The sequence below is a fragment of the Thiogranum sp. genome (genome assembly GCF_058323355.1).
The window spans coordinates 1-56,317 of the sequence record NZ_JBTTIO010000066.1 but is presented as its reverse complement, the minus strand read 5'-3'; the positions used below and the strand labels follow the sequence as shown (position 1 = coordinate 56,317).

Sequence of the window (56,317 nt, the reverse complement as noted above, 5' to 3'; positions counted from 1 at the left end):
AGACCAAGCAGGGAACCCTGACAGTCTGCACGCCGTGATTTTCGAACCTGATCCTGGTAGGCCGGGTAGGCAATACTGGCCAGGATAGCGACGATGGCAACGACGATCATAAGTTCGATGAGCGTAAATCCTGTGCTGTGTTTCATGTCGTTCTCCCGTTCATTCCGGTGGTTTCCATGTTGTTAGCGGCCGCGCTTGTCGTAAGTGCCGGGTAGCAGCCAGAGTTCTGTTGCTATGCGCTTTCCGTTATACATCGTAAACTTCGCACCTATCTTGATGCCGGGTCTTAGCCGGCCCAGTGAATCCGATACACGGGAGAGTGAGTGCAGAGTAACGTTTTCGTCCAGGTAGAACTGCATGTCACTGATCACGAGTTCGCGCGTCCCAAGATCCACCCGATCAAGGGTTCCCGATACCGGGAAGCCGTCTGGGTAATGGTCCGGCAGGGAGCCGCTGTTCGCTGTCGTGGCGAACAGCATGGCGGCCAGGGTAATGGTATAAAGTAACTGCTTCATGTTCTGTCTCCTGATCAGGGGTTACAGCAAGAGTTCTTCCCAGGAATATCGGCCAGTATCCGGCCCCGTTATATCCTGAATCTCTGTGGTTTCAACGCTGCTGCCGTCAGTGGTTTCAGTGGTTGCAACGTAGCGTTTGTTACCCAGGTTCACGGGTGAAGTCGGCAGTCCGGTGATTTGCTGGCCGGCGGCGGCAGCACCACCTACCTCATCGAGACTGCTCAGGGTGCCGTCGCCATTCAGGTCAAATGCCACTTCGTCCGGTTGTCCGCCATTGATCCATTTGGCGACCATCAACCAGCCACTGCCACCGTAGTTGCATGGGTTATTGTCCGGAATGGTGGTATTGAAGAACACCAGGTCGCCACGGATTACCGGGTCGGTGATAACCCGTTCTCCCGCAGTAAAGTCCATAAACCAGCCTTTGTCTGCTCCCGCATAATTCACGGTATTGTCCGTCAGAGTCCGCCCGCTAACCGACTCGGTGGAGACATCGGTGCCGATGATTTGCTGGACAAGGTCGCTACGCGTCAGATTGTCGCTTCCGGAATCCCAGATACCGTACATCGACTGGGTATTGGTCGTGCTGATATCGCCTGTTGTGAGGTACTGGCCGGTACCGAAGATGACCAGCGTATTGGGGTTATTGGTCACCGACGTAGGCTGATCCGAGTTGCGCACAATAACCGGCATCGTAGTGATTTGCTGGTTACTTGCCGTGGTGAACAACGGGGTGGGTGTTGCACCTGCCTTGTAGGCGACATCCCAGTTGTTGCTATTTGATCCGGACAGGTCAAAGGCCCACATGTTGCCTTTCAGGTCGCCTGCATAGACCCGGTCGGCAAAACCATCGCCATCGCTGTCGATAACGGCTGGTGTTGCAAGGCCGTTGCGGTCGGTGGTTGAACCAACGCCGGTCGGGATTTTGATGTAGTCGCTGGCAGGCGTCCATGTTCCATCGAGTCCTGCTTCGAGGAACAGGATAAACAATGTTGATTGCCCGGATCCGGTGTCGTTATAACCATTGCCGAAAATGGCCGCCCAGCGAATGGATCCGCTGGCGCCTTCCAGTGGAACAATAGAAGGACGGCTGAATGTGAAACCAAGGTCAGCATCATCGGCATTGGTGAATTCCCACATAACCGTGTTCGCTGGCACGGAGCTGCTTTCGCTAATGGTTGTCGGGTCGGTGACGTCAAGCGCAAACAGGCCGCGTCCGCCACCCCGCAGTGAGCCTACCAGCACGGTTTTCCAGCCGACAGTGCCGGTCGGCGTGGTTTGTATATAGGCATCGGCGATTGAGACAGTCTGGTCAACATAGTAGCGGTGGCTGTAGCCGGGGTCGCTGAGGTAGTGCAGCCCCTCGGCGGCGTTGGTTGAGAACAATGTACCCGGCACATAAGCAAACAATTCATCACCGCTGGACTGAAGGAAGGCATGCAGCATGCCATCGTTACCGCCTGCATACACAACGCCGGTACGGTTCGCGTAGGCGGTCTTGAAGTCGGTATAGGTTGATCCTGGCGTGCTCGGGAAAGGCGCGATATCGGGCCAGTTTGATTCCGGCTGGCCGGCAAACACAGGTCCGGAGTGCAGGATGTCGCCGAGCCGACTGTCGCGCTCGCGCAGGCTCTTGGTGTTGAATGTATTCGAGCCATCAGTATATGAACAGGTGCCGGCTGTCGAAGGTTCGCAGTTGCGGTCGCCACGCAGGTGTGCGAGCCGGGCCATTCCGGTTGCTTCATTGTCCAGTGACCCGCTTGAATTCGTCCGGAAGTCATTTTTTTGCGCCGTTGACAGGGTGCTCCATTGCAGCGCAATACCGTCCGTTCCGTTGTGGGTGAGAATGGTTCTTGGGTTGGTTGACAGATTCCGGCTGTCTAGTTGCGCGGCCGCTGACCATGACCTGTTCGGGTTAATAACGCCGGTATTCGGGTCTAGCGGGAACGCCAGCATGTCGCCACTCCAGCGTTCACTGTTGAACAGTGCAAGGTAGACCTCTGAGTTGGTGCTGAGTGAACCGGTGTTAAAAGCAACCGAGGCTGCAGAACCCGTGCGGCCGCTGATGGATGCCAGTGCGCCGCGCAGGCTGGTGATGAGCTTGTCGGCACTCTTTGCACTCAGGAACTCGCCACGGCTGTTCCAGGCCGCATGGCGCATATCATCGATTTTCTCGGGGTCACCCGCATCAGCATCCGGCCAGGTGAACGGACTGACCGTGTCTGTCGGCATGTCGGCATCGGAAAGAGTGCCGTCTACACCGAAAGCGATCGTATAGGTCACCATATGCTGTGCATCATTTTCATCGACACCGGCCATTGTGGGTACGTTGTTGGTGACGGACGGGCGAAGGTCGGTTTCATAATAATGCATGGTGATGTCTGCCAGCGTGTTGCTGTAGATGTCGCCATAGGGTCCGCTGTCCGGTGAGTCCCAGGCTGTATCGTTATCACCATCCTCGTTGTCACTGCTGGCCGAAGGCGCAGCGTTGTCGGTAAGGTCAAAGCCACCGTTGTAAAAACCGTCGGTCATAATGACACTGAAATTCTGCTGGCATTCACCACCATTACCTGAAGGGGCCGCAGGACAGGTTCCTGAAATGGTGTTTGCTTCACAGGCGATATAGCGGCCCACATCATTTGTAGTAATGCGAAGCGGCGTCGATCCTGACGCGTTGAAGTCGTATACAGCATCCAGCAACGCGCCCTTGTTGCCGGATGTGATGTCACTGTTCATTTGTTGCAGGGGAGTGTTGACGCCATTGTTGTTCCACAGGGTTTTCAGCCCCATGTTGGCCTCGTTGGTCGCGGCAATGACCTGGCCATAGGCTGCCTTGGCGACATACTCGCGCTTGCGGTAGTAAGAGAACCAGTTGGCGAAATTCTGTATTTCCTCGTTATAGTCGCAAACCGGGGCTGCGGCGCAGTCGCTGCGGTTGGCGCTGCCTGTATAGGGGCCCCCGGCACTGCGTATTTCAACCAGGGTGTGTGCATCGCCAGGGTCAACGACGCCATTGGTATTGCTGTCTGTCCAGGTGTAGTAGCGGGCAGGGTAGAAGTTGTTGACGGTAAACATACCCAGGCCTTGGTTGAGGCCGTAGTCCGTGTTGTAGCTGGTTGTTGCAGTCAGATCAACGGTGCCGGCAGCGGGGTTTGCCGGGTTGACCATGGCGGCAGTTGGTACGCTGTTTGTGTAGGTGTTCCCCCCGGGGTCTTCACCGGGCCACGGGACATAGGTGACAGCAGGGTCATAGTAGAGGGTGTTATAACCGGAAAACCATGCGCGCCAGACGCCGCCTGTCGGTGCCGGTTCACCCAGTGCGATTAGTTGTTCCTCTGTGGGGACAATCCAGAAATAATCGTTTTCCGGGGCCGGGTGCGTGTAGAAATAGCCAAATACCAGGTTTATCAGGCCATCGGCTTCCGGGGTCATGGTGCCCCAGTCCATGCTGCCCGAGTCGTCAAGCACAAACATGATGTTGGGGTCAACACTGTTGGACAGGAACAATGGAGATGTTGCCAGTGTGCCGGGTGCCGCACGCGTTGCTGACAGAGGAGACAGGGCAAGCATGAAGATCAGGCTGCCTAGAGTGATGTAGAAGTTGTATTTTATTGTATTGCGCATGATGGGTTCCCCCTCTGTGACGAGGAAAAAATTCAGGTTAAAAAATTCGTCCGTAGTAGGAACGCAGAATGACTTCAGTGGATACACCATCGTCGTCCTGTGATGCGCCAATCCCGCGCGCCGTTATTTTGAAGACTGTTGCATCGCCCCCGCCTGGCGGTCCTCCATATCCGGTAAGGTTCAGTGCGCCCTTGAGTCCTGTTAACTTGCCGGTCTGTTTTATAAAATAACGTGGTGGTGAATAGGAGCCGGGCAGGTTCGGTGCTTCGACAGACAGTGTGTTATCCGTCCAGGTGGTGGCGTCAAGGAAGTCGGGTTCTGTCTGTGTTTCACCGAATAATCCGGCGCTGCCATCGAATGAGCCGGTTGTGACAATGCTCTCGATATAGGCTTCTGCATCGCGCATCGCGGACTCGGCGGCCTGGAAGGCCTGGTTACGGTCTTTGGTGTTGCTGGCCATGCGCTCCTGCAGAACCGTTCCACGCATTCCACTGATACCAATCATGGTCATAACCAGCAGAATCATCAGCGCAACCGCGAGCACGGCGCCGCGTTGTTTATGGTGAATGTTCCGGTTCATTCTATGCGTTCTGTTCATGATATTTATCGACCTGAATTGCGTTTCTATTTGAGTCGGTTGCGTATGCTGACAGTTGAGGTGTAGACCTGTCGTAGCCGGTTGTCGGTGGCCGTTTTTGATGTACCCAGAACATCGTAGGTCTGGCCACCAGTGGTTACGTTGTTTTCGTAGCTTCGCGCCACCAGTGCGATACGCAGGCTGACGACATTGTTCATGTTGCTGACATCGTTGGCGTTGACGTATCGGTTGGCGGAACCCGAACCATCGATATCTTCCCCGTACAGAACCTGGAAGTCCTCTATGCCATCGACCAGTTCATCGCCATTCCGGAACAATGCCGGCTGACCGGAAGCGCCGGCAGCGATGTTGTATGTAATTTGCTGGACACGGTATACGCTGGCATTACCATCGTAGACTTTGGACAGGCAGTGGGCGTTGGCGCCGGGACAACCACTATTCCCCATGGGGTTGTAGTTCCCCGGGCTTCCAACGCCGGTGTTGTGAACCAGAATGCCGGATGTGCCCGGGTCAGTACTTATCTGGAAGATGTCGCCTGAAGTACAGTCACTCACAATCACAATATCAAACTGATTCAGGCCATTGCTGGAGGAAACCTTGATAGTGGCGGAAGCCTCTGGGCCAAACGGCGCTTCCACCTGCATACCACTGTCGAAGCCGCCGGCAAGAACCAGTGTATCGGGCAAGGCGCCGCCCTCGGTTCCCCCGACCCCGCCATTATTAGAGAAATCGATATACCCTGCGCCAGCGCTGTCCAGGTTGTTGGTGACTTTGCTGATATCATCCGCACAGCCCCAGAAGTCCGCCATGCGAATGTCCCGGGCCAGAATCTCGGTTGCAAAACGGCCATTTTCCTGGAGCTGGGCTACGGCTTCATTGGTGCGGTAGCTGACTTTTGTGCTGGAGGATATCTGTATCACACCGCCAAGCAGAATCACGCTCAACAGCATGGCGATCATGACCTCGACCAGCGTCAGGCCGGATTCCCGGGATCGGTTTGTTATCGTTGAATATGTCTTCATGGCTGGAAACTCGTAACGAAGGTGGATGTGCTTCCGTCCCCAACCTCGGTCCAGGAGATAGTGATAACGAATTGTGTGCCGGCACCGTCACAGCCCGCAGTTGCCGGGTCACTGTCGAGGCAGACAATGCCGGCGCCATCCGGTAACAGCCTGGTGACGGTATTGCTCCAGTTGGCCAGGTCGTTTTGCGCCATGTCAGCGGTTGAACACCCGGCTGTTGTTGTGCAACCGGCCACAGTGGTAGGGAGGCCGGCGCTGGAGTCAAATTCGTAGTTGCCATTTATCACTGCTGCAGTGTTGGCGCGCATGCGGTCGGCAATGTCATAGGCCAGAATGGTTGCCTGGGAACGCAGGAACGCGCTCTGGTTGTTACGCAGGGAGGTGGCCTGCAATCCGGCCAGGCCGAGCAGCCCGATCGACAGGATGATGACGGTCACCAGAACCTCGATCATGGTGAAGCCCTGTTGCTGTGGCCGCTGGCCTGATGTGGTGATGTATTTTGTACCTGGCATGAGTCGTTGTCCGCTACATTTCCTGATGGTTAACAGCTGCTGGTGTCTTTGGAGATGTTGATGCGCCCGGCACCGCGGATATCGATGCTGCGCCCGACTTCACCGGTGCGGTCATCGCAAAGTGTCAGCGTGTCGGTGACAGTGGCAAAGCCACGCGAGTCGTAGGTAATTGCGCTGAGGGCTGTGCTTGTCAGCGTGGTTGTGCCTGACAGTGCTTCAGCCGCCACGACGATTTCGTCCGGTGCATCGGGTGTTCCATCCCGGTTTTTGTCCACCCAGACTATCCAGCCCACCGACCAGTCTGTGCCGCCGGTGCAGGTGGGGGTTGCCGTGGTGGAGTCGGAACTGATACAGATCTGCCCGTCGCGCTGGTACTTGATGGCGGCACTCCTGGCGATATTGATGTCGGTGGTTATCCGGTTTGCCTGCGTCACGAGCCGGTTGTCGAGGATGTAGTTCTGGAAGCTCGGCACGCCGATGGTCAGCAGGATCGCCCCGATCGCCAGGGTGATCATCAGTTCTACCAATGTGAATCCGTTTTCGCTTTTCATGATGGTGTACTTAACGTCAGTTTTTTGTCGTGGTAAATCGTATTCCGACCAGCGGACGGGGAATTGCGACGAACGGCCGTTTTTCGCCCGATCAGGGCCAAAAGCCTCCGCTTGCTCGCTCTATAGGGGCTTGATCAGGAAAAACTTGATAGTAATCAGAACGGGATAGCCCGCCGCTGGGCAGGTTAGTCGGGGTAAAGCGGGGATCAGGGCCGGTTGAGTAACCAGCGGGTGTTATAAGGGGTTGGGTAACGACTTGTTATTAAAGTAATTGTTTCACTTCTGGTATTACCCAGATCCACCCACTCAACTTCTATCGTGGTATCGCTCATTACATCAGTTGCCGAGCGGGAGAACTGGATGGTGTAGTTGCCTGATGGCGTGGATACCGACCCGTTGTCGGGTGGGTTCTCCGGAATGCCGGATAGTTCATAACTTACCGTTTTTTCATATAAATCAGACTGGATCAGACGCGCATAGGCGGTGTCCGACTGGTTCCGGCCGGAGATGGAAAGGCTGGCCTGCAGCTGCCCCAGACCCAGCCAGCCAATACTGAGCACCAGCAGGGAGATCAGTGCTTCGATGAGACTGAAACCGGTTTGTGGATGTGTCATCAGAAATCCTTCCAGCTGCCGGGGACGCGAATGAGGTGAAGTGCCGGAAAGCGCAGGGCCGTTTGCCGGGGATCCTCGACTTGTATATGGGCGATTCTGACCAGACCCGGCCCCGGGTTCAGTTGTCCATTGACAACCAGCAGGCCGACAATATCAAGAGACGTCAGGGCCAGTGGGCGGGTGCAGGGCGCGTCAACGAACACCACGCCATAGATACGAACACCGGCTGTAAATCCGGGGCAGCCGGTTTCCGCCGGGAAGTACAGCAGGCTGTGCTGGTCCGGTGTGCCGAGGCTGCGCGACCAGCGGCCTTCATTATCGAGGTCGTCCGCCGTGGCGACCCAGTAGCGACGCTGGTCATCAGGCAGGTTCTGCTGCTGGTTCGCCAGTTCAGTGTAGGCTTCCCGGTCCAGTGTGAACAGTGTGTCCCACAATTCACCGGGAAATACCATGACGCGGACAGCGCCTTCGTGTGTGTCTGTTTCAGGCGCAGGGCAACTGCCGGCGGTCAGCCAGATCGCATCGCCTGCACGCTCGCTGTCAGCATTCACGGGATAGATTTGCTGGTCAGGTGAAGTGTCTGTCAGGCAACCCTGGATAACCAGTGGCGGTGCCATTTCAGCAACGGGCGAGAGGATGCCGAGCTGGCGAAACCGGCGTGTGACCTGTACGCCCGGGCCTGAACCATCGCTGCGACCTGTCGAGGCCAGAAATGTAATAAAACGGCGCGGCAGCGGCGAGCGAAACAGTTGCAGGTCGGTACGGATCCGGCCGTCATCTGCGCTTTGTTGCCAGGCCTCCTGTTCGCTGTCGGGACGTTGCTGCCATTCCGGTTCCGGTATTTCATCGAGGCGGGATAACCGGCGTTCTATCGCGGACTCTGCCGCGATAAACAGGCGATCACGCCACTGCTGGTTCGTGTCGATATTCGCCTGGTTGATGCCTGAGCGCGCCACAGACAGGGTAAGGACCGTGGTCGCCATCATCAGTACCAGTGCAATCAGCAGCGTTGCCAGCCCGCGTTGACGGAGCGGGCAGTAGCGGGTTGTCCGGTTCATTCCACTGCCTCCCGCAATTGTGCGTTGCGCAGATCAACCCAGCGCGACAATTCCAGCGTGATTTCACTGTTCCCGGCCAAAGAAGCCTCAATACGGAATTCCACGGCACGCCGAACCAGTGCCGGTGTTTCGGGTGTGCAGGGGGCTTGCGGTTCGCTGAGGTTCATGCAGTTCGAGTAGAGCGTGAAATTCAGCTCGTCGATGACGATGGCCGCCGTCGTAACCGTTTGCCAGTAGCCACTGTTACAGGCGGATTCGGTCCCGCCATAACGTACCTGAATACGCCCCCGGCTCAGTCGATAACCGAACTGTTCGACATTGTCGTCATCCGATTCAGGGGTGCATTCACCCGCCCTGCATTGTCCTTTTCCTACCCGTCCATCACTGTCGAGATCGTAGCTGAACAGCAGGCAGGATGCAGGGGGTTCATTGTCCAGCGCGCCGCTGCGCAGGCGGTTTTCCGGTTGTTCGAAGGGGTTTTCAGCGGGCGAAACGGCAAGCGGGTCGAACGCCCAGTAACCGCTGCGGCGGATATCGGACGCAATAAGTTCCGTCACGGTATACAGCTGCTGGCGAAGATCCGCACGCGACAGTTGTGCGGTCGTGTGTCGGGCGGTTGCCGCGTAGACGGTGACAATGGCGGACAGTGCGGTCAGAGAGATAACACTGGCTATCATGAGTTCGACAAGGGCAAAACCCTTGTGACATTCGGCGCCGGCTAGCATGCCAGGTATCCCCCGGTGTCAGGCGAACAGGTGCGCACACGGCCCAGAATGCTGACAATGACACGTGTTTCGCTGTTGCGGTTTGCGAGTGAAAAAGACGTGGCGGTGGCTGTTCCGCGTATGGCTGAAAACCGCAGCAGCCGTGATGAGCCCTGACGGGGCGGCAACGTCAGGCTTATCTGCGGATAGTCGGCGGAGGTCTGAAGGTGGCTCTGGCTCAGGTCCGGTTCACCGGTCTGGCAGACAGTTGCAGCGTTGCCGCTGCTGCAGTCACAGTCCGGATTTTCACCCCAGCCGTAGCACCAGGCAGTACCCGTAACGGTAATGTTGAAATAAACCGGCTTGCGAAAGGTATAGGCATGGCTTCGCGCCTGTACGAGTTCCCGGGCAATGTCCTCTGTGGCAGCACGCAGTCGTGCATTATCCAGAAAACGCGCCATGGCAGGTGCCGCTACTCCGGCCAGCAGTGCTGTGACAGCCAGGGCGATCAGCAACTCGACGAGCGTGAAACCTTCGTGTTGCGCATCATCCATGATACGACCCCCTGAAGGTGTTCGACTTGTTCCCGTTTGTCGCGCCGAGTATAGTCGGTTTCCCGTAGCGCGCAAGGATTGCGTGCCGCGCAGAGTAACCCGTTCAGCAAAAGGAATTGCATTATGTCTGGGTATAAATCAGCCGGTTTCTCCTTACTTGAGCTTTTAACAGCACTGACCATTGTTGCGATTCTCGCGTCCATTTCAGTTCCCTCCTACAGCGGTTTCATGGCAAAGTCGCGGCGCAGTGACGCCATGTCCGTGTTATTGCAGTTACAGCTCGCCCAGCAACGCTGGCGGGCAGGGAATGCTGCTTATGCCGCTGATCTTGACGCGCTTCGCTGGTCCGGTGACCAGTCACCGAAGGGTTATTACCAGGTGCAGATCGAGCGCAGCGATGCAGCGGATTTCCTCGGCAAGGCCATCCCGCAAGGTGCGCAGCAGTCAGATGAGTGCGGTATTTTCGCCATCAATTCGCAGGGGCCGGTTGAAGATCCGCCATACGCCGGTACGGCTTGCTGGAATCGCTGATAGCCGTTTTAACCGGGTAAGCGCAGCATGAAAGCCGACGTTGTCATCGTCGGGGCCGGCATTATCGGTATGTTGACGGCGCGTGAACTCAGTGCTGCGGGGCTTTCCGTGATGTTGCTGGAACGCGGTCAGCCGGCCCGTGAATCTTCCTGGGCGGGTGGCGGTATTCTCTCGCCGCTGTATCCATGGCGTTACCCCGATGCGGTCAGCGAGCTGGCACGCCGGAGTCAGCATGCTTATCCGGCGCTGGTCGAAGCCTTACAGGAAGAAACTGGCATCGACCCCGAATATGAACCATCCGGCCTGTTGATGACCCATGTTGAGGACGTTGATGATGCCCGGCACTGGGCGCAACGTTATGCTGCTGATCTGCAAACTGTCAGTGCCTCGACAGCAAAAGAAATCGAACCACAGCTTGCCGTACCGATAAAAGATGCCCTGTGGATGCCTGATGTGGCTCAGGTGCGCAACCCGAGAATGACGCGTGCCCTGCGTGTGGCACTGGAACGTCGAGGCGTGGTGTTCCGGCGCAATGCCCGGGTGCTTGGATGGCGCTGCGAGAAGGGACGCGTCGTGGCCGCGCGTACTGTGAGTGGTGAGACAAGTGCCGGTGCTTTTGTCGTGGCAACCGGTGCCTGGACAGCCGGGTTGCTGGAGACAACCGGGTTAACCTTGCCTGTACAGCCTGTGCGTGGGCAGATGATCCTGTTCCGTGGTCCAGCGGGTCTGGTGCGCCATATCACACTGCATAAGGGGCGTTATGTCATTCCGCGACGTGATGGGCGTGTGTTGTTTGGCAGCACGCTGGAATATACAGGGTTCGAGAAGCGAACCACCCGTGAAGCCCTGGATGATCTCAGCCAGTCCGCCTGCGCACTGATGCCGGCGCTGGCAGATCTGACGATTGAATGTCACTGGGCAGGTCTGCGCCCGGGAACCCCGGACGGTATACCGGTGATTGGTGTGCATCCGGAATTGCTCAACCTGTATGTGTGTGCGGGGCATTTTCGAAATGGCGTGGTGCTGGGGCCGGCTTCGGCGCGGTTGCTGGCTGATCAGCTTGTCGGGCGCCAGCCGGAACTCGATGCGATGGCTTATCTGCCTGAAGTTATAGCAGCAAAATCCATGAACTAGTCGATCTGGACTTCGTCTAAAATGCCAGCGTATACTAACACCATGGTTAAGTTATCACCTATTGATCTGCTCGACGAAAGCACGGCCAGCGACAAGCTGCTGGCTGCGGGAATCCAGTTGACCCGCCAGCGTGTACACATTGCCCAGGTACTGTTAACCGCTCACCAGCATCTCAGTGCTGACCAGGTGCTGGAGCAAATGAAACAGACGGGCAGGCCGGTTTCAAAAGCGACGGTCTACAACACGCTGGGGCTGTTCGCGGCGAGGGGTATCCTGCGCGAGGTCATTATTGACCCGAGCCGGGTGTTTTACGACACCAACAGCACACCGCATCACCATGTCTACAACACCGCTACCGGTGAGCTGTCCGATATCGATGCGCAGGACATCCTGGCCGAACAACTGCCTGAGCTACCCGAAGGCACAGAACTCGAGGGTGTGGATGTCGTCATCCGCGTTCGGCCGGCTGGCTGAACAGGTCAAATTCCAGGGAAGGTCTGATTAATCCGAAATCGTCATTCCGCAGGCCGGAATCCAGGAAATTCAACACCCTGGATCCCGGCCTGCGCCGGGATGACGAATTGATCAGACCTTCCCTAACAATGCAGTCCTGAAAACGAGCCGCTGGAATGTCCGCGCGGCCGCGGGTTATTTGCGCCCGCTTTACACGTGATGACGCCGGGAGGAAATGAGCATGGCAGGTGGTGGTTACATGTCGGGGATTTTTGGCAGCTCGCCTGTCAAACCCATGCAGCAGCACATGGCAAAAGTCATGGCCTGCGTATCGAAACTGGTTCCTCTTTTCGAATACGTCATCAAGGAAGACTGGGACCAGGTCGGTAAGATACAGAAGCAGATCTCCGACCTGGAGAAAGAAGCGGACGTACTGAAGAAGCAACTTCGCTTGCACCTGCCCAAAGGGCTGTTCATGCCTGTGTCGCGCCGTGACCTGCTGGAAGTGCTGACCATGCAGGATACGATTGCCAACCGCGCCAAGGACATCGCCGGCGTTATCCTCGGGCGACACATGGTGCTGCCCAAAATCATTCACGATGACTACCTGAAATATGTGCAACGTTGTGTCGATGCCTGTGAGCAGGCCAATCGCGCCATAAACGAACTGGACGAACTGGTGGGTACCGGGTTCAGTGGTCAGGAAGTCAAACTGGTCGTCAAGATGATCAGCAAGCTCGATGCCATCGAGAGTGATACCGACAGACTCCAGGCCGATATCCGCCACAAGATTTTCGCGGTGGAAAAAGCGTTCGACCCGGTCGATGTCATGTTCCTGTACAAGATTATTGACTGGACCGGTGAACTGGCCGACCGCGCCCAGCGCGTCGGCAGTCGTCTGCAATTGATGCTGGCACGCTAGGGGTCACACATGGATATTATTGTGACCTACGGTGCGGTCTTCCTGATTCTTGCCGGTGTGTTCGGCCTGTTCATGGCCTGGGGTATCGGTGCCAATGATGTGGCCAATGCGATGGCAACCTCGGTCGGTTCCAAAGCGCTGACCATCAAACAGGCGGTGATTATTGCCGCCGTGTTCGAGTTTGCCGGCGCCATACTCGCCGGTGGCCAGGTAACCAGAACGATCCGCAAGGGTATTGTCGATGCCGACATGCTGTCGGCCTCGCCCGAACTACTGATTTACGGCATGCTGGCATCATTGTTGGCCGCGGGTGTCTGGTTGCTGATTGCATCCAAAAACGGCTGGCCGGTTTCTACCACACACTCAATTGTTGGCGCCATCGTCGGCTTTGCCATGGTCGGCATCGGTATGGATGCGGTGAAGTGGGAGAAGGTTGGCTTCATCGTGGCCAGCTGGGTGGTGTCCCCCTTGTTGGCCGGGTTTATTGCCTATTCACTTTTTCGCAGTGTACAGAACCTGATACTCAATACCGAAGAACCGTTCCGCAGTGCCAAGAAATATGTGCCGTACTATATTTTCCTGGTCGGCTTCATTATCGCGCTGGTGACCTTCATGAAAGGTCTGAAGCATGTCGGGCTGGAAAATACGCCAATAGAGAATATCAGCTATGCATTTGCGGTCGGTCTGGTGATGTTCTTTACCGGTCGTTATTTTGTTAACCGCATCCAGCTGGACCCCTCGGTCGACAAGGACTTTCACTACACCAACGTGGAGCGCGTGTTCAGCGTGCTGATGGTTGTCACCGCCTGCGCGATGGCTTTTGCGCACGGTTCCAATGATGTTGCCAACGCCATCGGCCCGGTGGCGGCCGTGGTGAGTATTGTACAAAGCGGTGGTGAAGTGGCGTCAAAATCCCTGCTGCCGATGTGGGTGCTGTTGCTGGGCGGTGCGGGTATCGTGCTGGGCCTGGCGACATTCGGCAAACACGTGATTGCCACGGTGGGCAACAACATCACCGAGTTGACGCCGAGTCGGGGCTTTGCGGCGACCCTGGCGGCAGCCACAACAGTTGTGCTGGCTTCGGGTACCGGGCTGCCGATTTCCACCACCCATACACTGGTGGGCGCGATACTTGGCGTCGGCCTGGCGCGTGGTATGGAGGCGCTGAATATGACCGTGATCCGCAACATCTTCATGTCCTGGATCGTCACCCTGCCAGCCGGCGGCCTGCTGGCTATTGTGTTCTTCTTCATGTTGAAGGGTATGTTTGGCTGAATCGATGCGGTTTTCCGGGGTGAAAAACCGCTGCTGACAGGGTAAGATGCGCCTTCGCTGCTCCTTGCGCTGTGGCGCTGGTCAGCACAATCAGGATACATCCATTGCCGGAATAGCTCAGTCGGTAGAGCAGCTCACTCGTAATGAGAAGGTCGGGGGTTCAATTCCTCTTTCCGGCACCATTTCCCCCGGCCCCATCTGGTTCTCTGTGACGGCTGGTAACCTGAAATTGTTCACTTACGCCAGCTTGTCCAGAATCTCATTGAACAGCGCTTCCCGATCTTCATGCAGCCTTGTCAGCAGATTGCGTGGTGCACCGTTAATGATGTTATCAGGCATGCCAGGTTGCGGGTTGTACTTTACACTCCATTCGACCATATCGAGCATTAAAGGAAGCAGGTCTTTTCCTTTAGGCGTGAGCTGGTAAATAAACTTCGACAGGTTATTCGAATCCTGCGTTTTCGAAATCAGTCCTTCTGACTCCAGTTTGTTCAGGCGACTCGCCAGTATATTGGTTGAGATTTTCTCCGGTGAGTTGAGGAACTCGCTGTAGTACTTTTTCCCCTTGAACAGAATGTCCCGAAGGATGATGAGGCTCCATTTGTCGCCGAAGATTTCCAGTGCAAAGGTAATCGGGCATTTCCCGCTGTTGTGATTTTCGTGGTTGCTCATGGATCCAAGTGTACTGAAAAATAAGCACTTGCATAATGCAAGCAGATAGCTACACTTAACCTGCTTGCATTATGCAAGTAGATTTATAACTTATTGAAGGAGCTGAAAATGAACCAGAAAATCATGCTGTTTCTGACATTGATGTTATCCGGGCGGGCTATGACGCTGGCGTTTATTCACCGTGTTGGTGGAAACCTGCCGGGCGATCCACCGCCTGCGTGGCTGATGCCGCTTGTGGGTGATGCGGTGATTGGAATCACAGGACTCTGGGTTGCCTACCTGATTTTGAGGAAAACCGGGCAATGGGTCTGGACTACGGTTATTGTCTGGAACTCGCTGGCGATCTGGGATGCGTTATCTGCATTCGTCATCAATACAACAAACCCCTGGCCGGAATTTTTTATGATAAAGCTGATGGGGTCGTCGATGTTTTTTGCCGCCAGTGCCATGCATCTCGCGATAATCGTGCTGGCTTATCGGCCGGACGTGAGAAAGCGCTTGCTGGGTTGAATCTGTTGCTAGTCAAACCGCATTGACAGGTCGATGGCCTTTACATCCTTGGTCAGTGCGCCAATGGAAATAGAGTCCACGCCGGTTTCAGCGTATTCACGCAGGTTGTCCAGTGTAATGCCACCCGAGGCTTCCAGTTCCGCCTTGCCGGCATTCACAGCCACTGCCTTGCTGATATCTTCAACAGAAAAATTATCCAGCATCACCCGGTCGGCACCGGCCTGCAGTGCCTGCTGTAATTCGTCCAGTGATTCCACTTCGACTTCAACCGGCAACGCCTTATCGAGGGCGCGGGCATTCTCAACCGCGGCGGCAATGGAACCCGACGCTGCGATATGGTTTTCCTTGATCAGGAAGGCATCGTAGAGACCCATGCGGTGATTGTGGCAACCGCCGGTACGCACGGCGTATTTCTGGGCGCGACGCAGTCCGGGGATGGTCTTGCGTGTGTCGAGGATACGTGTGTCCAGGCCCTCGATCTGTTGTGCATAGCGGTGGGCAAGGGTGGCAGTACCGGACAGGGTCTGGAGGAAATTGAGTGCGCTACGTTCGCCGGTGAGCAGGCTGCGGGCCGGGCCTTTCAATGTGCAGACAACCTGGTGCGGTGCAATTTTATCACCATCGGCGCTGTACCAGCGCACATCCACTTTCTCATCAAGGTGACGAAAAACACTATCGAACCAGTAGCGGCCGCACAGTACGGCATGCTCGCGGCTGTAGACGCTGGCTTTCCAGATACCCTCTGCGGGCACCAGTTGCGCGGTGATGTCACCCTGGCCCACGTCTTCTTCCAGCGCGTGGCGCACGTCCTCGTCGACATGCGCTTCGAGCACTTCCAGCAACACTATTCGGATAGCTCCAGCAGTTCGATTTCGAACACCAGCGTGGCATTCGCCGGGATCACACCACCGGCGCCGCGCTCGCCATAGCCGAGTTCCGGCGGGACGATCAGTTTGCGTTTACCGCCAACTTTCATGCCAACCACACCTTCGTCCCAGCCGGGGATGACGTAGCTGCAATCGATCGGGAAACTGAAGGGGTCATTCCGGTCGACGCTGGAATCGAATTTGGTGCCGTCTTCCAGCCAGCCGGTGTAGTGCACGATGGCCGTCTGGCCGCGGCCGGTACACAGTGTGCCGTCACCCACGGTGAGGTCTTCGTATTTCAGGCCACTGTCGGTTGTGATTTCACTCATTGTTTGACCTCGTTCTTCCTGCCTTCAAAAGAGCGGGAAAAATACTCGTTCTTGAGCCGTTGCGCCAGTCCCGCCAGCAGGGCGAGGCTGAGCAGATTGGGTGCGGCCATGAGAATATTGGTGATGTCGGCAAGGTTCCATACCAGTTTCAGGGGAACTGCCGCGCCGACCATGACCAGCAGTGTATAGATCAGTCGGTAAGGCAGCACGGCGCGCTCACCGAACAGAAAACTTGCCGAACGGTCGCCGTAATAGGACCAGGCGATGATGGTGGAGAAGGCAAACAGGCTCAGTCCGATGCCGACTACGCTGGCGCCCGATACACCGATGGAGGTCTGGAAGGCATGTGCTGTCAGTGCCGCGCCGACCAGGTCTTCGCGTTGCAGGTTCCAGACCCCGGTTACGATGATGACCAGCCCGGTCATGGTGCAGATCACCAGGGTATCGATGAAGGGCTCCATCATGGCAACCAGGCCTTCGCGTACCGGTTCGTTGGTGCGGGCGGCGGCGTGGGCAATGGGCGAGGAGCCGAGCCCGGCCTCGTTGGAGAACAGCCCGCGCGCCACGCCCCAGCGGATGGCTTCACCGACGGCTGCGCCGCCCACCGCCCAGGGGTTCAGTGCGTGATTGAAGATGGTTGCGAATGCCCCGGGAATTTGCGGGAGGTGGTTGATCAATACCAGGATAGCGGCACCCACGTACAGCAGCGCCATGAACGGCACAATGGTCGAGGCCACGCGGGCAATGCGCCTGACGCCTCCGAGGATTACAGCGCCAACCAGTGACGCCAGCACCAGACCGGCCAGCCAGGCATATTCATGAATTTCGGGGAACAGGTAACCCAGTCCGTCTACCACCGAGTTGGCCTGCACCATATTGCCGATGCCGAACGAGGCAATCAGTGCAAAGCCGGCAAACAGCATGGCAGTACGTTTCATCTTCAACCCGTGCAGCAGGGTGTACATGGGGCCGCCGGCGATAGTGCCGTCTTCCCGGACTTCGCGGAAACGCAGGGCCAGCGTGCACTCAGTGAACTTGGTCGCCATGCCAAAGAAGGCGGTGACCCACATCCACAACAGCGCACCCGGACCACCCAGCGATATGGCGGTTGCTACACCGGCAATGTTACCGGTGCCAATGGTGGCTGAGAGCGCGGTGGAGAGTGCCTGGAAATGCGTGATGTGACCTTCGTGGTGCGGCTGGTCATAAGCGCCGGACAACAACGCAAGTGAATGTCGGAAGCCACGAAACTGTACCAGCCCCATGCGCATCGTCAGGTACAGGCCCATGCCGAGTAGCAGGGCCAGCGTCAGGGCATTGCCCCATAACAGACCGGCTACCTGACCGCTCCAGTCAGTCAGGGTCTGGACGGGGTTATCCACAGGTTGTCAACAGGCAGGAGGACAGAAAGCATTCTGGATGCGGCATGGGGGGATTATAAAGGAAACTGAGCTATATCAACGAAACGGTGGATCATTCCATCCTAAAATCAACCCCGGATGTCGATTTTTCACTTTGTGGGGGTTTGCTAGATTGCCCCGAACCAATGGAAGGACGCTTTAATGGTATCAACGTCGATGAGTGAAATACTGGATTCCTCCCTGGAGGCAGGCAACATTGCAGTTTGTGTCAAGGACGGAAATAAACGGGTTCTGAGTCAGAACGACTATTGCCGCGAGCTGTGCGGTGACCGGAGCGGGGAACTGTGTGAAACAGGCTGTATGGAACTGTATGCCAGGGACAATGCCCGGCAGTGGAAGGACTGGGGCAGCCGGGTGTACCGCAACAGCTTCATGCACGGTGATTTTTTCGATGTTACGTTGTTATGCAGCGGTGAAAGTATTATTACTTTCCTGCAACCACTGAAAGACCGTTACGAAATGGCGCTCGCCTATTACCGTGACAAGGGGTTGACGAAGCGTGAGACTGAAGTCGTTTCCCTCACCATCAGGGGGGTATCCAATCCTGAAATTTGCAAACAGCTTTCCATATCAAAGGCAACCCTGAGGACGCACCTCAACAACATCTATCACAAGTTCCGGGACCTGGGCGAAGAGCCGGAGTTCATGCCGGCAAACCGTCTTGCGCGGTGAGAGGTCAGGCCGTATCGCAGGCTGTACCGAACCTGCCCCGCCCCCTGAGCCTGCCCTTTTCGCTGCTCCCGGATGTCGTCCATTCACGCCTGGTCGCGACGATGCTCAACAGGGCGCTGGCCGGGCCGTTGCAGGAAGGTGAGCTGGATTTCCTGCAGGGACGTCTGTTAACGATCGGGGTTAAAGATGCGGGTGTCAGCATACATCTGACGCTCTATAACCGGATGTTGCACGTTGCCAGCTCGCGTGGAATGGCTGATTTGTGCATTGAGGCGAGTGTCTATGACTTCCTGGTGTTGATCGGGCAGCAGGAAGATCCGGATACACTGGTATTCCAGCGCCGTCTTGTGATGCAGGGCGATACCGAACTGGGGCTGGAAGTGAAGAATTTTCTCGATGGACTGGATGTCGAATCTCTGGGCCTGTACCGGCAACTGGGTCCGCTGCTGAACAGGCTGTTACCTGTCTACCGGCAGCTATTCAGTTGATACTGTCAAAATAGCGTAAGCGGTACAGCAGCCGGGGCTGTTGCGGGACATCCGTAAAGCCGCTGCGGTTGTGCAGTACGTTGTTGCTGATCAGGCCCCACCCGGATTGCAGCGTCAGGCGGTAGATGAAAGGGTTATCCGAAGCCAGCAGTTTCTCCAGTTCCGCCACGGCAGCGCGCGTCAGCGGGTCATCTTTCCATTCTATGCTGTGACTGCGCGCTGTGTAGCGCATGTGCAGGAGTTTCTGGTAGTGCACCGAAAACACCGGCCCGCGACGCGTCGGGCGCAGCACGGTACCCTGCTGAATGTTGGCGGGAATGGTCATTGCATCCGCTGCCATCAGTACCTTGATATAGGCGGGGTTGGCATCCCGCAGATGTATGTAGGCCATTTCGTGGTCGAGAAGGGTGGTCTCACCGCCCTCGGCGGCGGGGCGTACACAGTGCAGCAGCAGTGAGTGGATCTGTTGATCCATGCCGTTGTAGTAACCGTCGGTATGCCAGTGAATGGGGCGGTCGGTGTAGGGTATATAGCGGTTGCGCCACTGGTCATCGACAACCTGCAGGGCGGTTATGCCGTCATCATCGGCACCCATGTTTCGATCCAGGTGGTGCAGCCCGAGTTGTGCGCCAAGTGTGGCGGGAATCTGCTTGTCAGGGTCTGAACCGGCCTTGCTGATGTAGATTGCCATATTGGCCCTGGCGCAGCAGTCGAGGATGGCTTTTCGCTCCGACGCCTTCAGCTTGCGCGGGTCATCGATTTCCACCATGAGTGAATCGGCCTGTTGCGGGTAGTCTTCCAGCCTGGCGTCTCTCCAGGCCTCATAGGCCAGGTGATTGTCCAGGTCGAAAGGATTGTTATTGCAGGCAAGCTTTTTCAAGTGCATGCGGCCTCCTTGTTATTGGCACGGAACTCCATGCCAGCCGTACCATGCCAGTAGCCATTACAATCGTCAGGCCCCGATAGAGGTTGCAGCGACAGACGGGCTTCGTGTGTGGAAAGGCTGCCATTCAGGCATCGATGGAAAACCTCGATAATCTGTTCGGTATGCCGTGACTGTGGACTGATGCGCAGTACATCGACACCATGTTCAGCCAGTTCATCGATGTTTTCTACCAGGTTGCAGGTTCTGGCTGACTGGGTCTGGATACCATTGAGTGTCAGGAAGGCCTCGTTCTCCCGGGTTGAGAGCAGCAGCCCGTCGGAGTAGTCGAGGCAACGGAACTGGCAATCATCCTTGGGCAGGTTGTGGGCCCGTGCTGTGAAACAGCGGGCGGAGTACGCGAGTGGTAATTTCCCGTAGGCAAAGATTTCGGTTTCAACACCTGCCGGGCGCTGAGGCTGTATATCGGCTAGCATGGCGCGTGAAAGTTCGACGGGTGCCACCCAGCGTTGCAGGCCGTGGGCGGCGAGCACTTTCAGGGTTCGGTGATTATAAATATTGATGGCGGGGCCGGTGACAAAGCGGGTTTTGCCCGACAACAACTGGACGGCCGCCATGTCATTGGCTTCGATACTGAAGTCTGTGACGTCACACAGTTTTTTCAGGGCGCCCAGTTCAGAACCGGCCTCGATCAGTGTCAGGCTCGACAGTATCACTTCCTTGCCGGTTTCTTTCAGCACTCGCGCCAGTGCCAGCCAGTCTTCGCTGCGCAGTGCGCGGCGTTTGGCGCATACGGTTTCGCCAAGGTAGATGATATCGACCGGCGTCGAGGCGATGCGCTCATAGAAATCCAGTAACTGCCCGCGGCCCCAGTAATAGGGGACAGGGCCGAGTGACAGTTTTGGAAGGGTTTGCCGGGTCATTGCCATGGCCGGTGATAGGCGCCGAGCGTTGTTTGCGCGCCCTCCGATACATTTTGCAAGGTGTTCTGCCAGGATGCGTCCGGGTAGTAGTTATCCGGATCGTTGTGGCAGGTATCCAGCGCGGCACGCCATACGCGTGTGACTTGCCTGACATAGGCCGGGCTTCGCTGGCGTCCCTCGATCTTGATGGCTGCAATACCGATTGATTGCAGTTCCGGTAACAGCGCCAGGGTGTTGAGGCTGGTGGGTTCTTCAATGGCATAGCAGGTGTTGCCAGCCACATCGAAGCGTCCCTTGCAGAGGGTGGGGTAGCCGGCTGGCTCATTATTTCGATAGCGGTCAATCAGTACGCCATTAAGACGCGACTCGAGACCGCGGGATGTTTCCGTCCAGCGCACGGCGGATGCCGGTGAACAGGCGCCGAAGGTGTTGGGTGACTGGCCGGTAACATAGGATGACAGCAGGCAGCGGCCTTCCACCATGACGCACAGGCTGCCAAAGCCAAACACTTCCAGCGCTACCGGGCTGTCTGCAGCGACCTGGCGTACCTGTTTGATCGAGAGCACGCGGGGCAGGACAGCGCGCCGGATGGCGAAGTTGTCATGGTAGAAGCGCAGTGCTTCCGGGTTGGTGGCCGAGGCCTGTACGGAAAGGTGCAGGCCCAGTTCGGGCCATTTTTCGCTGGCGTAGTCCATAACACCGATATCGGCCACTATCAGGGCGTCGACATTGAGTTCCGCGGCCCGGTCAACTGCATCCTGCCAGCGTCTCCAGCCACTTTCCTGTGCGTAGGTGTTTATGGCCGTGAACACCTTCGTGCCTTGTCGGTGTGCATACGCAATACCTTCACGACAACGCTTTTCATCGAAGTTGAGACCGGCAAAATGGCGCGCGTTGGTGTCATCCCGGAAGCCGATGTACACGGCATCGGCTCCTTCGTCGACCGCTGTCTTCAGCGCAGGAAGGTTGCCGGCGGGGCAAACGAGTTCCATTTTCGGATGCGTAGATAACACGGGTTCAGGCTCCTGAATATCTGCGATATGGCGTGGTGGTCAGTTGTGCGGCACGACGTTGTTGCAGTTCATCTGTAATAGCATTGAGAACCTGCCATTTTTTTGCGCACCAGTCCGGTGCAAGCAGAATATTCGGCGATGCCGTGCCGGTGACCCGGTGGTAGACCACCTGCGGTGGCGTGTGCTCGATCATGTCGCAGGCAATCGTGACGTACTGGTCGAGTGTCAGGGGCTGGTATTCTCCACGCCGCCACTGGTTGGCCAGAAGCGTGCCCTTGACGACGTGCAGGGGGTGCAGTTTCAGTCCCTCGATGCCGTGTTCAAGGACGCGCTTGAGGGTTGTCATGCAGTGAGTACGGCCCTCGCCGGGCAGGCCAATGATGAGGTGGGTGCATACCTGAAGGCCGCGCGCATGGGCATTGCGTACCGCAAGCCGATAGGCTTCAAAGCCATGGCCACGGTTTACGCGGCTCAGCGTTTTGTCGAAAGCGGATTGCAGCCCCAGTTCCAGCCAGACTTCCCTGCCCTGGTCCCGGTAGCGGGCCAGCAGGTCCAGCACCTTGCCAGGTACGCAGTCCGGGCGCGTGCCGACAGCCAGGCCAATAATGTCGTTGTCGGTGAGCGCCCTGTCGTAGAGTTCGGCAAGCCGGTCGACGTCGGCATAGGTATTGGTGTAGGCCTGAAAGTAGGCGATATATTTATGCGCCCCGGTACGCTTGCGAATCACCCTTCGACCGGCTTCGAGTTGTTCGCTAATCGTGGCCGGGTTACGGCCGTTGGGATTGAAGGAGACATTATTGCAGAAGCTGCAGCCACCACGGCCCTTGCTGCCATCCCGGTTCGGGCAGGTAAAGGCAACATTCAGGGTCAGCTTGTGGACGCGTTCACCGTAACGTCGCAACATGGCCTGGCCAAAGGTATTCACGTGGTTGGACAGCACCATACTGTCAGCCCACCACATCCAGTACACGACGCCGGAAGGATACCTGGCGCTGCCTGGCCATGTCCCGGCAAGCGTCGATATCCACACCCTCAAGACCGTCAATGGCGGTTGCTGTCACCGAGGCGATGTAGTCCGGTGCCTGTTGCAGGAAATCCAGCATGGCCTGGTAAGAGCCTGGCAGTGCGGGGCGGCAGTGTTTCTCGTAGAGCATTTCCTTATCGGCATTCATCGACACCGATAGCGCATCAACGCAATCTGCCAGTTCGGGTAATACATTGCGCTTGTGAAAAAGATTGGCAAGGCCATCAGTATTGATACGTACCTTGCCACCCTGCTGCTTGATATGTGTTGCAATTTCCAGCAGGGGCTTGAGTCGCAAGGTAGGCTCGCCGAATCCGCAGAATACAACCTCGCGGTAGGCTGCGGGTTCACCCAGCGCTTCGATGATGTCAGTCACTTCGGGTCGTTGTGGTAGTGTGAGGTCGAACGCGTGGACCTGTGGGCCGGCACAGTACTTCGGACAGAAGGTGCAGCGTAATGTGCATCTGTTGGTAATATTCAGGTAGCGTTTGTCACCTATTGTGTAGGCCAGAACCGGTTTTTGCATGGACCCCCACCAACCAGCCGGATCCAGGCGCAGTGAAGATCCGGCGAAACAGGTGACTACTCTAGTCTCTGGCGTGCTGTCCGTATTTGATCCAGGTCAACGATGGGAATGATTACGCCGGGTGGAGCACTAAACAGGGGGGTGGAATCTGACAGGTCCTGCCAGGTCAGAACACCAGCCGCAGGCCGGCAAAGACGTGGCGTTTATCGGGTTCAAAAAAATTACGAAAGCTGGGACGTTTGATGGCGCGGCGGGTATGCAGGCAGCCACCGCGCAGGCTGTAATGGTTCTCATCGAACCACGGTTGTGAATATTCCGGGTAGGGGAAGGCCTCAAAGCCCTCATAGGGGTGGAAAGTGTTTGCGCACCATTCCCACACGCGACCGGTCTGTTCCAGTACGCCGCTGCGGCAGGCGGCTTCCCACTGGTACTCGTGTGGAAGATGCCCCCCCGCCCAGTTGGCGAATGCATTGGCCTCGTGACGGCTGACCCCGGATACAGGGTCATCCGGTGTCAGTTCGTAACAACCGCGCATGCTGACGCCGTACCAGATGCCTTGTTCGGTTTGCCGCCAGTGATCGGGTGAATGCACATCGTGTTGCTGGCGCCAGGCCCAGCTGTCAGCTTCCCAGAGGTCTTCGCGCTGATAACCCCCGTCTTCAATAAAGCCGAGAAATTCGGCATTGCTGACTGGTGTTTTACTGATCTGGAATCCACCCAGCTCGGCGTGCTGTGGGGGAACTTCATTGTCGTAGGCGATGGGTGTTTCGCCACCGATGCGATAGTGTCCGGCCGGTATTTCAATACGTGTCGGGCCGAGGGGCTGTGCCTGCAGGGGTGAGGGGTCCAGTCCATTCGGGGAGGTTTCAGCCAGTGCTTTCTGGGTCAATACCATGAGCATGGTTTCATAGTGCTGGCTGTAGTGCTGGATCAGAAAATGAAGGATGTAATTGTCATTAAACAGTTCATGCTCGCGCCACTCCGGGCGCAGTGAAGACAGGAAATGCAAGTTGAATTCCTGCAGCTCGCGTGCCCAGGTCAACATGGCATCCTGCTGCGGCAACAGTTGGCCGCGTTCGGTTTTTGGCGTGCGAGGTGGTGTATAGAAATCGGCAATGGGCGCGGTCACGCTGTCGTCACCACGGATCTTTTCGTGCAGCCACAGGCATTCAGTGAAGATACAGTGGCCGAGGTGCCAGCCGAGCGGACTCAGGTCGGGGTGGTACTGGGTACGGAAAGTGGTTTCGTCTGCATTCTCTGCCAGTGCCAGCACCAGTGTCTGCGCCATGCGCAGCTCGTTGATCAGTTCGTCCATGCTCACAGTGGCAACAGTTCGGGCGGCTCTTCCGGGTCGAGTACAAGAATCTGGTGTTCAGGCACAGTTTGCCAGAATGTTGATTCAGTCAGGCGTTCCGAGGCGATAAGTTGTGCGCCGGGGAACATTTCTTCGTCGGTAGTGTAATACAGCGAAGGGCAGTCGTCACCGAGCGCGTGACGAACGGCGTACAGGCGTTCACCGTCACTGACGACCAGGTTGAGCAGGCAGCGATGACCTTCTGTCCAGTCGGCAATGTTGTCCATCAATTCAGCCAGCGCGGTTTCCACAGGCAGGTCAGGGTTATCGTTGAGTAACTGCCGGAGTGCCGCAAACAGGTACTCGGACTCGGTATTGCCGCGAACAGTAGCCAGCAGTTCCGGCGACAATGCCTGAATCATGCCTTGTTGCACAGCACCGTGGAAATCATCGATGAGTCCATTATGGTCAAACAGAAACTCGTTATCGATAAAAGGCTGGGTGTTGACATGGTTGACCGGTATACCGGACGTGGCACTTCGTACACTGGCAAGCCACAGGGGGCTTTTCAGTGTCCGGGCCAGGTGTGGCAGGTTGGGGTCAGACCAGATCGGGGCCGGATTCACGTACGCGGCGGGGGTGTCGGTTTCGTCATACCAGGCGAAACCGAAGCCATCGGCGTTCAGTCTGGCGTATTTGAGTTCCTGTGGAGACCAGCCCTGAACTTCCAGGCTGTGTGGCGGGTCGAGCAGGAAACGGCCCAGCGCAACGGGTTCTCCCAGGTAAGCGGCGATCCGGCACATGGTTTGGCGTGGTTCCCTGTTTCGCTGGATGGGTGTCGATGTTAGCCTAAGTCTGTTGTGCGTAGCGAGGCCCTGGACTGCACGCTGGAGCTGGAAGCCGGGGTACAGGACTCACCTGTCACATAATAGTAACATTTGTATGCTCTGCTGTTACAGTGTTATGTCCGGGTATAATCAATGAAACGTATTCTGGTAGTAGAGGACGAAACCGCGATCCGTGAAATGCTGGGGTTTTCCCTGACAAAGGCCGGATTCCGTTTTGAAGAGGCCGCCGATGCCGAACAGGCATTGCTGGCCATTGCCGCCAATCCGCCCGACCTGGTGATACTCGACTGGATGTTGCCGGGGATGAGCGGTGTGGACCTGGCGCGCCGCTTGCGCCGTGACGAGTTGACCGCCGGTCTTCCGGTCATCCTGCTGACGGCAAGATCGGAAGAGAATGATCGTGTTCGCGGGCTGGAGGTCGGGGCTGATGACTATGTAACCAAGCCGTTTTCCCCGCGGGAGCTGATTGCCCGCATCCAGGCCGTATTACGGCGCACCCAGCCGGACAGCGATGAGGTGCCGATCGTGTTTGACGGCCTGTCTCTGAGTCCTGTCGAACATCGTGTCGAGGCCGGTGGCGAGGCTGTTGAGCTGGCGCCGACGGAATTCCGTCTGTTATCTTTTTTTATGCATCACCCTGACCGGGTGTACAGTCGTGAGCAATTGCTGGATCGTGTCTGGGGACGTGGTATCTATGTGGAAGAACGCACGGTGGACGTTCATGTTCGCAGATTGCGCAAGGCGCTGGCGGTGTACGGTTATGACCGCTTTATCCAGACCGTGCGCGGCGCAGGTTATCGTTTTTCCAGCAAGGTATAAGTGTGACCCGGGCGTGGCATAACGAGCTGTGGCGGCTGGCGCTGTTGTTACTGTCCGGTGTGTTGCTGGGCCTGCTGTTCGGTCAGGTGCTGGCCGGTGTGTTGCTGATGCTTGGTGCCTATCTGGCATGGCACCTGTATAACCTCAATCGCCTGGTGCGTTGGCTGAATGAGGGCAAGTCTTTCCGGCCACCTGAGGCCAGTGGTATCTGGGACGTTGCCTTCGAGTATATCTACCGCCTGCAACAGCGTAACCAGCAACGTAAACGTAAGCTGCACCGGTTGTTGCAGCGGTTACACAAGATGACCAGTGCGTTACCGGACGCCACGGTAGAGCTGCGGCCAGGCAGTGAGGAGATCGAGTGGTGGAATACTGCCGCTGCCCGCTACCTGGGGTTCGAGTATCCGCGAGACAGCGGGCAGCGTATCAGCAACCTGATTCGTCACCCGCTATTCCTTGACTATTTACACAGTGATAATTACACGCAGGGCATTGAAATCCCTTCGCCCGTGGATGAAGGGAAAACACTGCGTATTCGCATTGTGCCCTATGCCGGAGACCGGCGGTTGCTGGTGGCGCGTGATATGACGCGTGTGCAAAAGCTGGAGCGCATGCGTCAGGACTTTGTGGCCAATGTGTCGCACGAACTGCGCACGCCACTGACGGTGGTTTCCGGCTACCTGGAAACCCTGCTGGAAGACAGGGAGCTGGATGAGCGGTGTGGGGTTCCATTGCGCAGCATGCAAAAGCAGACACGGCGCATGAACCGGCTGGTCAAGGATCTGATGATGTTATCGCGACTGGAGAGCGAAGAGCAGGGCAGCAACCCGCGGGCGGTATATATACCGGAACTGATTGCCCAGGTTGTCGACCAGGCAAGGGAGCTCAGTGGCGAGGAAGCACATGATATCAAGGCTGAAATCGATCAGTCATTGTGTCTGAACGGGGCAGAAAGCGAGTTGTACAGCGCATTTTCCAATCTCTTGCTGAATGCCGTACGTTATACGCCGGCCGGTGGTCAGATCAGGGTAAGCTGGACACGAGATGGCGATTCGGCCGTATTTTCCGTGACCGACACCGGCCCGGGTATTGAAGCGCATCATATCCCGCGCCTCACAGAGCGTTTTTACCGGGTGGATGCCGGACGTTCGCGTGAGCGGGGTGGTACCGGGCTGGGGCTCGCTATTGTAAAGCACGTGCTGTTGCGTCATCAGGGGCAACTGGAAATTGAAAGTGAGCCGGGGCGCGGCAGCCGCTTCGGCTGCCGCTTCCCGGCGCTGCAACTCATTGAGTGCGCCTGTGTAAAAACTTCACAACGGTAATATGCCTGTCACATTGCCGGGCTAGCATTCCCCTCCAGTAATACACTTGTATTCAACATACCTGTTCCTTATCGAGGAGAACACGAATGGCTTTACGCAAACACACCCTGGTAGCCGGATTGCTGTCGGCCGCCCTGGGCTTCAGCGGTTCATTGCTGGCTGAAGCAAAAGTTGACCCGGCTATCGCGGATTACACACCCGTCAGTGGTGTATCCGGCAACCTGTCCAGCGTCGGTTCCGATACCCTGGCCAACCTGATGACCCTGTGGGCCGAGACATTCAAACGTAAATACCCGAACGTCAACATCCAGATCCAGGCCGCCGGTTCTTCCACTGCACCACCGGCCCTGACCGAAGGTACCTCCAACATCGGGCCGATGAGCCGCAAGATGAAGGACAAGGAACTGGAAGCCTTTGAACGCCGTTACGGTTACAAGCCCACACCGATTCGTGTTGCTATCGATGCGCTGGCGGTATTTGCGCACAAGGATAACCCGGTCAAGGGTCTGACCATTCCCCAGGTTGACGCCATTTTCTCTTCCACCCGCAAATGCGGTTACCCGGAAGATATTACGCGTTGGGGCCAGTTGGGTCTGGAAGGCGCCTGGAAGAACCGCACCATCCAGTTGTACGGTCGAAATTCGGTATCCGGCACCTATGGTTACTTCAAGAAGAAGGCGCTGTGCAAGGGTGATTACAAAAATAACGTGAACGAGCAGCCGGGTTCCGCCTCAGTGGTCCAGTCAGTGTCATCATCACTTAATGGTATCGGGTATTCCGGTATTGGTTATATGACCTCAGGCGTGCGTACTGTACCTCTGGCGAAAAAGGAAGGGCAGGCGTTCATCAAGGCTACGCCGGAGAACGCAATTAGCGGCAAATACCCACTGGCACGCTTCCTGTATGTCTACGTCAACAAGCACCCGAACCGGCCGCTGCCGCCGCTGGAACGTGAGTTCCTGAAACTGGTGTTATCGAAAGCCGGCCAGACGGTCGTCGTCAAGGATGGCTACATCCCCTTGCCGAAATCGGTGGTCGAAAAGGAACTGGCCAGGTTGCAGTAAATTCCTGCTGACCGAAAGCCCTCGCTGGTACAGCGGGGGCTTTTTTATGCGCGGATGTTTTTATGCGGCATTTAGCATGTAACGCAGCGCGTCAAATTCACGGTAGCCAACATGCTGCAGCATCAGGCCTACACCGCCATCGCGTGTGTGTACCACATAGGCCGGTAAGCGGTGCTCGACAGGCCGTCCACGCATTTCGGCGATGAAGGAGATTTCCAGTCTTGCATGAGACGGAATACGTACGCCTTTCAGGTCGACGTACATGCCCTCCAGGCTGATGTTACGTGTTTTCCCGTTGATGGTCCCAACGGGTGGATAGTGCAGGTTCACTTCGAGATCAATTTCGCGCCGTGAACTCCAGCGATGTTCTATGCCCATGTGGCAAGCCCTCCCTTTATTAAGTGCCAGACGTGTGGCGGTCCGGTGTTTCAGGAGTAAAAAAAGCAAATTCAATGCCAAGCGAGACTTTGTTCAGGTGAATTGGCTGTCACACAATCGTCATATTTGTCGCGTATTCTGCTGCGGTCATGTCCGGATCATCCACTTCAAACCCGTATAAAGGCAGCGCACATTTGCGCTTTCGTCTACTCAAGGATCGCCTGACCCGCTGGCTGGTGGGTACCGGCGGCATTGCGGTTATTATAGCTATCCTGTTGATATTTATATATCTTTTATATGTTGTTGTGCCGCTGGCAGAGTCTCCGGGCATGCAGCGCGAGGCGGTCTACGTGTTGCCGGACGGGGCCGAAGCCGTCTACCTGTCCATGGAAGAGCAGGCTGAAATTGGTGCTGTAATCAATCGTGAAGGACAGGTACGATTTCTGTCGACTGCCGACGGCCATGAAATCAGCCGGGAGCAATTACCGGTTCCCAGGGGCGCCAGAGTAGCCGGTTTTTCGGCGGCGCGTCCGGATTCCGGCATCGTTGCGCTGGGTTTCAGCAATGGCCAGGCGCTGGTCGTCAAACTCAATTACCGGGTCAGCTTTCCCGATGACAAGCGCCTTATCACGCCGGAGGTGCAGTACCCGCTCGGTGAGGCGCCAGTGGATGTCAGCGCCGAGGGCGCTTCACTGGACAAGCTGGCTATCCAGCAGGACGAATCGTTCACCATCGTAGCCTGGTCGCGGGGCGGCATGCTGTCTGTTATGAAGGCCTCCCCGGAAGAGTCGTTGATGGAAGAAGATGCAGGCTGGTCCTTCGAACGCAGCAGCGGCTACACGGATCTTGAAGAGATCGTCAGCCTGCTGGTCGATCCCTCGCAGCGGAACCTGTACATGGTCAGTGGTGATGGAACACTGGCGTGGTTTGATATTTCAGACCTGTCCCAGGCAAAATTGCATGAACAGATTAACGTCACCGCGCAGAATGTCAGTGTTGATTCAGCGCGCTTTCTGGCGGGTGGTAATTCCATCATGGTGGCCACGGAAGATGGCAAAATCAGCCAGTGGTTCCAGGTCAGGGATGAGGAGGGCGTCTCGCACCTTCAGCAGATTCGCAGCTTTGACAATGAAGTAAAAACGCGGGCGCTGGTGGCGGAATACAGCCGCAAGGGTTTCCTGGTGGCGGGCGAAGATGGCAGCGTTTCCATTTATCACGCTACGGCTGAGCAGCGGCTGATCCGGGAAACCGTTTCGGATTCACCCATCCGTATGCTGGCAGTCAGTCCACGTGCGGATGCCCTGTGGGCCCTGAGCGATGCCGGACAGTTACAGTTCTGGCGTATTCACAACCCGCACCCGGAAGTTTCATGGCGCGCCTTGTGGAGCAAGATCTGGTACGAGGGTTATGACAAACCCGAATACATCTGGCAGTCATCCGCTGCCGATAATGATTTCGAACCGAAGTTCAGCCTTACGCCGTTGGCTTTCGGAACGCTCAAGGCGGCGTTTTACGCCATGCTGTTCGCCATACCGTTATCAATCCTGGGCGCGGTTTTTACGGCCTACTTCATGGCGCCGAAAATGCGCCAGATGGTGAAGCCTACTATCGAGATTATGGAAGCCCTGCCCACGGTTATCCTGGGTTTTCTTGCCGGGCTGTGGCTGGCGCCACTGGTGGAAACCCACTTGCCAGGCCTGTTCGCCCTGTTACTGTTGATGCCGCTGCTGGTGCTGCTCACGGCATGGATCTGGCACTGCTTGCCACAACGCCTGACCGATCGGATAGGGATGGGCTGGGAAGCCGCGTTACTGGTTCCGGTGATACTGGGCGCGGGGTATATATCACTGGCAGCAAGCCCGTTACTTGAACAATGGTTGTTTGGCGGTGATATGCCGGGCTGGCTGCAGCATGAAATGGGTATAGGCTTCGACCAGCGCAATTCACTGGTGGTGGGTATGGCGATGGGGTTTGCCGTGATCCCGACCATCTTCTCGATCGCCGAGGACGCTATCTTCAGTGTGCCACGGCACCTCACCAGCGGTTCACTGGCACTGGGCGCCACCAGCTGGCAAACACTGGTGCGGGTGGTGTTGCTGACGGCCAGCCCCGGTATTTTCTCCGGGATTATGATGGGCGTGGGACGCGCTGTTGGTGAAACCATGATTGTGCTGATGGCGACCGGTAATACGCCGATAATGGATATGAGTATTTTCCAGGGCATGCGTACCCTGTCGGCAAATATCGCGGTGGAAATGCCCGAGTCCGAGGTGGCGAGCACGCACTACCGTATTCTGTTTCTTGCCGCACTGGTGCTGTTCCTGTTTACCTTTGTGTTCAACACGGGTGCGGAGTTGATTCGTCAGCGCCTGCGCAACAAGTACAGCAGCCTGTAACGGGAAATTCCATGAACAAAAACTTTGGCAGCTGGGTAAAAAGTGGAAAGCCGTGGATCTGGCTGAATGCAGCGGCGGTATCCGCCAGCCTTATTATGGTACTGGGTCTGCTGGGCCTGATCGCAGTGAACGGGCTGGGGCACTTCTGGCCGTCTGCCGTGTGGGACATGCAATACCGGATGCCGGATGGCAGTGTGCAGCGTTTGATTGGTGAAATTGCCGATCGTGAACGCACCACCGTGGAACGTTTGCGCGAAGCCGGAGAGTCGGTTGAGTCCTACGGTGATCGTGTGGATATCGAACGTTTCCTGATCAAGACCGGTAACCGTGATGTCTCCGGGCTGGATTTCCGCTGGATCAACGAGCCGGCTATCATCAGCCGGAAAACACCCGAAGACCTGGTCGAACTGGAGCGTACCGAGTGGGGTAATTTCTACGGTTTCCTGCTGGATATCCGTGAAGATGGAAAGGTGGTCGCCGGGCAGGACAGTGGTGCCTGGAACGAGCTGCAGCCCCGGCTGGAACGTGTGCGTGATATCCGCAAGTTGATTCGTAAACTGGAAAAGAGCGATATAGGCGCCATCAACTACGCGCTGGAACAGTTGCGTCTGGAACGGCGTCGCCTGGAACTGGACGGTGAGGACACTCCCGAGGCGCTTGCCGCAATAGCGGATCAGCAACAGTCTTTGCAAACCCGGTTCAGCGAGCTGCAAAAACAGCTGGAAGTGCACTATCGTGAGATCGGGCGCGATGCCGTCACCCTGCGCGCCATGGGCGGAGAGTCAGTCAATATTCCGCTTGCGAACATTGTCCGTGCCTGGCAGCCCAATGCCATGGGACTGGTTCAGAAAAGCGCTTTCTATCTGTCCAGCCTGTGGGGCTTCGTCAGTGAAGATCCGCGCGAGGCCAATACCGAGGGCGGGATTTTCCCGGCCATCTTCGGTACAGTGATGATGGTGTTGTTGATGTCGCTGCTGGTGACGCCATTCGGCGTGATCGCGGCAGTTTACCTGCGTGAGTACGCGACACAGGGTCCACTGACACGGCTGATCCGCATTGCGGTCAACAACCTCGCGGGTGTGCCGTCGATCGTGTATGGCGTATTCGGCCTGGGGTTCTTTGTCTATTTCCTCGGTGGTAATATCGACCAGTTGTTTTTCCCGGAGGCGCTGCCGGCACCGACGTTCGGTACACCGGGGTTGATGTGGGCATCGTTGACATTGGCGCTGCTAACGGTTCCCGTTGTCATCGTGGCGACCGAGGAAGGCCTGTCGCGCATCCCGCGCTCGATTCGTGAAGGCAGCCTGGCGCTGGGCGCAACCAAGGCGGAAACACTCTGGCGCACCGTTTTGCCGATGGCCAGTCCGGCGATGATGACCGGTGTCATACTGGCAGTGGCGCGTGCGGCCGGTGAAGTTGCTCCCCTGATGCTGGTCGGCGTGGTAAAACTGGCACCGGCATTGCCGCTGGATGGCAATGCGCCGTATATTCACCTGGATCGCAAGTTTATGCACCTCGGGTTTCACATTTACGATGTTGGTTTCCAGAGCCCCAATGTCGAGGCGGCACGGCCACTGGTGTACGCCACCGCGCTTCTCCTGGTGCTGGTTATTGTGGCGCTCAACCTTACGGCTATCGCCATTCGCAACCGGTTGCGTGAACGTTACCGCGCACTGGATCACTGACGGGTCGAAAATGAATGACAGTATGAACATTGCAAGGACGGTTACACAGCAAGGTAACGCGGACTCATCCGTGTCAGGTGAGTCACGGATGTGTCTTGAGGTCCGGAACCTGAACCTGTTTTACGGTGAAACACAGGCGCTCGATGGAATAAGCCTGCCCATTCCGGAAAAACAGGTGACGGCCTTTATCGGTCCCAGCGGTTGTGGCAAGTCGACCTTGTTACGTTGTTTCAACCGCATGAATGATCTCGTTGACAGTGTGCGTATCGAAGGCAGTATTCTGCTCGATGGCGAGGATATTTATGCGCCTGCTGTGCAGGTTGCCCAATTACGCCAGCGTATCGGCATGGTATTCCAGAAGCCCAACCCGTTCCCCAAGAGTATCTATGAAAATGTGGCTTACGGTCTGCGCCTGCAAGGCGCCAAAAGCCGGCGGGTACTGGACGAGGTGGTGGAGAAGGCGCTGCGCAGTGCTGCACTGTGGGATGAGGTGAAAGATCGTTTGCATGAGAATGCATTGGGTATATCGGGTGGTCAGCAACAGCGCCTGGTCATAGCGCGTGCCATTGCGGTTGAACCGGAGGTGCTGTTGCTTGATGAACCGGCATCTGCGCTGGATCCAATCTCCACGCTCAAGATCGAGGAGTTGATCGACGAGCTTAAGGAAAGTTATACCATTGTTATCGTGACGCATAATATGCAACAGGCTGCACGTGTGTCGGATCAAACGGCATTTATGTACATGGGCAAGCTGATAGAACATGGTGCGACAGACAAGATATTCACCAACCCGCGCGAAAAGATGACGGAAGACTATATTACCGGGCGCTACGGATAAGGAGTTTACGGATGGAAAACCTTAATATCGGACAACATATCTCGCGGCGTTATAACGAGGAACTGGAAGATATCCGTAACCGGGTTCTGGCGATGGGCGGTCTCGTCGAGCAACAGTTGAAGGATGCCATGACCGCGCTGGAGAAGCGTGATGCAGGCCTGGCACAGCAGGTGGTAGACCGCGATTGTGAAGTCAACGCCATGGAAGTGGCGATTGATGATGAATGCAACCGTGTGCTGGCGCGCCGCCAGCCGGCCGCCAGTGATCTTCGGCTGGTGGTGGCCGTGATCAAGACCATTACCGACCTGGAGCGAATTGGCGATGAGGCAGAACGTATTGCCCGCATGGTCAGCACGCTGATTGGTGAAGAGCATTCAACGCGACTGTTTACCCAGATTCGTAATCTGGGTAACCACGTGTGTAGTATGGTACACGGTGCGCTCGATGCCTTTGCACACCTGGACACGGAAAAATCCGTGGAAGTATGGAGTGAAGACAGGCTGGTCGATGAAGAGTACGACTCGCTGATGCGTGAGTTGATGACTTTTATGATGGAAGACCCGCGCTCGATCCCGACGATTCTTCAGGCCATGTTTGCGGCGCGGGCGATGGAGCGTATTGGCGATCGTGCCGGTAATATCTGCGAGTATGTCATTTACCTGGTGAAGGGTAAGGATGTGCGGCACACCCGGGTTGATAAGCCAGGCTAATATATAGCCATCAGCTATTTGGGGTCAGAGTAAAAACTGCTTCCCGTGTATATGATTGCTAATGACAGGTTTTTACTCTGACCCCAAATAGCCAGTAAGCAGTATTTCCAGTAAAGCCTTCTGTGCGTGGAGACGGTTTTCCGCCTCGTCCCAGACGACGCTCTGTGGCCCGTCGATAACCTCGGCAGTGACTTCCTCGCCACGGTGCGCGGGCAGGCAGTGCATGAACAGGGCGTCCTTGTGTGCCTGTGCCATGAGTTCGCTGTTTACCTGGTAGCCGGCGAAAGCTTTCTCACGCTCACGTTGTTGTTCTTCCTGCCCCATACTGGCCCACACATCGGTTACCACGAGGTCTGCATTCTTCGCAGCCTCCATGGGGTCGTGACTGAGCGTGATGCAATCAGCGGCGGCTGCCATGATATCTGCATCCGGCAGATAGCCTTCCGGTGCTGCGATCTGCAGGTGGAAGTCGAACTGGCGTGCGGCGTTGATATAGGAATGGCACATGTTGTTGCCATCACCGATAAAGGCGACGGTAGCACCACGGATATCGCCACGGTGTTCGAACCAGGTCTGCATGTCGGCGAGTAACTGGCAGGGGTGGTATTCGTCGGTTAGTGCATTGATGACAGGTGCACTGGAGAACTCTGCGAAGCGCGTGATCTTGTGGTGTTCAAAAGTGCGGATCATGACGGCATCCACCATCCGCGAAAGAACACGTGCACTGTCTTCAATCGGTTCGCCGCGACCGATTTGTGTGTCTCTTGGCGACAGGAACATGGCGTGCCCGCCCAGTTGTACCATGCCGGTTTCAAACGATACACGGGTACGGGTGGACGACTTCTCGAATACCATGGCGAGCACCTTGTGCTTCAACGGCTCGAAGATGCGGCCTTCCTGTTGCCACTGTTTCAGCGTGATAGCACGTTTGATCAGGTCGCGCAGTTCATCGGGAGAAAAGTCCAGCAGGGTGAGGAAGTGTCTTGCACTCATGATGTTTCATCCACAAAGGTTTCAATCAGTTCACAAACACTGCCGCACAGCATATCAGCCTGTTCATCACTGAGAATCAGCGGTGGCAGCAGGCGCACCACGCTATCGGCTGTAACATTGATCAGCAGTCCCTTGTCGAGTGCGTGCTGTACCAGTACACCGCAGGGGCGGTCGAGTTCGATACCCAGCATCAGGCCCTTGCCGCGGATGTCAAGGACATCGTCCCTGAGGCGTGTACGGAAACCTGTCAGTAACCGCTCACCAAGTGTGGCGGCGCGTGCAATCAGTCCATCCTTCTCCAGTGTTTCAACAACAGCCAGTGCAGCGCGTGTGGCCAGCGGGTTGCCGCCGAAGGTTGAGCCGTGATTCCCGGGCTGGAAAACATCGGCAGCAGTTCCGTTTGCCAGGCAGGCGCCAATCGGTACACCGTTGCCCAGCGCCTTGGCAAGCGTCATGACATCGGGTTTGATGCCGGTATGCTGGTGTGCAAACCAGCGGCCGGTACGGCCCATGCCGGTCTGGATTTCATCCAGCATCATCAGCCAGCCGTGTTCGTCGCATAGTGAGCGTATGGTGGTGAGGTAATTGTCGTCCGGTATGCGAATGCCGCCTTCACCCATAATCGGCTCAACCAGAATGGCGACCACATCCGGGCTGTTGCCGGCGATAGTGTGTAGTGCCTCGGTATCGTTGTAGGGCGCGCGCAGGAAACCTGGCAACAGCGGTTCAAAGCCGGCCTGTATCTTGCGATTGCCGGTTGCCGTCAGCGTGGCCATGGTGCGGCCGTGGAAACTGCCCTCGGTGACGATGACCTGCGGGTTGTCGATGCCTTTCCGGTGGCCATACAGGCGCGCCAGTTTCAGTGCAGTTTCGTTGGCTTCGGCGCCGGAATTGGAGAAGAACACACGTTCCATGCCGGCTTTCTCACAGAGTATGTCAGCGAGTGCATTCTGATTATCGATCCGGTACAGGTTGGAACAGTGCAACAGGCGACCGGCCTGGTCACAGATGGCCTCAGTGACAGCCGGGTGGGCATGGCCCAGCGCACACACGGCAATACCCCCGAGTGCGTCCAGGTAACGCGTGCCGTCTGTGTCGAATAACCAGGCGCCTTCGCCATGCGAAAAGCTGACAGGCAGCGGCAGGTAAGTCTTCATCAAATGATCGGGCATGGGTTCCCCAAAACAAAAAGGCAGCCCCAGAGAAGCCGCCACCGCAAAGCGGGGATTTTATAGACTCTCCCCGCTATTTCCAAGTTCTACGGCACTTTGATACGCATTCCAGGGCAAAAAAAACCCGGCCGGAGCCGGGTTTCGATACGGTGTTGCCGTGCTATCAGAATGGCAGGCCGTGTCCGTAGGCGGTCATGCCCAGCAGCATGGGGATCGACAACAGGGTATTGGTGCGCGATGCCATCAGGGCCACAGTCTTGGCCTTGGCGATCTCTTCAGCGCTGTGCTCCTTGCCATCCAGGCCCAGAATCTTCTTCTGGTTTGGCCAGATCAGTCCCCACACGTTGAATAACATGATGGTACCCAGCCAGGCGCCCATGCCGATGACTGATGCCGGGCCGGCAAAGCTGAAGTTTTCGAAACTGAAAGCCTGGCCGAAAATACCCATTTTGCCCAGTGCCGCGGCGCCGGACAGCCAGGTCAGCAGGGCGGACCAGCGGAACCACAGCAGTGCGCGCGGTGCGACATACTTGTTAATGGCGGCCGGCCCGGGGTCCTTATCGGCCAACGCCTGGCCTACCGCAGGTACCTGTACGAAGTTGAAGTAATACAGCAGACCGATCCAGGTGATGCCCACGATGACATGGAACCACACGGTCCATTCAATGGGGTTGCCCTGGCCGTTGCTCAGGGCGAAAGCGATGATGACAGCCAGCACGATGCCAGAGACGATAGTGCCGGTAATGGATTTTAACGGGTTCATTGTTACTGCTCCTCGAAACAATGGGTTTTACTTTAGTTTTTCGATGCTTGGAATAGCCGACCGAATTAGTCAGGATTGCGAAGCTTACGGCACGCTATGGCTGAATGCAATATCAGCTTGCCGCTCGGGCATAATAGCGAACCATGGACAGTATAGAACTGGGGCTGTTTGCCAGCCGCATCGAGGCGGTGTGCCGTGAAATGGGCGCAGTGCTGCAACAGGCGGCCTTTTCACCGAATATCCGCGACCGCCTGGATTATTCCTGCGCCGTTTTTGATCCGCAGGGTGAGCTTTGCGCGCAGGCGGCGCATATCCCTGTGCACCTTGGCAGCATGGCCTATGCCATGCGCGACCTCGTGAAGTGTCGCGACTGGAAAGAAGGCGACATGCTGGTGGTGAACGATCCGTTTCGGGGCGGTACCCATTTGCCGGATGTGACACTGGTTGCCCCCGTGTTTGCCGAAGGGCTTTGTGCGGGGTTTGTGGCCAATCGTGCGCACCATGCGGATATTGGTGCAGACAGCCCCGGGTCCATGCCGATAGGTTCGCGCCTGGAGGATGAGGGATTGCTGATTCCACCGGGCCTGCTGGTCGAGGGCGGTGAAACAAAAGCCGCCGTACTCGATGGAATTATCGCAGCTACCCATAACGCGACAGTGACCGAAGGAGATTTTTCCGCCCAGATCAGTGCCAATCGCGTCGGTGTCAGCCGGGTCAGGGAACTGGTTTCGGCGGGCGGTATCGCGCACTGGCTATCCGGGCTGGCGGAAATCAACGCCTATGGTGAACGCATGGCACAGGAAGCATTGTCCGGGCTGCCGGATGGCGAATACCGTTTTACCGATTATATGGACGATGATGGCCAGGGTAACCGGGACATCAAATTACAGGTATTGCTGGCGATTCGCGGTGGCAAAGTGCGGGTGGACTTTACCGGTACCGCCGGCCAGGTCGAAGGGAATATCAACTGCCCGTTGTCGGTTGCTGCTGCCGCCGTGTTTTATGTATTCCGCTGCCTGATGGATGAACGCACTCCGGCCTGTGCGGGGAGTTTTCGTTCAATAGACATTTATGCACCACAAGGCAGTCTTGTGAATGCCTGCGCACCAGCGGCTGTCGCTGCCGGTAATGTGGAAACCAGCAGCCGGTTGGTGGATCTTGTGCTGGGTGCACTGGCGCAGGTGGTTCCACAGCGCGTGGCGGCCGCGAGTCAGGGCACCATGAACAACCTGGCGATGGGGTCACGCCTGGACGAGGGCTGGGACTATTATGAAACCATTGGTGGTGGCATGGGGGCAGGCATGGCCGGCGGTGGCCTGAGCGGTGTGCAGACACATATGACCAATACCCTGAATACGCCGATCGAAGTCCTGGAGTCAGCTTACCCGCTGCGTATCCGGCGTTACGCGTTGCGCAACGGCTCCGGTGGAATGGGCCAGGTGCGAGGGGGTGACGGGCTCATCCGGGAATATGAATTTCTGGCCCAGGCTGAAGTGACCCTGTTGACCGAGCGGCGGATTCACGCGCCCTGGGGCCTGTCGGGTGGCCAGTCCGGTGCTGTGGGTAAAAATTTGCTCAACGGCAAGTCCCTGGGGCCCAAGGTTGCCATCAACGTAGAAGCGGGTGACCGGCTGGAAATTCATAGCCCGGGGGGTGGGGGCTATGGTGTTAGTCGCTTTATATAGATTTGCGCTGTATAGAATAAATCAATATATAACAATTGGTTATAGTTTAAGTTAACAGGTTTTGTGAACTGGTTCAGATTTTTGACGCTTTGCCGTTAATGAATCGGAGCAAGATATTCAATATGTTGCACACTGGATCCATAAATCCCGTAAGTGTGATGATTTCATAAAATCTGGAGCTGAGATGAGAATGTTGAAGAAGTGGCTCGGTATCTGTGCCGGGATCCTCGTAGCAGGGATAACACCTGTCGAAAATCTTTATGCGGAGGCGGACAAGGCCATTACCGGTGCCGGGGCACATTTTGCCTGGGTCATTTTTGACAGCCTCAAGGCCGACCTGGAAAAGGTGTCGGGTCGCGATATCAAATTGCACGGTAGAAATTCCACGCTGGGTATGGGATGTAATGCCGGTATCAAGAGTGCACTACAGAACAGTCCGGATAACGAAACCTTCGGTTTTGTCTGTTGCCCGCTGAGTGACGAAGAGGTCTCCAGCAAGAAGCTCAAGGTGTATCCGATTGCGCTGGAGCCTGTCTACATTGTTGTAAACCAGGCAAATCCGATCAACGATATCAGCGAGGAACAGGTTCGGGCTGTTATGCGCGGTGATGTCATCAACTGGAAGGAGCTGGGCGGGGCGGATGAACCCATCGTGCTGGTGGCACGCCTGCACTGCAAGAAGCGTCCGGGGCACTGGAAGACAATACTGCCTGATGCAAAGCTGTTCCGTCAGCAGCGGCTGAACGTCAAGAGTGCCGCCGACATGGTGCAGCGCATCAGTGATTTCAGGAGTTCATTCGGGCATATTGGCTCAACCTGGGAATTTGGCCCTGACAGCCGACTCAAGGTGCTGAGTGTCAACGGGTTCATGCCAACACCCGAAAACCTGCGACTTAAAAAGTATCCGTTCTACCGGGAGTTGTCGGCGGTAACCGATGGTCATCCCTCGGCTGATGTGCTGACTATCATTCACGAAGTGCAAACCGGTCCTGCGTTCCGTCGGGTTGCCACAAAGTACAACCTGCTTCCCTTGAAGAGCGCACAAGCACACGATCCATGAATTACACATCCCGTATATTTTTATATGTAGGGATGCTGATCGTGTTACTCACAGGGATGATGCTGCTGTCCTTCCGGACGGCAACGGATATTGTTGTTTCCGGCTCACATGAACACCTCCGCCATGCTGCCATACGCAAGCAGGAGAGCGTTCGCCTGGAGGGTGAGGAGTTACTGAGCTACACGGATATTATCGCCAATGACCTGCGTCTGCAGGAATACCTGTACATTATTATAGAGATTGGTGCCAGCAGGGAAGCGCTGGCGTCATATTATGACCGCCAGTTCAGCTCATTGCCGACAGACGCGCATGTGCTGGTTTCCAGTAGTGGCGATGTGTTGTATGGCGAAAAATACAAGGACGTGGTGAATGTGTTGCGTAAACGGGGCGGTGCCAGTGTACGCGAACAGTTCCTGTTTCTTTCCTCTGAAGGTCCGGTCCTGGTCGCTACGCAGCCAGTCGTGTACCAGGGGCAGACCCTTGCAACCAGTGCCGTGGCACGTCTCCTCGGGAACGACTGGTTAAGGCGGCAGGAAAGCAAGTCTGAAGATTACCTGATATTTTTTGAATCCGGTGGGCGCATATTGTGGAGCAGTAATCCGGACTTTCGGGGCTTCCTGATTGACACAAATAAACAGATGATCGCCGATGGCGAGCGTTCCTTCCATTTGCGGGAAGTCGAGCTGCAGGGTGCTGAAAGCAATATGCCGCGCTTGTGGTTTGCTGCATCAGAAACGCATTTGCTGCAGATGCTTAATCGCTACCGGAACTGGGCCTACGCGTTCTCTCTGCTGGGAGGTTTGACAGTTCTGCTGCTCGGCTGGTTGATGATACGGAACTTCCGGCGGCCGTTTGCGCAGCTCATGGAGGCAACCGAGGCCATGGTGCATGGTCGCTTGCCGGTGCTGAACCGAAGTGAATCACGAACCGAGCTGGACCAGTTGCTGAACCGTTTTGCTGACGTGCTTGACGCCTTGCGGCGGGAAAAGGCCAAGGTCAAAAAAGCGCACAGGAAGCTTCAGGAAACAGCAATTACTGACAGTCTGACGGGTATGTACAATCGACGTTATCTGCAGGAAATCACGCCCGGTCTGTTTGCCCAGGTCGAGCGCGATGGTCGCTATTTGACAGCAATACTTCTCGACCTGGATTTTTTCAAGGCGATTAATGATGAGCACGGTCACCTGGGTGGTGATGCGGTGCTGGTGCATTTCTCACGCCTGCTAAAACATAATTCCCGTGCCAATGATTACCTGTTCCGCATCGGCGGTGAAGAATTCCTGATTCTGAATGTGGCGAAGGATCCCGGGGGGAGCGTGGCACTGGCCGGGAAAATACGCGAACTGGTGAGTGAGACGCCCGCAAACTATCAGGGCGTGAGTATCCCGATGACGGTAAGTGCCGGCATCAGCTGTTGTTCCGGACATGCCGGGGAGGGCTCGTTGTCGCGGCTGATGCGTGCAGCAGACAAGGCGCTTTACGAGGCCAAGGCCAGCGGGCGTAACCGCGTTGTTGTGCACATGAGTTGCAAGGACGTTAGCAGGTCGGTGAGCAAGCGGGTGCAGAACAAGCCCTTGTCACTGGTGCGACACATAAAAGATCCTTCCTGAACATCCGTCAGTCCTGTTTTCTGTTCCCCGGGATGATGAATCTCCCCGGCATCTGGTACAGTTCAGCTTATGTGTGGAATCTGCGGTGAACTCCGTTTTGATGGCAAGGCCCCTGACGCCGGGGTTGTGACGCGTATGCTGTCCCGGCTGGAACGGCGTGGGCCTGACCATGAAGGGCGTTACCTGAAAGGACCTGTGTCGCTGGGGCATCGCCGGCTGTCGGTTATCGACCTGTCTGATGCATCGAATCAGCCCTGGGTTGATGAAGCGTCCGGCCTTTCGCTGGTCTTTAACGGGGCGATCTATAACTACCGTGAACTGCGCGCCGAACTGGTTCGTGAGGGCGTACAGTTTGTCAGCGACGGTGATACCGAGGTGGTGCTCAAGGCCTATGCGCACTGGGGTGAGGGCTTTGTTTCCCGTCTGCACGGTATGTTCGCGCTGGCTATCTGGGACAGCCGGCGCCAACAGTTGCTGGCGGCACGTGATCGATTTGGTATCAAGCCGTTCTATTACCGCCACACGCGCAACAGTTTCCGCTTTGCATCCAGTACCCAGGCCCTGTTGTCTGCCGGCGGCGTCGATACCGGCTTTGACAGTGTCGCCCTGCACCACCACTTTACCCTGCACGCCGTGGTGCCGGCACCGCGTACCCTGTTGAAGGGGATTCGCAAGTTGCCGCCCGCGCATCTGCTGGTCATTGATGCGAAGGGCAAGGAGCGTCTGTCGGCCTACTGGCAACTCGATGCCTCGCCGCCCGATCAGCCACTCAGTGAGGGCGAGTGGCTTGAAGCAACCCGCACAGCCCTGCTGGAAGCCGTACGTCGGCGCCGGGTGATCGCCGATGTGCCGGTTGGTGTGCTGTTGTCAGGCGGGCTGGACAGCAGCCTGCTGGTTGCGCTGTTGGCAAGGGAAGGTGGCAATGATCTGCTGACGTTCTCTGTGGGGTTTGAGGATCATGTGGACGAGCGTGGTAATGAGTTCGAGTTTTCAGATGCAGTAGCCGAACGTTATGGTACACAGCATCACAAGATTCATGTGCCGAACCATGAGGTCCTCGACCGGTTGCCGGAAGCCATCGACCAGATGGCCGAGCCCATGGTGGGTCAGGATGCCGTGGCATTCTTTCTACTGTCGGAAAAGGTGTCACAGCACGTCAAGGTGGTACAGAGCGGACAGGGTGCCGACGAGGTATTTGCCGGGTACTTCTGGTATCCACGCATGCACGCGGCACGTGGCTCTGATATTGAGCGTTTTCGTCCCTTCTACTTCGATCGCGATCACCAGGAGTATCTGCAAATGGTGGCCCCGAAGTACGCGGGTCCGGACTATACCGGGGCGCTGGTTGAGGAGCGTCTGAAAGCCGTTAACACGAGCGAGTACCTGAACAAGGTGCTGCACTTCGATGTCACGACATTGATTGTCGATGACCCGGTGAAGCGCGTTGACAACATGACCATGGCGTGGGGGCTGGAGGCGCGTGTTCCGTTCCTCGATCAGCAACTGGTCGAACTGGTAGCGCGCATGCCTGCGGAACTGAAACTCCGTGACAACGGCAAGTACCCACTCAAGAAGATCGCGCGAGGCCTGATCCCGGACGCAGTGATTGATCGGCCCAAGGCCTATTTCCCCGTGCCTGCGCTGAAATATATCAGTGGGCCGTTCCTTGAATTCATGCGCGACATTCTGACATCGCGTGCCTGCCGTGAGCGTGGACTGTATCGCGAGAGTTATGTGCAATTACTGCTGGAGAACCCGGAACAGCAGTTTACCCGGCTGCAGGGCAGCAAACTGTGGCACCTTGCTGCCCTGGAGTTGTGGTTGCAGCGCAATGTCGATACAGCCGGTTGACACAAGGTATTCAAAACCCCTTTAAAAAAGGCTTTTTCAGGCTCTCCCGGCTGCGTACAATTGTCCGTCAGTCGAATGAATCCAGAATCGAGAGGTAGTAACCATGGATGTAATGGAACGCATACAGCAGGCTGTTGACAGTCAGCCGATTGTCGTCTTTCTGAAAGGTACGCCCCAGCTGCCGAGCTGTGGTTATTCCGCCCGTACAGCGCAGGTGCTGCAGGCCTGTGAGGTTGAGTTTGGCCATGTCAACGTACTGGCGGACCCGGAAATTTTCGAGAACCTGCCACGCTTTGCCAACTGGCCTACGTTCCCGCAGGTGTATGTCAATGGTGAGTTGATCGGTGGTCACGATATTACCCTGGAAATGTTCCAGAAGGGTGAGCTAAAGCCCCTGTTGCAGGAAGCAGTCAAAAAATCTTCCTGATTCTCAAGTTGTTTCAGTATCGAATGGCACTAAGTTAAGTCGAAATCACCACCGTCATCCCGGCGCAGGCCGGGATCCAGGCGGTTGGATCAGGCTTTCTGGATTCCCGCCTGCGCGGGAATGACGGGATTTAAGGCTTAACTTAGTGCCATTCGTTTCAGTATTCAGCCTGCTGTAAACAGTTTCGCATTGATCAGGAAGTGTGCCCAGATGCTGGCAGCGTAACCGAGCGCAATGGCCCAGCTCCATTTCATGTGCGCAAAGAAAGTGTAGATGCCGCGTGCCTGGCCCATAACGGCAACACCGGCTGCGGAGCCGATCGATAACAGTGAGCCACCTACACCGGCTGTGAGCGTCACCAGTAGCCACTGACCCTGGTCCATGGACGGTTCCATCGCCAGCACGGCAAACATCACCGGAATGTTATCAACAATGGCAGACAGGATTCCGACCAGTATGTTGGCCTGTGTGGCGCCCAGGTCACCGTACATCAGTTGTGAACCGACGGCGAGGTAACCGATTGTACCGAGTCCGCCAACACACAAAATGATGCCATAGAAGAACATCAGTGTGTCCCATTCGGCGCGTTCCAGGGATTTGAAGATGTTAAAACCGGCATCTGTCGAGGGTTTGCCCTCGATTTCCATCGATTCCCCGGAGAGGGCCTCCACGGGTTCGGGTTGCGTACGTTTCTTGAGGTAGTAGCCGTAAAATTTAAGGAAGCCCAGACCGGTCATCATGCCCAGCACCGGCGGCAGGTGCAGGAAGTTGTGAGCGGAAACCGCCATGCTGATTGTCAGTATGAAAAGGCCGACCACGACCCAGGCGCCGTACCTGAGTTCAACGGCCTCGTGGTGCGCCTGTGGTGCGGTACCCGGGACTGTCATGCCAAGAATGACAGCCGGAACCAGCCAGTTGACCAGTGAAGGTACAAATAAGGCGAAGAACTCCTGGAACTGTACGATGCCTTTCTGCCACACCATCAATGTGGTGATGTCGCCGAACGGGCTGAAGGCGCCACCGGCATTGGCGGCAACCACAATATTGACGCAGGCCACGGCAACAAAGCGGTGGTCGGAACCGCCTACCGCCATGACCACAGTTGCCATGAGCAGGGCAGTTGTCAGATTGTCGGCTACCGGGGATATGACAAAGGCCAGCGCTCCGGTAATCCAGAATATCCTGCGCAGTGAAAATCCACGTCCAACCAGCCAGGCGCGGAGGGCATCAAAAACCCCGCGCTCTTCCATGGTGTTGATATAGGTCATGGCGGCGAGCAGGAACAGGAACAGTTCGCCGAACTCTTCCAGGTTATGTCGAACTGCAAGCTCGGCGGTATGGGTGTCGCCAGCCTGCATATAGAGCAGTGCCACAATAAGCCAGATGAAACCGGCTGCGACCATGGTGGGTTTGGACTTGCGCAGGTGTAACGCTTCTTCGCCGATGACCAGCGCATAGGCGAGGACGAAAATACCAACAGCCAGCCAGCCGCCCCAGTGGCTGGTAAAGTTCTGCGGGTGCATGGCATCGGCGGAAGCCAGTGCCAGGCCCGGCAGTAGCGTCAGCAGGAGACCGGCTAACCAGCACCGGCAGGTTGAGGTCGTGGTTCGTTTCATCTTTCAGCTCCTTTCTGTCGTCCGTGACTTCGACGTGTCCATGTCCCGTCAGGCAATACGGTTACGCCCGGCTTCTTTTGCCTGGTACAGCCGTTGGTCAGCGGCATTCACCACATCGCGCCAGTCTTCTGACGCCGGTACCTGCTGATCGGGATTGTAGCGGGATATGCCGGCGCTCATGGTGAGTACGTCATAAGGACTCTTGCAATGTGTAATGGAAGCATCCTGCAGCTGCTTCAGGATGCGTTGTACGAGAATTTCTCCACCACCTGGCATGGTGTCCGGCAGCAGCAATAACAGTTCTTCTCCACCGTAACGGTATACCCGGTCTGATTTGCGAATGGAGGATTTCACAATTGAAGCGACTTGTTTCAGCGCTTCGTCTCCGGCCAGATGGCCATAGTGGTCGTTAAAGGCCTTGAAGAAATCAACATCCAGTAATACGGCAGTGTAGGTCTGGCCATAGCGGAGTGCGCGCGCATGGGTGTGCTCCAGGTCTACTTCCATGGCGCGCCGGTTGCCAATGTTCAGCAAGCCATCCTCCAGCGAAAGCGATCGTAGTTCTGCGTTGGCGGCGGTTAATTGTTCTGTACGTTCAAGAATGGCCCGCTCGATGACCTGTTGTTGTTGTTCGATAACATGAAAGTGCGCCTGCGCGAGATCGGTCTGGGTAATCAGGCCAACCAGTTTCTGTTCGTTGTTTACGACAGGGAAATGGCGAACACCGTCAGTCCGTGCAATCACCAGGGCATCAAAAAGTGTCTGATCTTCATGCATCATGCAGGGCGGGGCAGACATGAAATTTGAAGCAGGTTCACGGGTCAGGCCGGGCATATCGAGGATGCGCTCCAGAACACTAACCAGGTCGCGTTCCGTGATGATGCCTGTCGGGATACCGTTCTCACCCAGCACTGCGCAGGAATGGCGCTTTGATTGCATCGTGTTTATCACGGTTTGCAGCGGTGTTTCCGGGGAGAGCAGTGCAACATCCCGGGTCATCAGTTTGTGAATGAAGATTTGTGGCATAACGGGATCCTGGTGACAGGTTACAAGATCGTACTGGCCCCGTTAGCGGCACATAGTGCGTGGAATTTAAATGATTTTTAAGGGAGCCCTGATTAATTCGAAATCGTCATTCCGGCGCAGGCCGGAATCCAGAACATTCAACACCCTGGTGGTGCCCCTGCCCGCAGAAGGGTCAGTGACGCTGGTCCAGTTTTTCCAGTTCCGCAAGAATCCCCAGCACCAGCTTCTCGCCCTCGTCACTCATGCCTTCTGTCAGTTCTTCTGCGTCCCGTACCCCCTGCACCAGGGGGCGCAGTATGCCGGCCAGGCGAGCCATGTCCCCGCCGGCCCGCATCATTTGCTGGGCCATGGTGCCAAGCAGTTGCAGGGTTTCCATGTTGCCGGTACGGGCGCCATTGATCATGGCGGCGAGACCGGGTGCCGCCATGGCGCCGTCTATCCCCTTGTTGAGGTCGGGGAGTGTTTCCGGGTTCTGCAGGCCGCGCAGGATCGAGCCGACAATGGCCGCATCTTCTTCATCCAGGTTATTGAGCAGGGCCATGTCCCGTGATCCGGCAAGTATCTTGCGGATTGCAGCCACCAGTTGCAGCCAGCCATTCTGTTCGGCCTGTTTCAGGATTTCATCGAGGTCCGGCACCATATCCTTGTTCTGGCAGCCGATTACAACACGGTGTATCAGGCCGGTGTGGGCTTCGATGATTTGCTGGTCTTTTTCAGGAAGCATAGCCATGCGTCTACCTTTTTGCTTGCGTGTGAAATCCCCTGATGTGAGATAATAGTGCGATTTCGTGGAAATGAACACAGGTTCAGGGAGTATGTCATATGTTAAAATGTATCAGGTTCATCCAGTTGTTGCTTGTTCCAGTCCTGTTTGCGGGTGTGGCCTCGGCTGCGGACTGGCAAGCCTTGCCGGACAAGGCGCCCGAGCCGGCAGACAATCCAACCACTGCGGAAAAGGTCGAGCTTGGCCGCATGCTGTACTTTGATCCACGCTTTTCAAAAACCGGTACGGTATCGTGCAACTCCTGCCATAACCTGATGCTGGGCGGCGATGACAATCGTGATTTTTCCATGGGCGTGCACGGCAAGACTGGCGGTCGCAGTGCACCGACAGTATGGAATGCTGCTTTTGCCTCTTCGCAGTTCTGGGACGGTCGTGCGGCAAGCCTGGAAGATCAGGCCAAGGGACCGGTGGTCAACCCGGTTGAAATGGGTATGAGCGACCTTGAGAAAGCCATGAACCGGGTACGCGCCATACCGGGTTACAAGCGCTACTTCGAACGCGCTTTCGGTGACAAAAACCCGATGACGGTAGACAACGCTGCCAAAGCGGTTGCCGCGTTTGAACGCACCATGATTACGCCGGGCAGTCCCTATGATCGTTTCGTAAAGGGTGACAAGACAGCCCTGACGGCGCAGCAGCAACGTGGCATGCAGGCGTTTGCCGACACAGGTTGTGCCAGTTGTCATTCCGGGCCGGCTTTCAATGGGCCGTCAATGCCCGCCGGTACCGGCTTCTTCATGAAGTTTCCAACTTTTGCGGACAGTGACTATGTAAAAAAGTATGGCTTCATGGAAGACAAGGGTCGCTTTGAAGTGACAGGTAACAAGGCGGATATGCACCTGTTCAAGGTGCCGACGCTGCGCAATGTGGCGCTGACGGCGCCGTATTTCCATAACGGCTCGGTTGCCACGCTGGCTGAGGCCATCCGGGTGATGGCCAGGGTGCAGTTGAATGCAGACCTCGACGATGCGAAGGTTGCGGATATCGAGGCTTTCCTGAATGCATTGACCGGCGAGTTCCCCGAACAGAAGCTGCCACGTCTGCCGGCTACACCGGGATGGTCGATTGTTACCGGAAAGTAAACGAAGACCCCGGCATAACCTTCGCCCGGTCATGATAGGGCGGAGGTTTATTGCCCGGTAAATTCATCCCATTTATTGACGATAATGCAGAACAGTTCGGCGGTGCGTTCAGCATCGTATTTTGCCGAATGCGCCTGTTCCTGGTCCCATTCCATCCCGGCGGCAAGTGCGGCGCGCGCCAGTACGGTCTGACCGAAGGCAAGGCCGGCCAGTGAAGCCGTGTCGAAACTGCTGAAAGGGTGGAAGGGATTACGTTTGATCTTGCAGCGCTCAGCGGCGGCGTTCACGAACCCCAGGTCGAAAGACGGGTTGTGTCCCACCAGGATCGCGCGCGTGCAGGCGGCTTCTTTAACGGCCTTGCGTATTGGCGGGAAAATTTCACCCAGTGCCTGGGTTTCGGGTTTTGCCATGCGGAACGGGTGGTAGGGGTCGATACCGGTAAATTCCAGTGATTTTTCGTCCAGGTTGGCGCCGGGGAAGGGTTCCACGTGGCAGGCGTGGGTTTCCACCGGGCACAGCTTCCCCGCTTCGTCATAGTCGAGAATGACGGCGGCGATTTCCAGCAAGGCATCGCGTTTGGCGTTGAAGCCGGCGGTTTCAACGTCGACAACGACGGGCAGGAAACCGCGGAAGCGGTTGGCGAGTTTTGCGCTGGCGTTTTCATCGGACATTCGACAAGCATACCGGAAGGGGTTGGTTGGGGTGAACTTTTCGGGGTTTGGAGGGCTGTGCGTTGCAGGATGTTGGCTGGTCGGGGACGGCTTTTCCGGTTCAACGGTTTGCCCGCTACGCGGGTTCCCTGCGCCGTCCGCGCGACAGCGTGGATGGCGAGTTTAGCGAGCGCGCAACAGACCGAGAAGCGCAGGGAACCCGCGTAGCGGGCAAACCGTTACCGGCAAGAAATACCACCGCCCCGTGACGAAATGAGAGCACCTTTTGTAGCCATAACAACGATCAGCTCGGCAGTTTCCAGTGCAGAACCCCGCCCGCCCGCATGGGAATGAGTTTGTCCTTACCCATCGGATAATAATCCGGTACCGTCCAGTCTTCCCTGGTTAACGTAATGGTGTCTTCATTACGTGGCAGGCCGTAGAAATCCGCCCCAAAGTGGCTGGCGAAGGCTTCCAGCCTGTCCAGTGCACCGGCCCGCTCGAAAGCTTCTGCATAGAGCTCGATTGCTGCGTGTGCGGTATACAGACCGGCGCAGCCACAGGCACTTTCCTTGGCCTGTTGCGGGTGTGGGGCACTGTCGGTGCCGAGAAAGAATTTCGGGTTACCGCTGGTGGCGGCTTCCACCAGCGCTTCACGATGTTGCTCACGCTTGAGGATCGGCAGACAATAGTTGTGCGGGCGGATGCCGCCGACAAACAGGGCATTGCGGTTGAGCAGCAGGTGGTGAGCGGTGAGGGTGCCGGCGATGTTGTCCGGCATGCCGGTGACGAAATCTATGCCCTGCTGCGTGGTAATGTGTTCGAGAACAATTTTCAGCGCGGGGAAGCGTTTCACGATCGGTTCCAGCACTTGCTCGATGAACACGGCTTCGCGATCAAAGATGTCCACATCGGGATCGGTCACTTCGCCGTGCACCAGTAGCGGCATGCCGGCCTCCTGCAGGGCTTCCAGCGCAGGCCAGGTGTTTTCAAGTCGGGTCACGCCGGCGTCGGAGTTGGTTGTCGCGCCAGCCGGATAGTACTTGACGGCTTTCACCGCACCACTGTCCTGCGCGGCGCGTATGGTGTCGGGTGAAGTCCTGTCAGTGAGGTACAGGGTCATCAGCGGTTCGAAGTCACTGCCGGCGGGCAGTGCATCGAGAATGCGCTGGCGGTAGGCGAGCGCGGCATCGGTGTCGGTTACCGGTGGCTTGAGATTGGGCATAATGATGGCGCGAGCGAACTGCTTCGCGGTGTGGGCAATCACTGCACGCAGGGCGTCACCGTCCCGTACGTGCAGGTGCCAATCGTCCGGGCGCTGGATTGTCAAGTTCATAATGTGCGTATTCCGGTTGTTTTCCGTTGATTTTCCGACGCTTTTGCCGCCGTTCGCGGCATTTTTCGCCTTGACCTTGGAGGGCAAAACACAGATCATATCGCGCTCGGTTTTTGCCGGGTAGCGGTTGCTTTATGCAGACCGTGCCGAGCGTGGCAGCGTGGCCGGACAGCGTTGTTGGAGCATGCGGAAAACTCGGGAAAATATCAATACTTTCAATTCATTGACGAGACCAACCGGGTCTCGGGACTGCAAGGAGCCTCATGAACGTTGCCGACAAAAAACGGCTGCTGCGCGAAATGTTGTTTGCGCGGCGCTTTGAGGAGCGCTGCTACGAAGCGTACGTCGAACGAAAAATTGGCGGATTTCTGCACCTGTACTCAGGTGAAGAAGCCTGCGCCCACGGTGTGCTGGAAGCTGCACGGCCGGGTGATGACTATGTGATTACCGGCTACCGGGACCATATTCACGCCATCAAATGCGGTGCGGACCCGAAAAAGGTCATGGCCGAGTTGTATGGCAAGGAAACCGGCTCCTCCAGGGGGCGGGGCGGTTCCATGCATATCTTCGACGTCGAACACCATTTTATGGGTGGCTATGCGCTGGTCGGCGGGCCCTTCCCGCTGGCGGCCGGTATGGCCAAGGCGATCAAAATGAAGGGTACGGACCAGATCTCGATCTGTTTCCTCGGTGATGCCGCCAACAACCAGGGCACGTTCCACGAATCACTGAACATGGCCAGGGTGTGGAGCCTGCCGGTGCTGTACGTGTGTGAGAACAACCTGTACGGTATTGGCACGCGTATCGACCGTTCCACGGCGGTCATCGACCAGTACAAGCGTGTTTCCGGTTACGATATTCCTTCCGCACAGGCTGACGGCCAGGATATCGAGGCGGTTTACAAGGCAGCGAAGAAGGCTGTCGACCATGTGCGTTCCGGCAAGGGGCCTTACTTCCTCGAACTGATGACCTACCGTTATCGTGGCCACTCCATGTCCGATTCCAATGCCTACCGTTCAAAAGACGAAGAGCGCATGTGGTCGAAGCGTGATCCCATCATCCTGCTGCGCGACCGTCTGATCGAGGCCGGTGAGATCAGCAGGGACGACTACAAGGCAATGGATACGGAGATTCTCGACCAGATCGAGGACGAGATTATTGCATTCGCCGAGGCTTCACCCGAGCCGCGTGTCGAGGAACTGGAGAAGTATTGCCTGGCGGAGAATGACCCCTGGGTGCTGGGAGGTGGCCGCTGATGGCTGAGATAATGTACTGGGAAGCGATCCGTCGCGCCCACGATGAAGAAATGGAACGTGATCCCATGGTGATCTGCATGGGTGAAGATATCGGTGTTGCCGGCGGTACCTACAAGGCGACCAAGGGCCTGTATGAAAAGTATGGCCCGGAGCGCGTCATCGATACACCGATTTCCGAGAACGGTTACACCGGTCTGGGCATCGGTGCGTCCTTCCTCGGCGTACGCCCGATTATCGAAATCATGTCAGTGAACTTTGCCTGGCTGGCGATGGACCAGTTGTTCAACTCGGCCGCCAAGGTGCGTTACATGTCAGGTGGCCAGCTGACGGCACCGATTGTCATGCGTTCTGCCGGCGGTACCGCGCATCAGCTGGGTGCACAGCATTCCGCGCGTATGGAGAAAGTGTTCATGGGTATTGCCGGTCTGCGCGTGGTAACGCCGAGCACGCCGAAACAGGCCTATGGCTTGCTGAAATCCGCTGTACGTTGCGATGACCCGGTGTATATCAACGAACACGAACTGATGTACAACATGAAGGGCGAAGTGCCTGACGAGGAATATTTTCACCCGCTGGAAGGTTCCGAGGTGGTACGCGAGGGACGCGACCTGACGCTGTTCGGTTACAACATTTCCGTGCACTGGTGCCTGCAGGCGGCAGAGACCTTGTCGAAGCAGTTCGGTATCGAAGCCGAGGTGGTCGACCTGTATGCCCTGTCCCCGCTGGACCGGGTGGGTATTGCTGCTTCCGTGCGCAAGACCCATCGCGCCATTATCGTTGAAGAAGCCGAGCCGCCGGTGGGTGTTGGCGCAGAAGTGATGGCGATTATCAATGAAGCATGCTTCTTTGAACTCGACGCGGCGCCACAGCGCGTATCGGCGGTCAATGTGCCGGTTCCCTACAACCACACGCTGGAGAAGGCGGCTATCCCCGGCCCCGACGATGTGGTTGCGGCTGCCCGGAAGATGGTTGGTAAATAATGGCTGAACCCTATGTAATCAAAATGCCCCAGTTGTCCGACACCATGACCGAAGGTGTGGTCGTCAGCTGGGAGAAGAACGTCGGCGACAAGGTTGAGCGTGGCGATATCGTGGCCACGGTCGAGACCGACAAGGCCATCATGGACGTGGAAGTGTTTCGTGACGGTTACCTGTCCGGACCGCTGGCGCCGGTCGATGCCACTGTACCGGTGGGGGAGCCTGTGGCTTACCTGGTGGCCAGTGCGGATGAAGTGAATACAGGCGGTGAGGCCCCGGTTGCAGCAGCGTCTGAACCTGAAGCAACGGCTAAACCTGCCGCGCAGGAATCCACTGCAGCAGGATCGGCGGCGGAAACTGAACCGGCCCCTGCCGAAGCTGTCGCACCGGAGGGCGCCACACACACCATTATCATGCCGCAGTTGTCGGACACCATGACCGAAGGTGTACTGGTCAGCTGGGAAAAAGACATCGGTGACAAGATCGAACGTGGCGATATTGTCGCCCAGGTCGAGACCGACAAGGCCATCATGGACGTGGAAGTGTTCCGTGACGGCTACCTGTCCGGCCCGCGCGTAGCGGTTGACGCCACAGTTCCCGTTGGTGAACCGCTGGCCTATCTGGTCGAGACTGCGGACAAGGTGGTGAATGAAGAAGCGGTGCCTGTCACTGCTGTAAAAACTGAATCTGCTTCCGCCGCAGCAGCGGGCGGAGAAGCTGCTGCGACTGCACTTGCCACACCCGTTTCACCTCCCGTTATTCCGGCAGGCGGTACGCCTGCCCCGCGCCCGCAAGGTCGTGCAGCCACACCTTACGCGCGTGCCATTGCCGGTGCGCGGGGTATCGACCTGGGCAGGCTGGGCGGGACTGGCCCGGGTGGCGTGATTGTCGCTGCCGATGTGCAGTCCGCGCAGCCGGCCGCCGCACCGGCCGCGGGCTTCCCGCAGGTCGACGTGCCGGGTAACGGCCGACCCATGAACAAGCTGGAAAAGGCCATCAGCGATGCCATGACATCCTCGCTGAGCATGCCGACCTTCCACGTGACGGCGCATATCAAACTCGGTGCCCTGATCAAGGCATCCAGGGCGCAGGGCGCCTCGGTGACGGTTGCTATCGCCAGGGCCTGCGCCATGGCCATGCAGCAGTACCCGAAAATGAACTGGTGCTACCAGCCGCAGGACAAGCTGATCGAACGCAGTAACGTCGATATCGGCATGGCCGTGTCCGCCGATGGTGGCGGCCTGGTGGTGCCGGTGCTGCGTAATTGTGAAAGCCGCGAACTGGATGAACTCGGTGAAGACTGGAAAGACCTGGTCGAGCGTGCCCGCAAGCGCCGCCTGAAACCGGAAGAATACAGCGGTTCAACCTTCCAGATCTCCAACATGGGTATGTTCGGCGTCAGCCATTTCGACGCCATCGCCACGCCGGGTATCGCGGCCATTCTCGCCATTTCCGCCAACACCGAACAGGGCAGTCCGTTTACCATTACCGCCGACCACCGCGTGGTCAATGGCGCCGAAGTGGCGTTGTACCTCAATGCCCTGAAAGAACTCATCGAACAGCCCGACAGCTGGATGGGCCCGAGTGGTCCTGCTATCCCGGAAGGTAACTGGGATTACGACGTGGTGGTGGTTGGCGGTGGTCCCGGCGGTGAAGACTGCGCCCGTGATCTTGTCGCGCATGGTCTCAAGGTGGCGATGATCAACGATTCCCCGTTGCCGGGCGGCGAATGCCTGTGGCGTGGCTGTATTCCCTCGAAAGCCTGGCGCGCTGCCGCGGACCGTATCCGTGACCGCCTGCACGATGCTCACCTCGGTATCACCCCGGGCAAGCCGAAGCTGGACTGGAAGGCGCTGGAAGCCACGCGCCGCAAGGTGCTGGAAACCCGTGGCGACATGGCGCTGAAAACCGACAAGGGTGTGAAGATCAAATACATCCAGGGCTTTGGTCGCTTCGTCGACGAGCACACGGTGTTTGTCGATACTTCCGGCAACCAGGATGATCCGCATACCCGCGCCGTGAATGCCGACAAGCCGAGCGGTGAAACCATCACCTTTGGCTGTGCCGTGATTGCCACCGGCGCACCGCCTTTCGTGCCGCCGATTCCCGGCGCCGTGGAAGGGCTGGTCGAAGGTGGTGGGGTACTCACTTCCGATACCGTCTGGCAACTGGAGCAGCAGCCGAAGAAACTGGTCGTTATCGGCGGCGGCGCCATCGGCCTGGAAATGGCGCAGATCTTCCAGGACTTCGGCACCAACGTCACGCTGCTGGAAGCCAAAGACCGCATCCTTGCCGAAGTGGAACCGGAAATTGCCAGACACCTGACCGGCGTACTCAACGACGATCCACGCCTGACCGTGCATACCTCGGTGCAGATCGACAGGATCAGCGGCAAGGCCGGCGCCGTCACCGTTAAATACAAGGACAGCGACGGCAAGGCCCACACCATCAAGGTCGATTACGTCATCATGGGGACCGGCAAGCGCCCGGTACTGGACGGACTGGAGCTGGACAAGGCCGGCGTGGCCAGCGAACACAGCATCATCAAGGCCGATGCGCGCTGCCGTACCAGCGTGCCGCATATCTTTGCCATCGGTGACGTGATCGGTGGGTTGATGCTGGCGCACACCGCCGCGCAACAGGGCCGTGTGGCTGCCGCCACCATCCTTGGCGAAGACATGAAGTACGACCAGGACAAGGACTGTGGCGTGATCTTTACCCGCCCCGAGGCAGCGTTCGTTGGCCTGTCTGTCGACCAGGCCAAAGCGAAGGGCATCGATGCCGTGGAAGCCAGGGTGCCGATGAGCATCGACGCCAAGGCCATGATCAACAACGAACTGCACGGCATGATCAAGATCGTGGCGGACAAAAAGACGCAACGTATCATTGGTGTGCACTTGCTGGCGGATCATGCGGATACGCTGATTGGCGAGGCAGTGATGATGGTGTCCGGGAATATGACGCTGGAGCAGGTGGGTCACGCGATACACCCGCACCCGACGCAGACAGAAATGTTTGGCGAACTGGCGCGGCGGCTTGGGTCCCGGTTGCGGCGTAGTGCGAAGATGAAGTCTAAAGCAAAGGGCTGATTGATTGTTGTTTGGGCAGACGGGAGTGTGTGGCCGGATTTCAGGCCAATGGTTTGCCCGCTGCGCGGGTTCCCTGCGCTTCTCGCAAAACGCAGCGCGATCCCAAACTCGCGGTTTCTTCGAAACCGCTCAAACAGGGATCGCTTCTTCTGCGTTTTGCTGCGATGCTCGGCTGCACCAACGGCCTGAAAT

Annotated in this window: 54 protein-coding genes, 1 tRNA gene and 1 pseudogene (1 of these 56 cut by a window edge); 25 read left to right on the top strand and 31 right to left on the bottom strand. The window is 56.9% G+C overall.

Annotated features, from left to right (window positions below):
- The 11 genes from ACW81B_RS10515 to ACW81B_RS10465 form a co-directional block, all read right to left on the bottom strand.
- Window positions 1–146, bottom strand: the 5' end (the start) of a protein-coding gene (locus ACW81B_RS10515) for a type IV pilin protein (protein ID WP_491580183.1). It extends 289 nt beyond the left edge of the window; the window shows 146 of its 435 coding nt (coding positions 1–146); it begins with the start codon at window positions 144–146; its stop codon lies off the left edge, out of view.
- 36 nt (window positions 147–182) lie between these two features.
- Entirely contained in the window at window positions 183–515 is a 333-nt protein-coding gene (locus ACW81B_RS10510; RefSeq protein WP_491580182.1) for a hypothetical protein, read from the bottom strand.
- A gap of 21 nt (window positions 516–536) precedes the next feature.
- Entirely contained in the window at window positions 537–4,139 is a 3,603-nt protein-coding gene (locus tag ACW81B_RS10505) for a pilus assembly protein (protein WP_491580181.1), read from the bottom strand.
- A 37-nt stretch (window positions 4,140–4,176) separates the two neighbouring features.
- On the bottom strand, window positions 4,177–4,719 hold the full coding sequence (locus ACW81B_RS10500) for a pilus assembly PilX family protein (RefSeq protein ID WP_491580180.1): 543 nt from the start codon (window positions 4,717–4,719) through the stop codon (window positions 4,177–4,179).
- Window positions 4,720–4,763: 44 nt separating this feature from the next.
- Complete coding sequence (locus ACW81B_RS10495; RefSeq protein ID WP_491580179.1) at window positions 4,764–5,759, bottom strand: PilW family protein; 996 nt, start codon at window positions 5,757–5,759, stop codon at window positions 4,764–4,766.
- A complete protein-coding gene (gene pilV, locus ACW81B_RS10490) occupies window positions 5,756–6,271 on the bottom strand; it encodes a type IV pilus modification protein PilV (protein ID WP_491580178.1) in 516 nt (171 codons plus the stop codon). Before pilV ends, ACW81B_RS10495 begins: the two co-directional genes overlap by 4 nt.
- Before the next feature lie 29 nt (window positions 6,272–6,300).
- A complete protein-coding gene (locus ACW81B_RS10485; RefSeq protein WP_491580177.1) occupies window positions 6,301–6,822 on the bottom strand; it encodes a GspH/FimT family pseudopilin in 522 nt (173 codons plus the stop codon).
- Window positions 6,823–7,028: 206 nt separating this feature from the next.
- Window positions 7,029–7,436 (bottom strand): prepilin-type N-terminal cleavage/methylation domain-containing protein, encoded by a 408-nt coding sequence (locus tag ACW81B_RS10480; RefSeq protein ID WP_491580176.1) that lies wholly within the window; start codon window positions 7,434–7,436, stop codon window positions 7,029–7,031.
- Entirely contained in the window at window positions 7,436–8,494 is a 1,059-nt protein-coding gene (locus ACW81B_RS10475; protein WP_491580175.1) for a pilus assembly PilX family protein, read from the bottom strand. Before ACW81B_RS10475 ends, ACW81B_RS10480 begins: the two co-directional genes overlap by 1 nt.
- The gene (locus ACW81B_RS10470) at window positions 8,491–9,219 is read right to left on the bottom strand and encodes a hypothetical protein (protein ID WP_491580174.1); all 729 of its coding nucleotides are present in this window, start codon (window positions 9,217–9,219) and stop codon (window positions 8,491–8,493) included. Before ACW81B_RS10470 ends, ACW81B_RS10475 begins: the two co-directional genes overlap by 4 nt.
- The gene (locus ACW81B_RS10465) at window positions 9,213–9,752 is read right to left on the bottom strand and encodes a GspH/FimT family pseudopilin (protein WP_491580173.1); all 540 of its coding nucleotides are present in this window, start codon (window positions 9,750–9,752) and stop codon (window positions 9,213–9,215) included. Before ACW81B_RS10465 ends, ACW81B_RS10470 begins: the two co-directional genes overlap by 7 nt.
- A gap of 123 nt (window positions 9,753–9,875) precedes the next feature.
- On the opposite strand from ACW81B_RS10465, the gene ACW81B_RS10460 reads away from it, so the two are divergent.
- From ACW81B_RS10460 to ACW81B_RS10435, 6 genes are all read left to right on the top strand, one after another.
- Window positions 9,876–10,283: a type IV pilin protein gene (locus tag ACW81B_RS10460; protein ID WP_491580172.1), complete on the top strand. Its 408-nt coding sequence runs from the start codon at window positions 9,876–9,878 to the stop codon at window positions 10,281–10,283.
- Window positions 10,284–10,310: 27 nt separating this feature from the next.
- A complete protein-coding gene (thiO, locus tag ACW81B_RS10455) occupies window positions 10,311–11,417 on the top strand; it encodes a glycine oxidase ThiO (RefSeq protein WP_491580171.1) in 1,107 nt (368 codons plus the stop codon).
- A 42-nt stretch (window positions 11,418–11,459) separates the two neighbouring features.
- Complete coding sequence (locus tag ACW81B_RS10450; protein WP_491580170.1) at window positions 11,460–11,891, top strand: Fur family transcriptional regulator; 432 nt, start codon at window positions 11,460–11,462, stop codon at window positions 11,889–11,891.
- Window positions 11,892–12,111: 220 nt separating this feature from the next.
- A complete protein-coding gene (locus ACW81B_RS10445; RefSeq protein ID WP_491580169.1) occupies window positions 12,112–12,792 on the top strand; it encodes a TIGR00153 family protein in 681 nt (226 codons plus the stop codon).
- Between the two features lie 9 nt (window positions 12,793–12,801).
- Window positions 12,802–14,067 (top strand): inorganic phosphate transporter, encoded by a 1,266-nt coding sequence (locus ACW81B_RS10440; protein WP_491580168.1) that lies wholly within the window; start codon window positions 12,802–12,804, stop codon window positions 14,065–14,067.
- Between the two features lie 106 nt (window positions 14,068–14,173).
- Window positions 14,174–14,249: transfer RNA gene (locus ACW81B_RS10435), tRNA-Thr, on the top strand.
- A gap of 55 nt (window positions 14,250–14,304) precedes the next feature.
- Here ACW81B_RS10435 and ACW81B_RS10430 read toward each other — a convergent pair.
- The gene (locus ACW81B_RS10430; RefSeq protein ID WP_491580167.1) at window positions 14,305–14,739 is read right to left on the bottom strand and encodes a winged helix-turn-helix transcriptional regulator; all 435 of its coding nucleotides are present in this window, start codon (window positions 14,737–14,739) and stop codon (window positions 14,305–14,307) included.
- A gap of 108 nt (window positions 14,740–14,847) precedes the next feature.
- Between ACW81B_RS10430 and ACW81B_RS10425 the strand changes: the two genes are divergently transcribed.
- Window positions 14,848–15,249: a hypothetical protein gene (locus ACW81B_RS10425; protein WP_491580166.1), complete on the top strand. Its 402-nt coding sequence runs from the start codon at window positions 14,848–14,850 to the stop codon at window positions 15,247–15,249.
- Between the two features lie 8 nt (window positions 15,250–15,257).
- On the opposite strand, the gene nadC is transcribed toward ACW81B_RS10425, so the two are convergent.
- From nadC to ACW81B_RS10410, 3 genes are read right to left on the bottom strand one after another with little or no spacing between them, the layout of a single operon-like run.
- Window positions 15,258–16,094 (bottom strand): carboxylating nicotinate-nucleotide diphosphorylase, encoded by an 837-nt coding sequence (gene nadC, locus ACW81B_RS10420; RefSeq protein WP_491580165.1) that lies wholly within the window; start codon window positions 16,092–16,094, stop codon window positions 15,258–15,260.
- Complete coding sequence (locus ACW81B_RS10415) at window positions 16,094–16,444, bottom strand: FKBP-type peptidyl-prolyl cis-trans isomerase (protein ID WP_491580164.1); 351 nt, start codon at window positions 16,442–16,444, stop codon at window positions 16,094–16,096. The genes nadC and ACW81B_RS10415 overlap by 1 nt, the downstream gene beginning before the upstream one ends.
- Window positions 16,441–17,826: an alanine/glycine:cation symporter family protein gene (locus tag ACW81B_RS10410; RefSeq protein WP_491580163.1), complete on the bottom strand. Its 1,386-nt coding sequence runs from the start codon at window positions 17,824–17,826 to the stop codon at window positions 16,441–16,443. The genes ACW81B_RS10415 and ACW81B_RS10410 overlap by 4 nt, the downstream gene beginning before the upstream one ends.
- A 195-nt stretch (window positions 17,827–18,021) precedes the next feature.
- On the opposite strand from ACW81B_RS10410, the gene ACW81B_RS10405 reads away from it, so the two are divergent.
- Window positions 18,022–18,537 carry a helix-turn-helix transcriptional regulator gene (locus ACW81B_RS10405; protein WP_491580162.1) on the top strand — a complete coding sequence of 172 codons (516 nt, stop codon included), beginning with the start codon at window positions 18,022–18,024 and terminating at the stop codon, window positions 18,535–18,537.
- The gene (gene ubiT, locus ACW81B_RS10400) at window positions 18,534–19,025 is read left to right on the top strand and encodes a ubiquinone anaerobic biosynthesis accessory factor UbiT (protein ID WP_491580161.1); all 492 of its coding nucleotides are present in this window, start codon (window positions 18,534–18,536) and stop codon (window positions 19,023–19,025) included. Before ACW81B_RS10405 ends, ubiT begins: the two co-directional genes overlap by 4 nt.
- On the opposite strand, the gene ACW81B_RS10395 is transcribed toward ubiT, so the two are convergent.
- The 7 genes from ACW81B_RS10395 to egtC form a co-directional block, all read right to left on the bottom strand.
- Window positions 19,018–19,911, bottom strand: coding sequence for a TauD/TfdA family dioxygenase (locus ACW81B_RS10395; RefSeq protein WP_491580160.1), 894 nt, complete (start codon window positions 19,909–19,911; stop codon window positions 19,018–19,020). The genes ubiT and ACW81B_RS10395 overlap by 8 nt on opposite strands.
- A complete protein-coding gene (locus ACW81B_RS10390; RefSeq protein ID WP_491580159.1) occupies window positions 19,902–20,831 on the bottom strand; it encodes a U32 family peptidase in 930 nt (309 codons plus the stop codon). The genes ACW81B_RS10395 and ACW81B_RS10390 overlap by 10 nt, the downstream gene beginning before the upstream one ends.
- Window positions 20,828–21,823, bottom strand: a complete 996-nt coding sequence (gene ubiU / locus ACW81B_RS10385) for a ubiquinone anaerobic biosynthesis protein UbiU (RefSeq protein ID WP_491580158.1) — start codon at window positions 21,821–21,823, stop codon at window positions 20,828–20,830. The genes ACW81B_RS10390 and ubiU overlap by 4 nt, the downstream gene beginning before the upstream one ends.
- A gap of 25 nt (window positions 21,824–21,848) precedes the next feature.
- A complete protein-coding gene (gene mnmL, locus ACW81B_RS10380; protein WP_491580157.1) occupies window positions 21,849–22,787 on the bottom strand; it encodes a tRNA modification radical SAM protein MnmL/YtqA in 939 nt (312 codons plus the stop codon).
- Between the two features lie 4 nt (window positions 22,788–22,791).
- Complete coding sequence (locus ACW81B_RS10375; RefSeq protein WP_491580156.1) at window positions 22,792–23,394, bottom strand: TatD family nuclease-associated radical SAM protein; 603 nt, start codon at window positions 23,392–23,394, stop codon at window positions 22,792–22,794.
- Window positions 23,395–23,560: 166 nt separating this feature from the next.
- Window positions 23,561–24,709, bottom strand: coding sequence for an SUMF1/EgtB/PvdO family nonheme iron enzyme (locus ACW81B_RS10370; RefSeq protein ID WP_491580155.1), 1,149 nt, complete (start codon window positions 24,707–24,709; stop codon window positions 23,561–23,563).
- A 2-nt stretch (window positions 24,710–24,711) separates the two neighbouring features.
- Complete coding sequence (gene egtC, locus ACW81B_RS10365; protein WP_491580154.1) at window positions 24,712–25,491, bottom strand: ergothioneine biosynthesis protein EgtC; 780 nt, start codon at window positions 25,489–25,491, stop codon at window positions 24,712–24,714.
- 177 nt (window positions 25,492–25,668) lie between these two features.
- Between egtC and phoB the strand changes: the two genes are divergently transcribed.
- From phoB to ACW81B_RS10350, 3 genes are all read left to right on the top strand, one after another.
- Window positions 25,669–26,355 (top strand): phosphate regulon transcriptional regulator PhoB, encoded by a 687-nt coding sequence (phoB, locus tag ACW81B_RS10360; RefSeq protein ID WP_491580153.1) that lies wholly within the window; start codon window positions 25,669–25,671, stop codon window positions 26,353–26,355.
- A 2-nt stretch (window positions 26,356–26,357) separates the two neighbouring features.
- Window positions 26,358–27,677, top strand: a complete 1,320-nt coding sequence (phoR, locus tag ACW81B_RS10355; RefSeq protein WP_491580152.1) for a phosphate regulon sensor histidine kinase PhoR — start codon at window positions 26,358–26,360, stop codon at window positions 27,675–27,677.
- A gap of 86 nt (window positions 27,678–27,763) precedes the next feature.
- Window positions 27,764–28,741, top strand: a complete 978-nt coding sequence (locus ACW81B_RS10350) for a PstS family phosphate ABC transporter substrate-binding protein (protein WP_491580151.1) — start codon at window positions 27,764–27,766, stop codon at window positions 28,739–28,741.
- 60 nt (window positions 28,742–28,801) lie between these two features.
- Here ACW81B_RS10350 and ACW81B_RS10345 read toward each other — a convergent pair whose 3' ends face one another.
- Entirely contained in the window at window positions 28,802–29,119 is a 318-nt protein-coding gene (locus ACW81B_RS10345; RefSeq protein ID WP_491580150.1) for a PilZ domain-containing protein, read from the bottom strand.
- A gap of 194 nt (window positions 29,120–29,313) precedes the next feature.
- Here ACW81B_RS10345 and ACW81B_RS10340 point away from each other — a divergent pair, with 194 nt between their 5' ends.
- The 4 genes and pseudogenes from ACW81B_RS10340 (at window position 29,314) to phoU (ending at window position 34,748) form a co-directional block, all read left to right on the top strand.
- Window positions 29,314–31,515, top strand: a complete 2,202-nt coding sequence (locus ACW81B_RS10340; protein WP_491580149.1) for an ABC transporter permease subunit — start codon at window positions 29,314–29,316, stop codon at window positions 31,513–31,515.
- A gap of 11 nt (window positions 31,516–31,526) precedes the next feature.
- The gene (gene pstA, locus ACW81B_RS10335) at window positions 31,527–33,200 is read left to right on the top strand and encodes a phosphate ABC transporter permease PstA (RefSeq protein ID WP_491580148.1); all 1,674 of its coding nucleotides are present in this window, start codon (window positions 31,527–31,529) and stop codon (window positions 33,198–33,200) included.
- Window positions 33,201–33,300: 100 nt separating this feature from the next.
- Window positions 33,301–34,038, top strand: a pseudogene (gene pstB, locus ACW81B_RS10330) (phosphate ABC transporter ATP-binding protein PstB); the annotation flags it as partial.
- Between the two features lie 11 nt (window positions 34,039–34,049).
- Complete coding sequence (gene phoU, locus ACW81B_RS10325) at window positions 34,050–34,748, top strand: phosphate signaling complex protein PhoU (protein ID WP_491580147.1); 699 nt, start codon at window positions 34,050–34,052, stop codon at window positions 34,746–34,748.
- Window positions 34,749–34,820: 72 nt separating this feature from the next.
- Here the strand turns inward: phoU and argF are convergent, their stop codons facing one another.
- The 3 genes from argF to ACW81B_RS10310 form a co-directional block, all read right to left on the bottom strand.
- Window positions 34,821–35,741, bottom strand: a complete 921-nt coding sequence (gene argF / locus ACW81B_RS10320; RefSeq protein ID WP_491580146.1) for an ornithine carbamoyltransferase — start codon at window positions 35,739–35,741, stop codon at window positions 34,821–34,823.
- Window positions 35,738–36,913: an aspartate aminotransferase family protein gene (locus tag ACW81B_RS10315; RefSeq protein WP_491580145.1), complete on the bottom strand. Its 1,176-nt coding sequence runs from the start codon at window positions 36,911–36,913 to the stop codon at window positions 35,738–35,740. The genes argF and ACW81B_RS10315 overlap by 4 nt, the downstream gene beginning before the upstream one ends.
- A gap of 163 nt (window positions 36,914–37,076) precedes the next feature.
- Window positions 37,077–37,676, bottom strand: coding sequence for a urate hydroxylase PuuD (locus tag ACW81B_RS10310; protein ID WP_491580144.1), 600 nt, complete (start codon window positions 37,674–37,676; stop codon window positions 37,077–37,079).
- A gap of 143 nt (window positions 37,677–37,819) precedes the next feature.
- Between ACW81B_RS10310 and ACW81B_RS10305 the strand changes: the two genes are divergently transcribed.
- From ACW81B_RS10305 to grxD, 5 genes are all read left to right on the top strand, one after another.
- The gene (locus ACW81B_RS10305; protein WP_491580143.1) at window positions 37,820–39,361 is read left to right on the top strand and encodes a hydantoinase B/oxoprolinase family protein; all 1,542 of its coding nucleotides are present in this window, start codon (window positions 37,820–37,822) and stop codon (window positions 39,359–39,361) included.
- 190 nt (window positions 39,362–39,551) lie between these two features.
- A complete protein-coding gene (locus ACW81B_RS10300) occupies window positions 39,552–40,421 on the top strand; it encodes a substrate-binding domain-containing protein (RefSeq protein ID WP_491580142.1) in 870 nt (289 codons plus the stop codon).
- Window positions 40,422–40,462: 41 nt separating this feature from the next.
- Window positions 40,463–42,031 carry a GGDEF domain-containing protein gene (locus ACW81B_RS10295; RefSeq protein ID WP_491580141.1) on the top strand — a complete coding sequence of 523 codons (1,569 nt, stop codon included), beginning with the start codon at window positions 40,463–40,465 and terminating at the stop codon, window positions 42,029–42,031.
- A gap of 69 nt (window positions 42,032–42,100) precedes the next feature.
- Complete coding sequence (locus tag ACW81B_RS10290) at window positions 42,101–43,882, top strand: N-acetylglutaminylglutamine amidotransferase (protein ID WP_491580140.1); 1,782 nt, start codon at window positions 42,101–42,103, stop codon at window positions 43,880–43,882.
- Window positions 43,883–43,985: 103 nt separating this feature from the next.
- Entirely contained in the window at window positions 43,986–44,309 is a 324-nt protein-coding gene (gene grxD, locus ACW81B_RS10285; protein ID WP_491580139.1) for a Grx4 family monothiol glutaredoxin, read from the top strand.
- Between the two features lie 164 nt (window positions 44,310–44,473).
- Here grxD and nhaD read toward each other — a convergent pair whose 3' ends face one another.
- The 3 genes from nhaD to ACW81B_RS10270 form a co-directional block, all read right to left on the bottom strand.
- Complete coding sequence (gene nhaD / locus ACW81B_RS10280) at window positions 44,474–45,925, bottom strand: sodium:proton antiporter NhaD (protein WP_491580138.1); 1,452 nt, start codon at window positions 45,923–45,925, stop codon at window positions 44,474–44,476.
- 48 nt (window positions 45,926–45,973) lie between these two features.
- The gene (locus ACW81B_RS10275; protein ID WP_491580137.1) at window positions 45,974–46,951 is read right to left on the bottom strand and encodes a diguanylate cyclase; all 978 of its coding nucleotides are present in this window, start codon (window positions 46,949–46,951) and stop codon (window positions 45,974–45,976) included.
- Window positions 46,952–47,123: 172 nt separating this feature from the next.
- The gene (locus ACW81B_RS10270) at window positions 47,124–47,681 is read right to left on the bottom strand and encodes a hypothetical protein (protein ID WP_491580136.1); all 558 of its coding nucleotides are present in this window, start codon (window positions 47,679–47,681) and stop codon (window positions 47,124–47,126) included.
- A 92-nt stretch (window positions 47,682–47,773) separates the two neighbouring features.
- On the opposite strand from ACW81B_RS10270, the gene ACW81B_RS10265 reads away from it, so the two are divergent.
- On the top strand, window positions 47,774–48,817 hold the full coding sequence (locus ACW81B_RS10265; protein WP_491580135.1) for a cytochrome-c peroxidase: 1,044 nt from the start codon (window positions 47,774–47,776) through the stop codon (window positions 48,815–48,817).
- Between the two features lie 47 nt (window positions 48,818–48,864).
- On the opposite strand, the gene rnt is transcribed toward ACW81B_RS10265, so the two are convergent.
- Both rnt and pyrC read right to left on the bottom strand, forming a co-directional pair.
- Window positions 48,865–49,488 (bottom strand): ribonuclease T, encoded by a 624-nt coding sequence (rnt, locus tag ACW81B_RS10260; protein ID WP_491580134.1) that lies wholly within the window; start codon window positions 49,486–49,488, stop codon window positions 48,865–48,867.
- A 283-nt stretch (window positions 49,489–49,771) separates the two neighbouring features.
- Window positions 49,772–50,803: a dihydroorotase gene (pyrC, locus tag ACW81B_RS10255; RefSeq protein ID WP_491580133.1), complete on the bottom strand. Its 1,032-nt coding sequence runs from the start codon at window positions 50,801–50,803 to the stop codon at window positions 49,772–49,774.
- Window positions 50,804–51,066: 263 nt separating this feature from the next.
- Between pyrC and pdhA the strand changes: the two genes are divergently transcribed.
- From pdhA to ACW81B_RS10240, 3 genes are read left to right on the top strand one after another with little or no spacing between them, the layout of a single operon-like run.
- Window positions 51,067–52,059, top strand: coding sequence for a pyruvate dehydrogenase (acetyl-transferring) E1 component subunit alpha (gene pdhA / locus ACW81B_RS10250; protein WP_491580132.1), 993 nt, complete (start codon window positions 51,067–51,069; stop codon window positions 52,057–52,059).
- A complete protein-coding gene (locus tag ACW81B_RS10245; RefSeq protein ID WP_491580131.1) occupies window positions 52,059–53,039 on the top strand; it encodes an alpha-ketoacid dehydrogenase subunit beta in 981 nt (326 codons plus the stop codon). Before pdhA ends, ACW81B_RS10245 begins: the two co-directional genes overlap by 1 nt.
- Window positions 53,039–56,125, top strand: coding sequence for an FAD-dependent oxidoreductase (locus tag ACW81B_RS10240; protein ID WP_491580130.1), 3,087 nt, complete (start codon window positions 53,039–53,041; stop codon window positions 56,123–56,125). The genes ACW81B_RS10245 and ACW81B_RS10240 overlap by 1 nt, the downstream gene beginning before the upstream one ends.
- Window positions 56,126–56,317: the final 192 nt, after the last annotated feature.

Excerpts from the sequence above, each read along its gene's own strand:
- ACW81B_RS10240 (WP_491580130.1), top strand. The coding sequence starts at position 53,039 with ATGGCTGAACCCTATGTAATCAAAATGCCCCAGTTGTCCGACACCATG.
- mnmL (WP_491580157.1), bottom strand. The coding sequence starts at position 22,787 with ATGGTGCTGTCCAACCACGTGAATACCTTTGGCCAGGCCATGTTGCGA.
- nhaD (WP_491580138.1), bottom strand. The coding sequence starts at position 45,925 with ATGAAACGAACCACGACCTCAACCTGCCGGTGCTGGTTAGCCGGTCTC.
- ACW81B_RS10415 (WP_491580164.1), bottom strand. The coding sequence starts at position 16,444 with ATGAGTGAAATCACAACCGACAGTGGCCTGAAATACGAAGACCTCACC.
- egtC (WP_491580154.1), bottom strand. The coding sequence starts at position 25,491 with ATGTGCCGGATCGCCGCTTACCTGGGAGAACCCGTTGCGCTGGGCCGT.
- ACW81B_RS10370 (WP_491580155.1), bottom strand. The coding sequence starts at position 24,709 with ATGGACGAACTGATCAACGAGCTGCGCATGGCGCAGACACTGGTGCTG.
- ACW81B_RS10480 (WP_491580176.1), bottom strand. The coding sequence starts at position 7,436 with ATGACACATCCACAAACCGGTTTCAGTCTCATCGAAGCACTGATCTCC.
- ACW81B_RS10345 (WP_491580150.1), bottom strand. The coding sequence starts at position 29,119 with ATGGGCATAGAACATCGCTGGAGTTCACGGCGCGAAATTGATCTCGAA.
- grxD (WP_491580139.1), top strand. The coding sequence starts at position 43,986 with ATGGATGTAATGGAACGCATACAGCAGGCTGTTGACAGTCAGCCGATT.
- ubiU (WP_491580158.1), bottom strand. The coding sequence starts at position 21,823 with ATGGAACTCGTTTGCCCCGCCGGCAACCTTCCTGCGCTGAAGACAGCG.
- thiO (WP_491580171.1), top strand. The coding sequence starts at position 10,311 with ATGAAAGCCGACGTTGTCATCGTCGGGGCCGGCATTATCGGTATGTTG.
- ACW81B_RS10275 (WP_491580137.1), bottom strand. The coding sequence starts at position 46,951 with ATGCCACAAATCTTCATTCACAAACTGATGACCCGGGATGTTGCACTG.
- ACW81B_RS10310 (WP_491580144.1), bottom strand. The coding sequence starts at position 37,676 with ATGAACCCGTTAAAATCCATTACCGGCACTATCGTCTCTGGCATCGTG.
- ACW81B_RS10470 (WP_491580174.1), bottom strand. The coding sequence starts at position 9,219 with ATGCTAGCCGGCGCCGAATGTCACAAGGGTTTTGCCCTTGTCGAACTC.
- ACW81B_RS10485 (WP_491580177.1), bottom strand. The coding sequence starts at position 6,822 with ATGAAAAGCGAAAACGGATTCACATTGGTAGAACTGATGATCACCCTG.
- ACW81B_RS10500 (WP_491580180.1), bottom strand. The coding sequence starts at position 4,719 with ATGAACCGGAACATTCACCATAAACAACGCGGCGCCGTGCTCGCGGTT.
- ACW81B_RS10405 (WP_491580162.1), top strand. The coding sequence starts at position 18,022 with ATGAGTGAAATACTGGATTCCTCCCTGGAGGCAGGCAACATTGCAGTT.
- ACW81B_RS10460 (WP_491580172.1), top strand. The coding sequence starts at position 9,876 with ATGTCTGGGTATAAATCAGCCGGTTTCTCCTTACTTGAGCTTTTAACA.
- phoB (WP_491580153.1), top strand. The coding sequence starts at position 25,669 with ATGAAACGTATTCTGGTAGTAGAGGACGAAACCGCGATCCGTGAAATG.
- phoU (WP_491580147.1), top strand. The coding sequence starts at position 34,050 with ATGGAAAACCTTAATATCGGACAACATATCTCGCGGCGTTATAACGAG.
- ACW81B_RS10505 (WP_491580181.1), bottom strand. The coding sequence starts at position 4,139 with ATGCGCAATACAATAAAATACAACTTCTACATCACTCTAGGCAGCCTG.
- ACW81B_RS10510 (WP_491580182.1), bottom strand. The coding sequence starts at position 515 with ATGAAGCAGTTACTTTATACCATTACCCTGGCCGCCATGCTGTTCGCC.
- pstA (WP_491580148.1), top strand. The coding sequence starts at position 31,527 with ATGAACAAAAACTTTGGCAGCTGGGTAAAAAGTGGAAAGCCGTGGATC.
- argF (WP_491580146.1), bottom strand. The coding sequence starts at position 35,741 with ATGAGTGCAAGACACTTCCTCACCCTGCTGGACTTTTCTCCCGATGAA.
- ACW81B_RS10390 (WP_491580159.1), bottom strand. The coding sequence starts at position 20,831 with ATGACCCGGCAAACCCTTCCAAAACTGTCACTCGGCCCTGTCCCCTAT.
- pyrC (WP_491580133.1), bottom strand. The coding sequence starts at position 50,803 with ATGAACTTGACAATCCAGCGCCCGGACGATTGGCACCTGCACGTACGG.
- ACW81B_RS10265 (WP_491580135.1), top strand. The coding sequence starts at position 47,774 with ATGTTAAAATGTATCAGGTTCATCCAGTTGTTGCTTGTTCCAGTCCTG.
- ACW81B_RS10465 (WP_491580173.1), bottom strand. The coding sequence starts at position 9,752 with ATGGATGATGCGCAACACGAAGGTTTCACGCTCGTCGAGTTGCTGATC.
- ACW81B_RS10440 (WP_491580168.1), top strand. The coding sequence starts at position 12,802 with ATGGATATTATTGTGACCTACGGTGCGGTCTTCCTGATTCTTGCCGGT.
- ACW81B_RS10350 (WP_491580151.1), top strand. The coding sequence starts at position 27,764 with ATGGCTTTACGCAAACACACCCTGGTAGCCGGATTGCTGTCGGCCGCC.
- ACW81B_RS10300 (WP_491580142.1), top strand. The coding sequence starts at position 39,552 with ATGTTGAAGAAGTGGCTCGGTATCTGTGCCGGGATCCTCGTAGCAGGG.
- ACW81B_RS10475 (WP_491580175.1), bottom strand. The coding sequence starts at position 8,494 with ATGAACCGGACAACCCGCTACTGCCCGCTCCGTCAACGCGGGCTGGCA.
- pilV (WP_491580178.1), bottom strand. The coding sequence starts at position 6,271 with ATGCCAGGTACAAAATACATCACCACATCAGGCCAGCGGCCACAGCAA.
- ACW81B_RS10495 (WP_491580179.1), bottom strand. The coding sequence starts at position 5,759 with ATGAAGACATATTCAACGATAACAAACCGATCCCGGGAATCCGGCCTG.
- ACW81B_RS10395 (WP_491580160.1), bottom strand. The coding sequence starts at position 19,911 with ATGCACTTGAAAAAGCTTGCCTGCAATAACAATCCTTTCGACCTGGAC.
- ACW81B_RS10270 (WP_491580136.1), bottom strand. The coding sequence starts at position 47,681 with ATGGCTATGCTTCCTGAAAAAGACCAGCAAATCATCGAAGCCCACACC.
- ACW81B_RS10430 (WP_491580167.1), bottom strand. The coding sequence starts at position 14,739 with ATGAGCAACCACGAAAATCACAACAGCGGGAAATGCCCGATTACCTTT.
- ACW81B_RS10290 (WP_491580140.1), top strand. The coding sequence starts at position 42,101 with ATGTGTGGAATCTGCGGTGAACTCCGTTTTGATGGCAAGGCCCCTGAC.
- rnt (WP_491580134.1), bottom strand. The coding sequence starts at position 49,488 with ATGTCCGATGAAAACGCCAGCGCAAAACTCGCCAACCGCTTCCGCGGT.
- ACW81B_RS10425 (WP_491580166.1), top strand. The coding sequence starts at position 14,848 with ATGAACCAGAAAATCATGCTGTTTCTGACATTGATGTTATCCGGGCGG.
- ACW81B_RS10315 (WP_491580145.1), bottom strand. The coding sequence starts at position 36,913 with ATGCCCGATCATTTGATGAAGACTTACCTGCCGCTGCCTGTCAGCTTT.
- pdhA (WP_491580132.1), top strand. The coding sequence starts at position 51,067 with ATGAACGTTGCCGACAAAAAACGGCTGCTGCGCGAAATGTTGTTTGCG.
- ACW81B_RS10450 (WP_491580170.1), top strand. The coding sequence starts at position 11,460 with ATGGTTAAGTTATCACCTATTGATCTGCTCGACGAAAGCACGGCCAGC.
- ACW81B_RS10245 (WP_491580131.1), top strand. The coding sequence starts at position 52,059 with ATGGCTGAGATAATGTACTGGGAAGCGATCCGTCGCGCCCACGATGAA.
- ACW81B_RS10375 (WP_491580156.1), bottom strand. The coding sequence starts at position 23,394 with ATGCAAAAACCGGTTCTGGCCTACACAATAGGTGACAAACGCTACCTG.
- ACW81B_RS10305 (WP_491580143.1), top strand. The coding sequence starts at position 37,820 with ATGGACAGTATAGAACTGGGGCTGTTTGCCAGCCGCATCGAGGCGGTG.
- ACW81B_RS10445 (WP_491580169.1), top strand. The coding sequence starts at position 12,112 with ATGGCAGGTGGTGGTTACATGTCGGGGATTTTTGGCAGCTCGCCTGTC.